Origin of the sequence: Ralstonia mannitolilytica (assembly GCF_000954135.1) — a bacterium.
Taxonomy (GTDB): Bacteria; Pseudomonadota; Gammaproteobacteria; order Burkholderiales; family Burkholderiaceae; genus Ralstonia; species Ralstonia mannitolilytica.
This window is the reverse complement of the sequence record NZ_CP010800.1, coordinates 1,197,714-1,255,384: the sequence shown is the minus strand read 5'-3', so window position 1 is coordinate 1,255,384 and position 57,671 is coordinate 1,197,714. Positions and strand designations below refer to the sequence as shown.

Annotated in this window: 50 protein-coding genes, 1 pseudogene and 1 riboswitch (1 of these 52 only partly in view); of the genes and pseudogenes, 35 read left to right on the top strand and 16 right to left on the bottom strand. The window is 65.6% G+C overall.

Annotated elements, in window-relative coordinates:
- The first annotated feature begins 165 nt into the window (after positions 1-165).
- The 14 genes and pseudogenes from TK49_RS22150 to TK49_RS22090 all read left to right on the top strand — a co-directional run.
- Positions 166-1,431: an IS256 family transposase gene (locus tag TK49_RS22150; protein ID WP_045220114.1), complete on the top strand. Its 1,266-nt coding sequence runs from the start codon at positions 166-168 to the stop codon at positions 1,429-1,431.
- Between the two features lie 248 nt (positions 1,432-1,679).
- Positions 1,680-1,790: riboswitch (yybP-ykoY riboswitch) on the top strand.
- Between the two features lie 98 nt (positions 1,791-1,888).
- Positions 1,889-2,899 carry a sodium:calcium antiporter gene (locus TK49_RS22145; RefSeq protein ID WP_012435725.1) on the top strand — a complete coding sequence of 337 codons (1,011 nt, stop codon included), beginning with the start codon at positions 1,889-1,891 and terminating at the stop codon, positions 2,897-2,899.
- Between the two features lie 90 nt (positions 2,900-2,989).
- A complete protein-coding gene (locus TK49_RS24650; protein WP_157774030.1) occupies positions 2,990-3,223 on the top strand; it encodes a hypothetical protein in 234 nt (77 codons plus the stop codon).
- 83 nt (positions 3,224-3,306) lie between these two features.
- Positions 3,307-3,966, top strand: a complete 660-nt coding sequence (locus tag TK49_RS22140; RefSeq protein ID WP_032489134.1) for an organomercurial lyase MerB — start codon at positions 3,307-3,309, stop codon at positions 3,964-3,966.
- A gap of 165 nt (positions 3,967-4,131) precedes the next feature.
- Entirely contained in the window at positions 4,132-4,482 is a 351-nt protein-coding gene (locus TK49_RS22135) for a mercuric transport protein MerT (protein WP_032489135.1), read from the top strand.
- 15 nt (positions 4,483-4,497) lie between these two features.
- The gene (gene merP / locus TK49_RS22130; RefSeq protein WP_032489136.1) at positions 4,498-4,773 is read left to right on the top strand and encodes a mercury resistance system periplasmic binding protein MerP; all 276 of its coding nucleotides are present in this window, start codon (positions 4,498-4,500) and stop codon (positions 4,771-4,773) included.
- 19 nt (positions 4,774-4,792) lie between these two features.
- Positions 4,793-5,218, top strand: a complete 426-nt coding sequence (gene merC / locus TK49_RS22125; protein ID WP_035884597.1) for an organomercurial transporter MerC — start codon at positions 4,793-4,795, stop codon at positions 5,216-5,218.
- 41 nt (positions 5,219-5,259) lie between these two features.
- Positions 5,260-6,945, top strand: coding sequence for a mercury(II) reductase (merA, locus tag TK49_RS22120; RefSeq protein ID WP_035884596.1), 1,686 nt, complete (start codon positions 5,260-5,262; stop codon positions 6,943-6,945).
- A gap of 17 nt (positions 6,946-6,962) precedes the next feature.
- Complete coding sequence (gene merD / locus TK49_RS22115; protein WP_035884595.1) at positions 6,963-7,328, top strand: mercury resistance co-regulator MerD; 366 nt, start codon at positions 6,963-6,965, stop codon at positions 7,326-7,328.
- Entirely contained in the window at positions 7,325-7,561 is a 237-nt protein-coding gene (gene merE / locus TK49_RS22110) for a broad-spectrum mercury transporter MerE (protein WP_035884594.1), read from the top strand. The genes merD and merE overlap by 4 nt, the downstream gene beginning before the upstream one ends.
- Positions 7,558-8,547 (top strand): DUF3330 domain-containing protein, encoded by a 990-nt coding sequence (locus TK49_RS25240; RefSeq protein WP_035884593.1) that lies wholly within the window; start codon positions 7,558-7,560, stop codon positions 8,545-8,547. The genes merE and TK49_RS25240 overlap by 4 nt, the downstream gene beginning before the upstream one ends.
- 130 nt (positions 8,548-8,677) lie before the next feature.
- Entirely contained in the window at positions 8,678-9,238 is a 561-nt protein-coding gene (locus TK49_RS22100; protein ID WP_003124096.1) for a recombinase family protein, read from the top strand.
- 2 nt (positions 9,239-9,240) lie between these two features.
- Entirely contained in the window at positions 9,241-12,207 is a 2,967-nt protein-coding gene (locus tag TK49_RS22095; RefSeq protein ID WP_045220097.1) for a Tn3 family transposase, read from the top strand.
- A gap of 33 nt (positions 12,208-12,240) precedes the next feature.
- Positions 12,241-12,516 (top strand): annotated as a pseudogene (locus TK49_RS22090) (BON domain-containing protein); the annotation flags it as partial.
- Here the strand turns inward: TK49_RS22090 and TK49_RS22085 are convergent.
- The gene (locus TK49_RS22085; RefSeq protein WP_045220094.1) at positions 12,513-12,935 is read right to left on the bottom strand and encodes a hypothetical protein; all 423 of its coding nucleotides are present in this window, start codon (positions 12,933-12,935) and stop codon (positions 12,513-12,515) included. The pseudogene TK49_RS22090 and the gene TK49_RS22085 overlap by 4 nt on opposite strands.
- Positions 12,936-13,024: 89 nt before the next feature.
- Between TK49_RS22085 and TK49_RS22080 the strand changes: the two genes are divergently transcribed.
- The 9 genes from TK49_RS22080 to fdhD all read left to right on the top strand — a co-directional run bounded on the left by TK49_RS22080 (position 13,025) and on the right by fdhD (position 25,227).
- On the top strand, positions 13,025-13,414 hold the full coding sequence (locus TK49_RS22080; RefSeq protein WP_045220091.1) for a MerR family transcriptional regulator: 390 nt from the start codon (positions 13,025-13,027) through the stop codon (positions 13,412-13,414).
- 276 nt (positions 13,415-13,690) lie between these two features.
- Complete coding sequence (locus TK49_RS22075; protein WP_045220508.1) at positions 13,691-14,944, top strand: TolC family protein; 1,254 nt, start codon at positions 13,691-13,693, stop codon at positions 14,942-14,944.
- A 4-nt stretch (positions 14,945-14,948) separates the two neighbouring features.
- A complete protein-coding gene (locus TK49_RS22070; RefSeq protein ID WP_045220089.1) occupies positions 14,949-16,112 on the top strand; it encodes an efflux RND transporter periplasmic adaptor subunit in 1,164 nt (387 codons plus the stop codon).
- A gap of 2 nt (positions 16,113-16,114) precedes the next feature.
- The gene (locus TK49_RS22065; RefSeq protein ID WP_045220087.1) at positions 16,115-19,210 is read left to right on the top strand and encodes an efflux RND transporter permease subunit; all 3,096 of its coding nucleotides are present in this window, start codon (positions 16,115-16,117) and stop codon (positions 19,208-19,210) included.
- A gap of 65 nt (positions 19,211-19,275) precedes the next feature.
- Entirely contained in the window at positions 19,276-19,776 is a 501-nt protein-coding gene (locus TK49_RS22060) for an Hpt domain-containing protein (RefSeq protein ID WP_233902621.1), read from the top strand.
- A 367-nt stretch (positions 19,777-20,143) separates the two neighbouring features.
- On the top strand, positions 20,144-21,799 hold the full coding sequence (locus tag TK49_RS22055; protein ID WP_045220085.1) for an OFA family MFS transporter: 1,656 nt from the start codon (positions 20,144-20,146) through the stop codon (positions 21,797-21,799).
- Positions 21,800-21,830: 31 nt separating this feature from the next.
- A complete protein-coding gene (locus tag TK49_RS22050) occupies positions 21,831-24,170 on the top strand; it encodes an FdhF/YdeP family oxidoreductase (protein ID WP_045220084.1) in 2,340 nt (779 codons plus the stop codon).
- Positions 24,170-24,415, top strand: a complete 246-nt coding sequence (locus TK49_RS24455) for a hypothetical protein (RefSeq protein WP_045220082.1) — start codon at positions 24,170-24,172, stop codon at positions 24,413-24,415. Before TK49_RS22050 ends, TK49_RS24455 begins: the two co-directional genes overlap by 1 nt.
- Positions 24,412-25,227: a formate dehydrogenase accessory sulfurtransferase FdhD gene (gene fdhD / locus TK49_RS22040; RefSeq protein ID WP_045220080.1), complete on the top strand. Its 816-nt coding sequence runs from the start codon at positions 24,412-24,414 to the stop codon at positions 25,225-25,227. The genes TK49_RS24455 and fdhD overlap by 4 nt, the downstream gene beginning before the upstream one ends.
- Before the next feature lie 8 nt (positions 25,228-25,235).
- Here fdhD and TK49_RS22035 read toward each other — a convergent pair whose 3' ends face one another.
- Positions 25,236-27,131, bottom strand: a complete 1,896-nt coding sequence (locus TK49_RS22035) for a potassium transporter Kup (RefSeq protein ID WP_045220079.1) — start codon at positions 27,129-27,131, stop codon at positions 25,236-25,238.
- A gap of 331 nt (positions 27,132-27,462) precedes the next feature.
- Between TK49_RS22035 and TK49_RS22030 the strand changes: the two genes are divergently transcribed.
- Complete coding sequence (locus TK49_RS22030) at positions 27,463-27,666, top strand: cold-shock protein (RefSeq protein ID WP_045220077.1); 204 nt, start codon at positions 27,463-27,465, stop codon at positions 27,664-27,666.
- Between the two features lie 209 nt (positions 27,667-27,875).
- A complete protein-coding gene (locus tag TK49_RS22025; protein WP_045220075.1) occupies positions 27,876-28,082 on the top strand; it encodes a cold-shock protein in 207 nt (68 codons plus the stop codon).
- Positions 28,083-28,157: 75 nt separating this feature from the next.
- On the opposite strand, the gene TK49_RS22020 is transcribed toward TK49_RS22025, so the two are convergent.
- Together TK49_RS22020 and aptA are read right to left on the bottom strand one after the other, a co-directional pair.
- The gene (locus tag TK49_RS22020; protein ID WP_045220074.1) at positions 28,158-29,681 is read right to left on the bottom strand and encodes a CoA-acylating methylmalonate-semialdehyde dehydrogenase; all 1,524 of its coding nucleotides are present in this window, start codon (positions 29,679-29,681) and stop codon (positions 28,158-28,160) included.
- Between the two features lies 1 nt (position 29,682).
- Positions 29,683-31,020 carry an omega-aminotransferase AptA gene (gene aptA / locus TK49_RS22015; protein WP_045220072.1) on the bottom strand — a complete coding sequence of 446 codons (1,338 nt, stop codon included), beginning with the start codon at positions 31,018-31,020 and terminating at the stop codon, positions 29,683-29,685.
- Positions 31,021-31,174: 154 nt separating this feature from the next.
- Between aptA and TK49_RS22010 the strand changes: the two genes are divergently transcribed.
- The 4 genes from TK49_RS22010 to TK49_RS21995 all read left to right on the top strand — a co-directional run bounded on the left by TK49_RS22010 (position 31,175) and on the right by TK49_RS21995 (position 35,644).
- The gene (locus TK49_RS22010; RefSeq protein WP_045220503.1) at positions 31,175-32,578 is read left to right on the top strand and encodes an aminotransferase-like domain-containing protein; all 1,404 of its coding nucleotides are present in this window, start codon (positions 31,175-31,177) and stop codon (positions 32,576-32,578) included.
- 194 nt (positions 32,579-32,772) lie between these two features.
- Positions 32,773-33,516, top strand: a complete 744-nt coding sequence (locus TK49_RS22005; protein ID WP_045220071.1) for an acetoacetate decarboxylase — start codon at positions 32,773-32,775, stop codon at positions 33,514-33,516.
- Between the two features lie 47 nt (positions 33,517-33,563).
- A complete protein-coding gene (locus tag TK49_RS22000; RefSeq protein WP_045220069.1) occupies positions 33,564-34,349 on the top strand; it encodes a 3-hydroxybutyrate dehydrogenase in 786 nt (261 codons plus the stop codon).
- 32 nt (positions 34,350-34,381) lie between these two features.
- Entirely contained in the window at positions 34,382-35,644 is a 1,263-nt protein-coding gene (locus tag TK49_RS21995; protein ID WP_045220065.1) for a DUF3734 domain-containing protein, read from the top strand.
- A 66-nt stretch (positions 35,645-35,710) separates the two neighbouring features.
- Here the strand turns inward: TK49_RS21995 and TK49_RS21990 are convergent, their stop codons facing one another.
- Entirely contained in the window at positions 35,711-37,807 is a 2,097-nt protein-coding gene (locus TK49_RS21990) for a cation:proton antiporter (protein WP_045220062.1), read from the bottom strand.
- Positions 37,804-38,901 carry an oxidoreductase gene (locus TK49_RS21985; protein WP_045220061.1) on the bottom strand — a complete coding sequence of 366 codons (1,098 nt, stop codon included), beginning with the start codon at positions 38,899-38,901 and terminating at the stop codon, positions 37,804-37,806. The genes TK49_RS21990 and TK49_RS21985 overlap by 4 nt, the downstream gene beginning before the upstream one ends.
- Positions 38,902-39,170: 269 nt before the next feature.
- Between TK49_RS21985 and TK49_RS21980 the strand changes: the two genes are divergently transcribed.
- From TK49_RS21980 to speG, 3 genes are read left to right on the top strand one after another with little or no spacing between them, the layout of a single operon-like run.
- Positions 39,171-41,309: a TonB-dependent receptor gene (locus tag TK49_RS21980; RefSeq protein WP_045220059.1), complete on the top strand. Its 2,139-nt coding sequence runs from the start codon at positions 39,171-39,173 to the stop codon at positions 41,307-41,309.
- Positions 41,310-41,330: 21 nt separating this feature from the next.
- On the top strand, positions 41,331-42,473 hold the full coding sequence (locus TK49_RS21975) for a PepSY-associated TM helix domain-containing protein (protein ID WP_045220058.1): 1,143 nt from the start codon (positions 41,331-41,333) through the stop codon (positions 42,471-42,473).
- Positions 42,474-42,528: 55 nt separating this feature from the next.
- On the top strand, positions 42,529-43,071 hold the full coding sequence (gene speG / locus TK49_RS21970) for a spermidine N1-acetyltransferase (RefSeq protein WP_045220057.1): 543 nt from the start codon (positions 42,529-42,531) through the stop codon (positions 43,069-43,071).
- A 34-nt stretch (positions 43,072-43,105) separates the two neighbouring features.
- Here the strand turns inward: speG and TK49_RS21965 are convergent, their stop codons facing one another.
- Positions 43,106-43,822 carry an ArsR/SmtB family transcription factor gene (locus tag TK49_RS21965; protein ID WP_045220055.1) on the bottom strand — a complete coding sequence of 239 codons (717 nt, stop codon included), beginning with the start codon at positions 43,820-43,822 and terminating at the stop codon, positions 43,106-43,108.
- Between the two features lie 107 nt (positions 43,823-43,929).
- On the opposite strand from TK49_RS21965, the gene TK49_RS21960 reads away from it, so the two are divergent.
- The 3 genes from TK49_RS21960 to TK49_RS21950 all read left to right on the top strand — a co-directional run bounded on the left by TK49_RS21960 (position 43,930) and on the right by TK49_RS21950 (position 46,742).
- On the top strand, positions 43,930-45,060 hold the full coding sequence (locus tag TK49_RS21960; RefSeq protein WP_045220053.1) for a cytochrome P450: 1,131 nt from the start codon (positions 43,930-43,932) through the stop codon (positions 45,058-45,060).
- Between the two features lie 33 nt (positions 45,061-45,093).
- The gene (locus TK49_RS21955) at positions 45,094-45,438 is read left to right on the top strand and encodes an antibiotic biosynthesis monooxygenase family protein (RefSeq protein ID WP_045220050.1); all 345 of its coding nucleotides are present in this window, start codon (positions 45,094-45,096) and stop codon (positions 45,436-45,438) included.
- Positions 45,439-45,587: 149 nt separating this feature from the next.
- Positions 45,588-46,742 carry a Gfo/Idh/MocA family protein gene (locus TK49_RS21950; protein ID WP_045220045.1) on the top strand — a complete coding sequence of 385 codons (1,155 nt, stop codon included), beginning with the start codon at positions 45,588-45,590 and terminating at the stop codon, positions 46,740-46,742.
- Positions 46,743-46,781: 39 nt separating this feature from the next.
- Here TK49_RS21950 and TK49_RS21945 read toward each other — a convergent pair whose 3' ends face one another.
- The 9 genes from TK49_RS21945 to TK49_RS21905 all read right to left on the bottom strand — a co-directional run.
- Positions 46,782-47,069 carry a hypothetical protein gene (locus TK49_RS21945; RefSeq protein ID WP_045220043.1) on the bottom strand — a complete coding sequence of 96 codons (288 nt, stop codon included), beginning with the start codon at positions 47,067-47,069 and terminating at the stop codon, positions 46,782-46,784.
- 158 nt (positions 47,070-47,227) lie between these two features.
- Positions 47,228-50,476: a bifunctional cytochrome P450/NADPH--P450 reductase gene (locus tag TK49_RS21940; protein ID WP_045220042.1), complete on the bottom strand. Its 3,249-nt coding sequence runs from the start codon at positions 50,474-50,476 to the stop codon at positions 47,228-47,230.
- 156 nt (positions 50,477-50,632) lie between these two features.
- Positions 50,633-51,418, bottom strand: a complete 786-nt coding sequence (locus TK49_RS21935; RefSeq protein WP_045220041.1) for a DUF2968 domain-containing protein — start codon at positions 51,416-51,418, stop codon at positions 50,633-50,635.
- A 107-nt stretch (positions 51,419-51,525) separates the two neighbouring features.
- On the bottom strand, positions 51,526-52,923 hold the full coding sequence (locus TK49_RS21930; protein WP_045220040.1) for a sigma-54-dependent Fis family transcriptional regulator: 1,398 nt from the start codon (positions 52,921-52,923) through the stop codon (positions 51,526-51,528).
- Between the two features lie 15 nt (positions 52,924-52,938).
- Positions 52,939-54,663, bottom strand: coding sequence for a TadG family pilus assembly protein (locus tag TK49_RS21925; RefSeq protein ID WP_240480036.1), 1,725 nt, complete (start codon positions 54,661-54,663; stop codon positions 52,939-52,941).
- Positions 54,664-54,674: 11 nt separating this feature from the next.
- The gene (locus tag TK49_RS21920; RefSeq protein WP_045220038.1) at positions 54,675-55,007 is read right to left on the bottom strand and encodes a DUF3613 domain-containing protein; all 333 of its coding nucleotides are present in this window, start codon (positions 55,005-55,007) and stop codon (positions 54,675-54,677) included.
- Positions 55,004-55,861, bottom strand: coding sequence for a tetratricopeptide repeat protein (locus TK49_RS21915; RefSeq protein WP_045220036.1), 858 nt, complete (start codon positions 55,859-55,861; stop codon positions 55,004-55,006). Before TK49_RS21915 ends, TK49_RS21920 begins: the two co-directional genes overlap by 4 nt.
- A gap of 46 nt (positions 55,862-55,907) precedes the next feature.
- Positions 55,908-56,906 carry a type II secretion system F family protein gene (locus tag TK49_RS21910; protein WP_045220034.1) on the bottom strand — a complete coding sequence of 333 codons (999 nt, stop codon included), beginning with the start codon at positions 56,904-56,906 and terminating at the stop codon, positions 55,908-55,910.
- A gap of 8 nt (positions 56,907-56,914) precedes the next feature.
- On the bottom strand, positions 56,915-57,671 hold the 3' portion of the coding sequence (locus TK49_RS21905; protein WP_045220032.1) for a type II secretion system F family protein. 167 nt of this gene lie beyond the right edge of the window; 757 of the gene's 924 nt are visible here — the last part of the coding sequence; its start codon lies beyond the right edge, outside the window; the stop codon is at positions 56,915-56,917.

Here is a 57,671-nt window from a genome sequence, read left to right as displayed (position 1 = left end):
CGGCCATGGAACGGGAGAACGCTGAACGCCAAGAGGGAAGAGAATCAAGTGGCGAATAGGAGCGCCTACAAAAAAGGGAATGCGGCGGAATTGGGCAAGTGTCTGCGCACCTGAGCCTGTCAGGAATTTTGTGTTTGAGGCATAGCATGTTGGAAAGGAGCATCTATGCCAAGCAAGAAGAAACCGGCGGCAGCCGGCACGGCGGCGCTGCCGTCTATTCCCCACGAACTCATTGAACAACTGACCGGCGGCACCACGCCGATGACGGCCGAACAGATCAACGCCACCACCATGGCGCTGAAGAAAGCGCTGATCGAGCGGGCGCTGGGCGCAGAACTGTCGTACCACCTGGGCTACCCGCCCGGCAGCGCCCGCCCCGAGGATGCAGCCAACCAGCGCAACGGCAAGTCCGCCAAGACGGTGCTGACTCAGGACGGGCCGCTGCGCATCGAAGTGCCGCGCGACCGCGCAGGCTCCTTCGAGCCCATCCTGATCCCCAAGCACGAGCGGCGTTTCACCGGCTTTGACGACAAGATCGTAGCCATGTACGCGCGGGGCATGACGGTGCGTGAGATCCAGGGCTTTCTGGCCGAGCAGTACGGCACCGAGGTCAGTCCTGAATTCATCAGTTGCGTCACGGATGAGGTAATGGCCGAGGTCACCGCCTGGCAGGCACGCCCGCTGGAGCCGATGTACCCGGTCGTATTCTTCGACTGTCTGCGGGTCAAGATCCGCGAGGATGCCGTGGTGCGCAACAAGGCCATCTATCTGGCGCTGGGCGTGCTGCCCGACGGCACCCGCGACATCCTGGGCCTGTGGATCGAGAACACCGAGGGGGCCAAGTTCTGGATGAAGGTGTTCAACGATCTGAAGACCCGTGGTGTAGCCGACATCCTGATTGCCGTCACCGACGGCCTCAAGGGCATAGCCGAGGCGCTTGGGGCGGTGTTTCCGACCACGACGCTGCAGACCTGTATCGTGCACTTGATCCGCAACAGCCTGGACTATGCCAGCTGGAAGGACCGCAAGGCGCTGGCAGCGGCGCTCAAGCCCATCTACACGGCGCCCAGCGCAGAAGCCGCAGCGGCCCAACTCGATGCCCTGGAAGCTGGTCCCTGGGGGCAGAAGTTTCCCACGGTGGTGGCGGCCTGGCGCCGGGCCTGGGAGCGCGTCATTCCGTTTTTTGCGTTCAGCCCGGCGGTGCGCAAGGTGATTTACACGACCAATGCCATCGAGAGCCTGCACAGTCAGCTGCGCAAAATCATCAAGACGCGGGGGCACTTTCCCAGCGATGATGCCGCCACCAAGCTGCTGTGGCTGGCCTTGCGCAACATCACGGCTGACTGGGGCCGAGCAGCCAGGCAGTGGAAAGACGCCATGAACCAGTTCGCCATCGCCTATGGGGAGCGCTTTACACGACCGGCCGCGTAATATGTCCACCGGGCTCGTCTGAAACGGCAGCCCGAATAAAAAGCCTTGAACACAAAAATTCAGACAGCCCCGCGCACCTCAAATTTCGGCGGGCCCTCTGGACAGACTACATAGGTAGCTGAGCTAAGCCGGACCTGACGGATCGATTCAAGCCGACTATCTCGCACACGGGATCTATCGCAGCGAGTGAGCGACATTGAGGCGTCTTTGTACTTTTGCGTGCCAGGGGGGATGCTGATACACTCCGGCCCGTTGTCATTGGGGAGTAGCCATTCCGGGCGCAATGCTCGGAAGTCCACGTCAACAAACTTGAGACCTTGCCGTCTCATGGTGTGGACAGCCTCTGCTGCAAGCAGAGCCGCTAGGCGAGACCTTTGGCCGCGACGTGCACACCCAGGCCGGGCGACGCGCGTCGTTGCGCCATTGGTTTATCTCGTTCGCCTGGCTACCTCATTTCATGCTCCTCACAATCGGTCTTTTCCTGATATCGGCAGGCGCCATCTATTTGGCCTGCGAGTACTTCGTCAACGGCATTGAATGGTGCGGCAAGCGACTGAATCTCGGCGCCACAGCCGTCGGCTCGGTGTTGGCCGCCTTTGGCACAGCACTGCCTGAAAGTGCCGTCACGTTCGTTGCCGTGGTCTTCGGTTCGACGCCTGAGCAGAAAGATCTCGGCGTCGGTGCTGCGATGGGCGGCCCGCTTGTTCTGGCCACACTCGCATATGCGGTAGTTGGTTTGGCGTTGATGATGAATCGACGCGAGCTTGGCCGTCCCACCGCGGAAGTCAAAGTCGACCATGCACGCATGAGCCGGGACCAGGCCGCTTTCCTGGGCGCCTTTGTTGTCAAGGTTGCCCTGGGGCTTGTTGCCTTTGCATACAAGCCTTGGCTGGGCATTCTTTTCCTGGTCGCCTATGCGATCTATGTCTGGCGCGAGATCAAGGACAGTGACACGGCACCTGAAGAAGAGGAACTGGAGCCCCTCTCGATTCGCCCGAAGTTGGCGGAACCTCCACTGGGGTGGGCCGTGCTGCAAGTGCTGCTCGCGCTGGTCGTGATTGGCGGCGCTTCACACGTCTTTGTGGCACAGCTTGAAGCGATTGGCACAGCGCTGCACTGGCCAGCACACCTTGTCGCGCTATTGCTCAGCCCCGTTGCGACGGAGTTGCCCGAGACGATGAACGCTCTGATTTGGGTCCGCCGGGGCAAGGAACGCCTCGCCCTGGCAAACATCTCGGGGGCCATGATGATTCAGGCCACCATCCCGAGTGCACTGGGGATCTTCTACACTCCATGGCGATTTGACGGGCCGCTGCTTGCGTCCGGCATCATTACTGCGGTCGCCATCTTGTTCTTGTGGATGATGTTCCGGCGCGGAGTCGTGCATGGGCGAACCCTGGTAGCAGTCAGCTCTTTGTACGCGCTTTTTGCGTTTGTTCTCGCGATCGGGTTTCCAGTGACCCGCTAACAGGACGCCTTGCATGGGTTCATACTGCCGACACTCAGCCGGGCATCTGAGGCGGTCGGCGATGGACATCCGGTGGCAAGACGACAATGCTTGACTCTCGCACCGCACTGGTTGCATGGCTGGGCAGGCTGGCGCCCCGGGGACGGGACACTCGCGCGCGCCTCTTTCATGCTCCAGCCTACTTCGCTATTTTTTCTAACTTACTTCGCTATTCTCGCCAGTCAGGTCGGCGCTTTTTCTAATTTTCTTCGCTATGCCGACACCGGCCGCCTTGGCGAATACGCCGATAGTCAGATTCTCCAAATTGTTTTCCATATCGTTTGACTCCGTACATGACTACGGAAATAAGCTTAAGCCATTTGGAATACGTTTGCCATTGCTCTTTTCTAAGTCGAGGAACCATGAATATGAATATATCGACCGAATCGCGACTGGAACTCAAAGCGGCGGTGACGCGTGCGCAGCAGAAGCTGGCGGACGAGTTTCCGTTGCAGGCACGGATCGAAGACGCGCATCCCACGCTGCAGTCGACCTATGCCAGGATTCTCGGTCATTGGATACGCGAAGCAGCACCGCCCGCAGCGGGGATTGGGTCGCAGGCGGTGCTCGACGCGCTGTGCGCGATGGATGCCATCGTCATCGGCGAGCAAGGCATCGGCTGCTATCCCTTCAGCGCTCGCCAGACTGAAATCCACGTTCATTTCGCCGGCAAGAGTGTCCATGCCATGTGCGCGATCGATGCGCTCGCGATTCCACGCATGGTGCGGCACGCCGCGCGCATCATAGCTCGGTGCGTGGTTTGCCGCTGCCACCTCGCCTGCTCGCTGGCGGCGAACGGCAGTGTCGAGAAGGAACATCAGAATCCGGAGGCCGCACGCGTCGTCTGGGAATCCGGTGCGGGAGAAGGACAAGCATGCTGCAACAGCTTATGCGCCAATATCAATTTTGTCTGCCGGCATTGCACGACTTCCCCAGGCGCACTCACCTTTTCTTTGCCACAAGCGGCTGCCGTGGGCAATGCCTTTTTCGCGTTCCAGAGGAGGCTGCTTGGCCACTATTCCACATGACGAGGCATGCGAACGGCCATCTGTGCCCGATGCGCGAAGGATGGCGGGGTGCGTTTTCGCTGCCGTGCACGCAGGACGAAAAATTGTTTCGCATATGGCCTGACTCTGTACCTGACTACGGAAGTAAGCTTAAGCTATTCAATTCAGCTTTGAAAGGACAAGCGTATGTCTGAACCTCAAAACGGGCGCGGGGCGCTCTTCACTGGAGGGCTAGCCGCCATTCTTGCCTCGGCCTGCTGCCTGGGGCCGCTGGTGCTGATCGCCCTGGGGTTCAGCGGCGCTTGGATCGGCAACTTGACGGTGCTGGAACCCTATCGCCCGATCTTCATCGGCGCAGCGTTGGTGGCGCTGTTCTTCGCCTGGCGGCGCATCTACCGCCCGGCGCAAGCCTGCAAACCGGGTGAGGTCTGCGCGATTCCCCAAGTGCGAACTACTTACAAGTTCATCTTTTGGGGCGTCGCCGCGTTGGTATTGGTCGCGCTCGGATTTCCCTACGTCATGCCATTTTTCTATTAATCACAGGAGTTCGTCATGAAAAAACTGTTTGCCTCCCTGTTGCTTGCTGCCGCCATCGTTCCCGCCTGGGCCGCCGTGCAAACCGTTACCCTGTCGGTGCCGGGCATGACCTGCGCCGCCTGCCCGATTACCGTCAAGAAGGCGATTTCCAAGGTCGAAGGCGTCAGCAAAGTTGACGTGACCTTCGAGACACGTGAAGCGGTTGTCACGTTCGATGATGCCAAGACCAGCGTGCAGAAACTGACCAAGGCCACCGGAGACGCGGGCTATCCGTCCTCAGTTAAGCGTTGAGCCGCGAGGAGGCACTGCGATGTCCTTAATCACACGAGTGACCGACAAGGCCGGTTCCCTCGGCAGCGTCGTTTCTGCGATGGGCTGCGCCACCTGCTTTCCCGCCATCGCCAGCCTGGGCGCAGCGATCGGGCTGGGCTTCCTGAGTCAGTACGAAGGGCTGTTCATTCGCATCCTGCTGCCGACGTTCGCCGGCATCGCGCTATTTGCCAATGCGATCAGTTGGCGCAATCATCGGCAGTGGCGACGGACTGCGCCCGGCGTGATCGGCCCTGTCCTGGTGCTGGCAGCGGTGTTTTTGATGCGGGCTTACGGCTGGCGGAGCGGTTGGCTGCTGTATATCGGCCTGGCCTTCATGGTCGGGGTATCGATTTGGGATTTCATCTCGCCAGCAAAGCCCTGCTGTGGCCCGGACGGCTGCGAACTGCCACCAAAACGCGGATGACGGCATTGGCCGTCACCGAAGTAAATAAAAGGAATTGATTCATGACCACCTTAAAGATCACCGGAATGACCTGCGATTCGTGCGCTGTGCACGTCAAGGACGCGTTGGAGAAAGTGCCGGGCGTGCAGTCGGCAGTCGTGTCCTACCCGAAGGGCACCGCGCAACTCGCCACCGAGCCCGGCACCTCGCCGGATGCGCTGGCCGCCGCCGTGGCCGGCCTCGGCTACAAGGCCACGCTCGCCGATGCCCCATCCACTTCAGTGCGGGGCGGATTGCTTGGCAAGGCGCTGGGATGGCTGGGCGGTGGCGACAAGGCTGGCGGTGATGGGGGTGGACTGCACATCGCCGTTATCGGCAGCGGTGGCGCCGCGATGGCTGCGGCGCTGAAAGCCGTCGAGCAAGGCGCGCACGTCACGCTGATCGAGCGCGGGACCATCGGCGGCACCTGCGTCAATGTCGGCTGTGTGCCGTCCAAGATCATGATCCGCGCCGCCCACCTCGCCCATCTGCGCCGGGAAAGCCCGTTCGATGGCGGCATGCCACCCACACCGCCGACGATCCTGCGCGAGCGGCTGCTGGCCCAGCAGCAGGCCCGTGTCGATGAACTGCGCCACGCCAAGTATGAAGGCATTCTGGATGGCACTCCAGCCATCACCGTTCTGCACGGTGAAGCGCATTTCAAGGACGCCCAGAGCCTTGCTGTCCGTTTGAACGAAGGCAGCGAGCGCGTGGTGGTATTCGACCGCTGCCTGATCGCCACGGGCGCCAGCCCGGCCGTGCCGCCGATTCCCGGCTTGAAAGAGTCACCCTACTGGACTTCGACCGAGGCCCTGGTCAGCGACACCATTCCCGAACGCCTGGCCGTGATCGGCTCGTCGGTGGTGGCGCTGGAACTGGCGCAAGCCTTTGCCCGACTGGGCAGCCAGGTGACGATCCTGGCGCGCAACACCTTGTTCTTCCGCGAAGACCCGGCCATCGGCGAGGCCGTCACCGACGCTTTCCGTGCCGAAGGGATCACGGTGCTGGAACACACGCAAGCCAGCCAGGTCGCCCATGTGGACGGCGAATTCGTGCTGACCACGGGGTACGGTGAAATACGCGCCGACAAACTGCTGATCGCCACCGGGCGGACACCGAACACGCGCAGCCTGGCACTGGACGCGGCGGGGGTCACCATCAATGCGCAAGGGGCCATCGTCATCGACAAGGGCATGCGCACGAGTAGCCCGAACATCTACGCGGCCGGCGACTGCACCGACCAGCCTCAGTTCGTCTATGTGGCGGCAGCGGCCGGCACCCGTGCCGCGATCAACATGACGGGCGGAGACGCGGCCCTCGACCTGACCGCGATGCCGGCCGTGGTGTTTACCGATCCGCAAGTGGCGACCGTGGGCTACAGCGAAGCGGAAGCGCATCACGACGGGATCGAGACCGACAGTCGCACCTTGACCTTGGACAACGTGCCGCGTGCGCTTGCCAACTTCGACACACGCGGCTTCATCAAGCTCGTCATCGAGGAAGGTAGCGGACGGCTCATCGGCGTGCAGGCGGTCGCGCCGGAAGCGGGCGAACTGATCCAGACGGCGGTCCTGGCAATTCGTAACCGCATGACGGTGCAGGAACTGGCCGACCAGTTGTTCCCCTACCTGACGATGGTCGAGGGGTTGAAGCTCGCGGCGCAGACCTTCAGCAAGGACGTGAAGCAGCTTTCGTGCTGCGCCGGTTGAGAAAAAGGAGGTGTTCAATGAACGCCTACACAGTATCCCGACTGGCCCTTGATGCCGGGGTGAGCGTGCATATCGTGCGCGACTATCTGCTGCGCGGATTGCTGCGCCCGGTGGCGTGCACCCCAGGCGGCTACGGCCTGTTTGACGATGCCGCCTTGCAACGGCTGTGCTTCGTGCGGGCTGCTTTCGAGGCGGGCATCGGCCTGAATGCGCTGGCGCGGCTGTGCCGGGCGCTGGATGCTGCGGACGCCGATGAAGCGGCCTCGCAACTTGCCGAGCTGCGCCAGTTCGTCGAACGTCGGCGCGAGGCGTTGGCTGACCTGGAAGTGCAGTTGGCAACCATGCCGACCGAGTCGGCACAGCACGCTGAAAGTCTGCCATGAACAACCCCGAGCGCTTGCCATCCGAGACACACAAACCGTTCACCGGCTATCTGTGGGGCGCGCTGGCCGTGCTCACCTGTCCCTGCCATTTGCCGATTCTCGCCGTTGTGCTCGCGGGGACGACGGCCGGCGCGTTCATCGGGGAGCACTGGGGTATTGCAGCCCTCACGCTGACTGGCTTGTTTGTCCTGTCTGTAACGCGGCTGCTGCGGGCCTTCAGAGGTCGATCATGAGTGCTTCCCAGCCAATTGAATGGACAGTGGCGCAACTGGCGCAGGCGGTCGAGCGTGGGCAGCTTGAATTGCACTACCAGCCGATTGTCGATTTGCGCAGTGACCAGATTGTCGGCGCGGAAGCCCTGTTGCGCTGGCGTCATCCGACGCTCGGAATGTTGCCGCCGGGCCAGTTCCTGCCCGTGGTCGAATCGTCCGGCCTGATGCCGGAAATCGGCGCGTGGGTGCTGGGCGAAGCCTGCCACCAGGTGCGCGACTGGAGGATGCTGGCATGGCGACCGTTCCGGCTGGCCGTCAATGTTTCGGCGAGCCAGGTGGGACCAGACTTCGACGGGTGGGTAAAGGGCGTGCTGGCCGATGCCGAGTTGCCCGCCGAGTATCTTGAAATTGAGCTGACCGAATCGGTCGCGTTCGGTGATCCGGCGATCTTCCCCGCCCTGGAAGCTTTGCGACAGATCGGTGTGCGCTTCGCCGCCGATGACTTCGGGACGGGTTATTCCAGTCTGCAACACCTGAAGTGCTGCCCCATCAGCACGCTCAAGATCGACCAATCGTTTGTCGCCGGACTCGCCAACGACCACCGCGACCAGACCATCGTGCACACCGTGATCCAGCTTGCGCATGGGCTGGGCATGGATGTGGTGGCCGAAGGCGTGGAAGCATCGGCGAGTCTTGAGCTGTTGCGACAAGCGGACTGCGACGCAGGACAAGGCTTTCTGTTCGCCAAACCGATGCCGGCGGCGGCATTCGCTGCCTTCGTCAGTCAATGGAAGGGTGCCACCATGAATGCAAGTAATCCGACCGCCACCAGTTGCTGCGTGTGCTGTAAGGAAATTCCGCTCGATGCCGCCTTCACGCCGGAAGGTGCGGAATACGTCGAACACTTCTGTGGGTTGGAGTGTTATCGGCGCTTCCAGGCGCGCGCCAAGGCAGGGAACGAAACCAGCGCCGATCCAAACGCCTGCGACTTGCCGCCGTCAGATTGAAGCATACCCTAACTTGGCGTCAGACCATCCGGCGCTAAATCGTCAGAATAGAGTTGCCTTCCGAATTGATTGACATACGCCGTCAAGGGTCATAGATTTCTTCCTGACACATTTCCCTCAGGAGGATACCTTGCACGGTCAGCGCATCGGTTACGTCCGCGTCAGCAGCTTCGACCAGAACCCAGAACGGCAGCTCGAACAGATCCAGGTGGATAAAGTGTTCACCGACAAGGCGTCGGGCAAGGACACACGGCGGCCCGAACTGGAACGGCTGCTCGCCTTCGTGCGCGAAGGCGACACGGTCGTGGTGCACAGCATGGATCGTCTGGCGCGCAACCTCGACGACCTGCGCCGCCTGGTGCAGGGCCTCACCCAGCGCGGCGTACGCATCGAGTTCCTTAAGGAGCATTTGACCTTCACCGGCGAGGACTCGCCGATGGCGAACCTGATGCTGTCGGTAATGGGCGCGTTCGCCGAGTTCGAACGCGCCTTGATCCGCGAGCGGCAGCGCGAGGGCATCGCGCTCGCCAAGCAGCGCGGGGCCTACCGTGGCAGGAAGAAATCCCTGTCGTCTGAGCGTATTGCCGAACTGCGCCAACGTGTCGAGGCTGGCGAGCAAAAGACCAAGCTGGCTCGTGAATTCGGAATCAGTCGCGAAACCCTGTATCAATACTTGAGAACGGATCAGTAAATATGCCACGTCGTTCAATCCTGTCCGCCGCCGAGCGCGAAAGCCTGCTGGCGTTGCCGGACACCAAGGATGAGTTGATCCGTCACTACACGTTCAGCGAAACCGACCTCTCCATCATCCGGCAGCGGCGCGGCCCGGCCAACCGGCTGGGCTTCGCCGTGCAGCTCTGTTACCTGCGCTTTCCTGGTGTCATCCTGGGCGTCGATGAGCCGCCGTTTCCGCCCTTGTTGAAACTGGTCGCCGACCAGCTCAAGGTCAGCGTCGAAAGCTGGGACGAATACGGGCAGCGGGAGCAGACCCGGCGCGAGCACCTGGTCGAACTGCAAACGGTGTTCGGCTTCCAGCCCTTTACCATGGGCCACTACCGGCAGGCCGTCCAGTTGCTGACCGAGATGGCCTTGCAGACCGACAAGGGCATCGTGCTGGCCAGCACCTTGATCGAGCACCTGCGGCAGCAGTCGGTCATTCTGCCTGCCCTCAACGCCGTCGAGCGGGCGAGCGCCGAAGCAATCACCCGCGCCAACCGGCGCATCTACGATGCCTTGGCCGAACCGCTGTCGGACGCGCATCGCCGCCGCCTCGACGATCTGCTCAAGCGTCGGGACAACGGCAAAACGACCTGGCTGGCCTGGCTGCGCCAATCGCCCGTCAAACCGAATTCGCGGCACATGCTGGAACACATCGAACGCCTCAAAGCGTGGCAGGCGCTCGACCTGCCTTCTGGCATCGAGCGGTCGGTGCACCAGAACCGCCTGCTCAAGATCGCCCGTGAGGGTGGCCAGATGACGCCCGCCGACCTGGCCAAGTTCGAGGCGCAGCGACGCTATGCCACCCTGGTGGCGCTTGCCATCGAGGGCATGGCCACCGTCACCGACGAAATCATCGACCTGCACGACCGCATCCTGGGCAAGCTGTTCAACGCCGCCAAGAACAAGCATCAGCAGCAATTCCAGGCGTCCGGCAAGGCGATCAACGCCAAGGTGCGGCTGTTCGGCCGCATCGGCCAGGCGCTGATCGAGGCCAAGCAGGCGGGCCGCGATCCGTTCGCCGCCATCGAGGCCGTCATGTCCTGGGATGCCTTCGCCGAGAGCGTCACCGAAGCGCAGAAGCTTGCGCAGCCCGAGGACTTCGATTTCCTGCACCGCATCGGCGAAAGCTACGCCACGCTGCGCCGCTACGCGCCGGAATTCCTTGCCGTGCTCAAGCTGCGGGCCGCTCCCGCCGCGAAGGACGTGCTCGACGCCATCGAGGTGCTGCGCGGCATGAACAGCGACAACGCCCGCAAGGTGCCCGCCGACGCGCCGACCGAGTTCATCAAGCCGCGCTGGCAGAAGCTGGTCATGACCGACACCGGCATCGACCGGCGCTACTACGAACTGTGCGCGCTGTCGGAGATGAAGAACGCGTTGCGTTCCGGCGACATCTGGGTGCAGGGGTCGCGCCAGTTCAAGGACTTCGAGGACTACCTGGTGCCGCCCGCGAAATTCGCCAGCCTCAAGCAGGCCAGCGAATTGCCGCTGGCCGTGGCCACCGACTGCAACCGGTACCTGAACGACCGGCTGACGCTGCTGGAAACACAGCTTGCCACCGTCAACCGTATGGCGACGGCCAACGAGCTGCCGGACGCCATCATCACCGAGTCAGGCTTGAAGATCACGCCGCTCGACGCGGCGGTACCCGACACCGCCCAAGCGCTGATCGACCAGACGGCAATGATCCTGCCGCACGTCAAGATCACCGAACTGCTGCTGGAGGTGGACGAATGGACGGGCTTCACTCGGCATTTCGCGCATCTGAAATCGGGCGACCCGGCCAAAGACAAGAACCTGTTGCTGACCACGATCCTCGCCGACGCGATCAACCTGGGCCTGACCAAGATGGCGGAGTCTTGCCCCGGCACGACCTACGCCAAGCTGGCTTGGCTGCAAGCCTGGCACATCCGCGACGAAACCTACGGGGCGGCGCTGGCCGATCTGGTCAACGCACAGTTCCGCCATCCCTTCGCCGAGCACTGGGGCGACGGCACCACCTCATCGTCGGACGGCCAGAACTTCCGCACCGGCAGCAAGGCCGAGAGCACCGGCCACATCAACCCGAAATACGGGAGCAGCCCAGGGCGGACGTTCTACACCCACATTTCTGACCAGTACGCGCCATTTCACACCAAGGTCGTGAACGTCGGCGTGCGCGATTCGACCTACGTGCTCGACGGCCTGCTGTACCACGAGTCCGACTTGCGGATCGAGGAGCATTACACCGACACGGCGGGCTTCACCGATCACGTCTTCGCCCTGATGCACCTCCTGGGCTTCCGCTTCGCGCCGCGCATCCGCGACCTGGGCGACACCAAGCTCTACATCCCGAAGGGCGACGCCGCCTATGACGCGCTGAAACCCATGATCGGCGGCACGCTCAACATCAAGCACGTCCGCGCCCATTGGGACGAAATCCTGCGGCTGGCCACCTCGATCAAGCAGGGCACGGTGACGGCCTCCCTGATGCTCCGAAAGCTCGGCAGCTACCCACGCCAGAACGGCCTGGCCGTGGCGCTCCGCGAGCTGGGCCGCATCGAGCGCACGCTGTTCATCCTGGACTGGCTGCAAAGCGTGGAACTGCGCCGCCGCGTGCATGCCGGCCTGAACAAGGGCGAGGCGCGCAATGCGCTGGCCAGGGCAGTGTTTTTCAACCGCCTGGGTGAAATCCACGACCGCAGTTTCGAGCAGCAGCGCTACCGGGCTAGCGGCCTCAATCTGGTAACGGCTGCCGTCGTGTTGTGGAACACGGTCTATCTGGAACGGGCTGCGCACGCGCTGCGTGGCAACGGCCATGCCGTTGATGACGCGCTGTTGCAGTACCTGTCGCCGCTCGGTTGGGAGCACATCAACCTCACCGGCGATTACCTCTGGCGCAGCAGCGCCAAGATCGGCGCGGGCAAGTTCAGGCCGCTACGACCGCTGCAACCGGCTTAGCGTGCTTTATTTTCCGTTTTCTGAGGCGACCCCTACCAGGTCAAGGCGGCGCTGGACTACGACACGGCCCTCAACCCGCGCCAGATCCGCATCCACACCACGCCGGAAGGCAAGGTCACGCTCACGGGTTGGGTCGATACGCCCGAGATGGCCCGCCGTGCGGGCGACGACGTCAAGCGCTTCGTCGACCCGGCCAAATTTGATAACCAGTTGCGCGTGCTCTCGCGCTCGCAGGTGCTGGGCGGCGGGCCGCTGATTCCGGCGGGTTTGCCGCCCGAGGCACCGGCCAGCGCTCCGGCTGCCCGCTAGGCCGTCTGCGCCCCGGTGTGGACGGGCACGCGCCGCACCGGCATGGCCTGCAGCAGGCCGAAACCAGCCTCGGCCACCATGAACGGCACCACCAGCAGCGTGGCGCCCGAGCCCAATGCGTATCCCTGCCAGGCTGCAAACAGGGTGCGCGCAACGGCGTCATACCGGCCCAGCGCAACGCTGGGGTGGCGTATCCGCAGCACAGACCACACGCACACCACCGACCCCATGAGGTTGGCCATCAGCATGTGCGCCGGCTCAAACGGCGGCAGACCGGCAATGCCCAGCACGCCCGCCACCGCATTGAGCGCGTGGTGCAGCAGCATGAAGCTCCACGGCGTGGCAAACGGCGCAGTGACGATCAGGTCGTACCAGCCGCTGGCCCGCACGAGGCGCACGAACGTCGATTCGGAAACCATGGCGAAACTCCGGTTGTAAAGTGGATGAGCCGCCACGTTAAAGGCTGGTGTACGCTCAAGGGTCAAGTCCCGATCCTTGTCAAAGCGCCATGTCACACCCGCCCCTGCCCCCACACCGAGACGAGCTTTCCATTGGCGACCTGTCTGCCGCGACGGGCGTATCGCGCGATGGCCTGCGTTTTTACGAGGCGCGCGGTCTGATCCGTGCACGGCGGCGCAGCAACGGTTATCGCGCCTACCCGGCGCAGACCGTGGAGCTCGTCCGCTATGTGCGGACGGCCCAGCAACTTGGCTTCACGCTGGCTGAAATTGGCGACGGGATGACGCAGGTGTGGCAGCAGCCCGACACCGATGCGGCCGTCGCGGCCCTGCTTCGGGACAAGCTGGCGGCCATCGACGCCCGCATCGCGAGCCTGCAAGCCATGCGCGACGCACTTGCCGCGCGCGTCGGCATGCGCTGCCCTCTCGCAACCACCTGAGCCCGCCCTGCGGCCGCCTTGTTTTGTCATATGACTGTCGCAGACTGCCGCTGCGGGGGCGGTTTGCGGGCGGTCTCATGCGTCGTGACGACAGGCTGAGTCGTGAAAGGCGCTTGAAAGATCGCGCCAGTAAAAACGCTCCCGTTACAAGGGGAGTCAGTTGCAGTGAAACATCGGGTTGCGTTCCATCCGCTGGTAAAGGCCGTGCTGTGCGCGGCGGCGTGCCTGCCACTTGCCGCTGCATGGGGCGCTGCGCCGGCACCCGCGGCAGCCAGCCTGCCGGTGGCGGCCATGCCGCCGATCAAGCCATCCGTGCCCGGCGTGACGGGCCCGGGCTTCAACCTCGTTGAGTTGCTGCAGGAACTCAAGAGCAACAATCCGCAGCTCATCCAGGCGCGCCACAACTACCTGTCGGCCAAGTCGATCCCGCCGCAACTGGCGGCGCCGAACAACCCGCAGCTCGGCTACATCTGGAACAGCATCCCGAAGGGCTTCCCGCTGGCCGTCAACCGCGCGGGCGGCAGTCAGTACAACCTCACGCAGCAGATTCCATTTCCGGGCAAGAAGGCGCTGGCCGCCGAGATCGCCGACCGCCAGGCGGAATCGCTGAACGCGCAATCCGATGCACTGTACCTGCAGCTGTATGCGCAGCTCTCGACCACGTATTACCAGGCGATCGCGCTGCAGAAGCAGATCGATGTGCAGAAGCTGACCATCACCCGCCTGGAGCAGGTCAAGCAGATCGCGCGGGTGCGCTACGCCAACAACGCCGCGGCGTACGCCGATTACCTCAACGCGCAGGTGATGCAGAGCAGCGCCCAGAATGACCTGTTCGCGGCGCAGCGCCAGTACGACAGCACGCTGCAGACGCTCAACACGCTGATCGGCAAGGAGCCGAGCTTTCCGCTCGTGCTGCGCGCCGACGACGAATCCGTGCACCTGCCCGAAGAGCCGCTGCCCGAGCTGGAGAACCAGGCGCTGCGCGAGCATCCGTCGATCAAGGCATCGGCCGAGTTGATGGACGCCGCGCGCAAGAGCGTGACGCTGGCGCGCAAGGCCTACCTGCCCGACTTCCAGGTCATCGCCACCGTCACCACCGACAACCCGCCCTACGGCGTGCGCCCGAACAGCTACCAGATCGAGCTGGACGTGATCATCCCGTTCTGGTTTTTCACCAAAGAGAAGTACGGCGTGAACCAGGCGGTGGAGAGCCAGATTGCCACCGAGGCTAACGATGTGTCGGTGCGCCAGCAGACGCTGCTCGCGGTCGATACGGCCTACAACACGCTGCGCCAGACGCTTGCACAGCTCGACTTCAACAAGCAGCGGCAATTGCCCCAGGCGCTGGCGGCGTATCGCGTGACGATGACGAACTACGCCAGCAACAACGCCGACTTCAACGATCTGCTCACCGCCCAGGGCGCGCTGCGCAACGCCGAGCTGGCGGTCGCCCAGGCCCAGGCCACGGCCCTGCAGGCCTATCACGCGCTGCTCGCGGCCACGGGCCGATCGCCCGTTCAAGCTCAATAAGACCATGAAGACGTTCTCTCCCCTCGCCACTGTCGTTTCAGTGATCGCCCTTGCGGCTGCCGTTGCCGTGGGCGTGGTGGTCGGGCGCAAGTGGCCGGCCGCTGCCCCCGCTGACACGACGAGGCCGACCCTGGGCGCCGGCTCCACGCTGGCGAGCAACGCGCCCGCGCGCCCGAAACCCGACTCGGTCGAGATCCCCGAAGGCGGTTTTGACCCGCAGCAGGTGAAGGTGGCGCAGGTCAGCCAGCTGGCGGTGCCGGTGGAGCTGTCGACGCCGGGCAAGCTGGCCTACAACGCCGAGCGCACGAAGCTGGCCTCGGCTCGCGTGGCCGGCCGGCTTGACCAGATCCTGCAGTTCGAAGGGGCGCAGGTGCGCGAGGGCCAGCCGATTGCCGAGCTGTACGCGCCGGACTTCGTCTCTGCGCAGAAGGAATACCTGCTCGCACTGAATACCGCGCGCCAGCTCAAAAGCTCGAACATGAAGGAATTGCAGGACGACGCCGACATGACGGCGCAGTCCGCCGCGAACCGCCTGCACGTGCTGGGCTTGAACGACGCGGAAGTCGCGCAGATCGCCCGGCGCGGCGCACCGGCCGAGCACCTGACGCTGCGCGCGCCCATCTCGGGCACCATCGTCAAGCGCAACATGGACCCGGGCGCCTTCCTGAACGTCGGCGATTCGTTCATGAGCATCGTTGATACGCGTGTGCTCTGGTTCACCGGCAATGTGTACGAGAACGACATTGCCAGCGTGCGCATCGGGCAGCCGATCTCGCTGCACACCGCCGCCTATCCGCAGCGCGAGTTCACGGGCCGCGTGAGCTTTATCGCGCCCAACATCGATCCGGCCACGCACACGCTCACGGTGCGCTGCGACGTGCCTAACCCCGACGGCCTGCTGCGTCCCGAGATGTACGCCACGGCGCGCATCCAGACCGGCAGCGGCCTGGCCACGGTGGTGCCCAAATCGGCGTTGGTGAAAGACCACGGCAGCTACTACGTGATCGTGCAGAGCGACGCCAGGCACTTCAAGCGCGTCCAGGTACAGGGCAAGGACACCGGTACCGACGGCAACTTTGCGGTCACGGCGGGGCTGGATGCCTCATCGCAGGTGGTCGTGCGCGGCGCCGCGCTGCTCAACGAGATGATCGTCAAGGCGGGGGCGTAGGCATGGGCTTCAACCCCATCGCGGGCATCCTCAAGCGCCGGCTGCTGATCGTCTTCCTGGCGATCGCGCTGCTGGTGGCGGGCGTGCTGTCATTTCGCGAGTTGCCGCTGCAGGCGTATCCGGGCGTGGCGCCGCTGTCGGTGCAGGCCATCACGCAATGGCCGGGCCGCAGCACGACGGAAGTTGAACAGCAGATCACCATCCCGATCGAGAATGCGCTGGCTGGTGTGCCCGATGTGCAGTCGTTCCGCTCGGTGTCGCTGTTCGGACTGTCGGTGGTGACGCTCAAGTTCAAGGAAGGCACCGACAGCTTCAAGGCGCGACAGAACTTTTCGCAGTACCTGGCCAGCGCCAACCTGCCGACCGGCGTACAGCCGTCGCTGAGCCCCGACTCGGACGCGACCGGCGAGATCATGCGCTTTCGCCTCGTGGGCGACGGCGTGGACCTCACTACGCTCAAGAGCTACCAGGACTACGACATCACCAAGGAGCTCAAGCACGTACAGGGCGTCGCAGATGTGAGCTCCTTCGGCGGCAAGGTGAAGGAGTATCACATCGTGCCGTCGCCGGCGAAGCTGCAGTCGTACGCCATCACGCTGTCGCAGCTCATCACCGCCATCGGCAATGCCAACAACAACACCGGCGGAAACCTGCTGCGCGAGGGCGAGCAGCAGTTCGTCGTGCGCGGCGTCGGCCTGCTGCAGACGGTGGACGACATCCGCAACGTGGTGGTGGCCGCCAACAACGGCGTGCCGGTGCGCGTGCGTGATATCGCAGAGGTGGAGGTCGGTAACGTGCAGCGCCTGGGCCAGGTGCAATACAACGACCAGCCCGACGTGGTGGAAGGCATCGTGCTGCTCAAGCGCGACGCCAATGCCAGCGAGGTGCTGGCCAAGGTGCGCGAAAAGGTGGCCGAGCTCAACAACGGCATCCTGCCGAAGGGCATCCAGGTCAAGCCGTTCTACGACCGCCAGGTGCTGCTCGACATCACCATGGGTACGGTGGAACACACGCTGGTGGTGGGCATTGCGCTGGTGCTGGCGGTGCTGTTCGTCTTCCTCGGCAACCTGCGTGCGGCGGCCGTGGTGGCCGCGGTGATTCCGCTGGCGCTGTGCGTGTCGTTCATCAGCATGGAACACTTCCATGTGCCGGCCAACCTGATCTCGCTCGGGGCGATCGACTTTGGCGTGATCGTCGACGCGGCCGTGATCGTGATGGAGAACATCATGCGTCACCTCGAGGAAGGCGCCCAGAAACTGGACGACGCCATCGTCAAGGCCACCAGCGAAGTCCAGCGCGCGATGATCTTCTCAACGGGCATCATCATCGTGGCGTACTCGCCGCTGTTCTTCATCGGCGGGGTGGAGGGCATCATCTTCAAGCCGATGGCGTTCACGATGGGTTTTGCGCTGATGGCCTCCATCGTGCTGAGCCTGACGTTCGTGCCGGCTACCACGTCGTTCGTCTTCGGAAAGACGCTGCATCCGCATTCGCCCGCGTTCATCACGGCGATCCTGCGCTGGTACAAGCCGCTGCTGCGCAAGCTGATCGCACGGCCGATGGCGGTGTTCGCCACGGCCATCGCGGCGCTTCTGCTCACGCTGTACAGCGCCACCTTCCTCGGCACGGAGTTCCTGCCCACGCTGGAAGAGAACAACCTGTGGCTGCGCATCACGCTGCCCAATACGGTGGACCTGGATTACTCGGCTTCGGTTGCGAATGATCTGCGCGCGTACTTCGTCAAGCAGCCGGAAATCAGGCAGGTCTCCGTGCAGATCGGCCGCCCGGATGACGGCACCGATTCCACGGGCGTATTCAACCAGGAGTACGGCCTGTACTTTGCCGCGCCCGACAAGTGGCCCGATGGCATGACCAAGGGCAAGCTCGTCGAGCGCCTGTCAAAGCATCTGGAGAAGATCCCGGGCATCGAATACAACTTCTCGCAGTACATCCAGGACAACGTGGACGAGGCGCTCTCCGGCGTGAAGGGCGAGAACTCCGTCAAGCTGTTCGGCAACGACCTCAACGTGCTCGAAGCCAAGGCCAACGAGATCCAGGCGCAGCTCAAGAAAGTGCCGGGCCTCGTGGACGTGGGCATCTTCCGCGAGCTTGGCCAGCCGACGCTGAACGTGTCCATCGACCGCCAGGCGGCGGCGCGCTTCAACATCAACGTGAGCGATGTACAGAGCCTCGTGCAGTACGCCATCGGCGGCGCGCCGGTCACGCAGATCCTGGAAGGCGAGAAATCGTTCGGGCTCGCGGTGCGCCTGAACCAGCAGGCCCGCGCATCGTACGACGCCATCCGCGAACTGCTGATCGACACGCCAGACGGCCAGCGCATCCCGCTGTCGATGGTCGCGAAGGTGGAAATGACCGACGGCCCGTTCTTCATTTACCGCGAACTCGGCAAGCGCTACATCGCCATCAAGTTTGGCGTGCGCGGGCGTGACCTGGGCAGCGCGGTCGATGAGGCGCAACGCGTGGTCGGCAGCAACGTCGCCCTGCCCGAGGGCTACACCGTCAAGTGGGACGGCCAGTTCAACGAGATGAAGGTCGCGCAGGGCAAGCTGATGGTGATCGTGCCGCTGACCATCCTCGTCATCTTCCTGCTGCTGTACAGCACCTTCGGCAACTTCAAGGACGCGCTGATGGTAGTGCTGAACGTGCCGTTTGCCGCCATCGGCGGGCTGCTGGCGCTGCACATCGCCCACGAGACGCTGTCGATTTCGGCCGGCATCGGCTTTCTGTCGCTGTTCGGCATTGCGATCCAGGACGGCGTGATCCTGATCTCGTACGTCAACCGCCTGGCGCAATCCGAAAACCTGCGCGAAGCCACGGTGGAAGGCGCTGCGCTGCGCTTGCGGCCCGTGATCATGACGGCCATGCTGGCCGGCCTGGGCCTGCTGCCCGCGGCGCTGTCGCACAGCATCGGTTCGGAGGCGCAGCGTCCGCTGGCGCTGGTGATCGTCGGTGGCATGGTGACGACGACGATCCTGACACTGCTGGTTCTGCCGGTGGTGTTCACGTGGGCGCACCGCCATCGCGGTACGCCCCCGCGCGAGCCCGACGTGACACCGACGGCGGCCATGCTGCCCTGATGCGACGGCGGTAATCAACACAAGCGGGCGCGCCGGCTGCCGACGGTGCGCCCGATTTGTTTCCGGTGCCGGCTGAATCGGATTATTCCGATGGCTGCATGCAGGCTCGGCGGGCACAGTGCGTATGCCCTGATCGCCTCTACGCCACCATGCAACCCACAGCCTCCACGCCTGCCGACATCGCCGCCAGACTCCCTGCGCAAGTGATCGCCGCCCTCACCGAACTGTTCGGCAACGACTTGCAGCAATGGCGCTTCATCATCGATTTGTTCTCGGACACGGTCGAACAGGACCTCTGCAATCTCGAGAAGGCCATCCGCGGCGGTGAAGACGCCCACATCATCGAGGCGGCGCACCGCATCGTCGGCTCCGCGCGCATGCTGGGGCATCTGTCCATCGGCGATGCGGCACGCGCCATCGAGCGCACGGCGCAAGGCGTCGGGCCGCATCACGAACGCACAGCGGCCATGCGCACCGGCCTCGCCGCGTTGCGCGGCCTGGTAGACCAGTTCCGCCAAGCGGCCCGCGACTGTGTGTGGCCCGATGCGCCGGTCGCGGGTGCGTGACCGGTACCCGCGTCGTTGCATCCGCCCCCCCACGGCACTCTCCGAAGTACTGGCCTGCCCTTTGCGCAGCGCTGCGCCTCCCCGCCTCGTCAACGTTATTCCGGAGCGGGCCTGCCGCAACGGCGGCGACGCGCGGCATCATTTATGTTCCCGGCCGCATAAAAGACACAATTCGGCTGTACGTTGCGTGATCCGCAATACAACGGGCAACATCAGCTATTGATGTAAAGCACGCCGCACCTCTATTGTCGCGGGCAACGTCGGCGCAGTGCCTCTGCAACCGGCGGGTACGTACCGGCTACGACCTGTGCGGCCGTCTACCGCATTACGTCACAACACGGGCACTCAACTTATCCGGGGGGATTCGATGTCCGAAGCAGTCCTGCATCCATTTTTTTCACGCGAGCGCACCGTCGCCGCGGTTGGCTTCAACCGCTGGCTGGTTCCGCCTGCCGCGCTGGCCATCCATTTGTGCATCGGCATGGCCTACGGTTTCTCCGTCTTCTGGCTGCCGCTTGGCCGCGCGCTGGGCATCACCAAGCCGCTCACCTGTGGCGCCGACGTCTCGCTGATCGCCGAGCTATTCACCACCACCTGCGACTGGCGCGTCTCCAGCCTTGGCTGGATGTTTACGCTGTTCTTCGTGTTCCTGGGCGCATCCGCTGCCATGTGGGGCGGCTGGCTCGAGCGCGTTGGCCCGCGCAAGGCCGGCGTCGTCTCGGCCGTGTGCTGGTGCGGCGGGCTGTTGATTTCCGCGCTCGGCATCCAGATGCACCAGCTGTGGCTGCTGTGGGTGGGCTCGGGTGTGATCGGCGGCATCGGCCTGGGGCTGGGCTACATCTCGCCCGTGTCGACGCTCATCAAGTGGTTCCCGGACAAGCGCGGCATGGCGACCGGCATGGCCATCATGGGCTTCGGTGGCGGCGCAATGATTGGCGCCCCGCTGGCTGATCGCCTGATGAAGCTGTTTGCGACGCCCGAATCTGTGGGCGTGTCGCAAACGTTTATCGTGCTGGCTGGCATCTACTTCGTCTTCATGATGGCCGGCGCGCTCGGTTACCGGGTGCCGCCCACGGGCTGGAAGCCGGCCGGCTGGACGCCCTCGCCCGCCAAGGCGAAGGACACGATGGTCACGCAACGCCACGTCCACGCAAATGAAGCCCTGAAGACGCCGCAGTTCTGGCTGATCTGGGCCGTGCTGTGCCTGAACGTATCGGCCGGTATTGGCGTGCTGGGCATGGCCTCGCCGCTGCTGCAGGAAGTCTTCGGTGGAAAGCTGCTGGGCGTGACGACGTCGTTCATGGACCTGACGGCCGCGCAAAAAGGCCAGATCGCAGCCATCGCCGCGGGCTTCACGGGTCTGCTGAGCCTGTTCAACATTGGCGGCCGTTTCTTCTGGGCATCGCTGTCGGATCGCCTGGGCCGCAAGATGACGTACGCGGTCTTCTTCGTGCTCGGCTTCGTGCTATATGCATCGATTCCGTGGACCTCGCACACCGGCAATATCGCGCTGTTCGCACTGGCCTTCTGCGTGATCCTGTCGATGTACGGCGGCGGTTTTGCGACCGTGCCGGCCTATCTGGCCGACATGTTCGGCACGCAGATGGTGGGCGCCATCCACGGCCGCCTGCTCACGGCGTGGTCGACGGCCGGCATCCTGGGCCCCGTGCTGGTGAACTACCTGCGCGAATACCAGATCGCCCATGGCGTGGAACGCGCAGCCGTGTACGACATCACGATGATGATCCTGGCCGGCCTGCTGATCCTCGGCTTCATCTGCAACCTGCTGGTGCGCCCCGTCAACGCGAAGCACTTCATGACCGAAGCGCAACTCGACGAGCAGCGTCACGCTGCGGCAAGCAAGAGCCCGACGCCGTCGGTGGCTGCGCCGGAAACGTCGCTGGAATGGAAGGCGCATCCGGGTTCGGCCGTGGCCGTGGTGCTGGCCTGGGCCGCCGTGGGGCTGCCGTTGGGCTGGGGGGTTTGGATTACACTCCAAAAAGCTGCCGTTCTGTTCTCCTAATACGTGATTTAAAGTCGCCGCCCCGCCACCCATGAAGCACCAGAAGATCGAGTTTTACCGTCACCCGGCCGGTGGCTGGGGCGCGCTTAAAAGCGTTGCACATCAATTGCTGTCGCAGGGCATCGCGGCCAAGGGCGCCAAGACGATGCTGTCGGCCAACCAGCCTGACGGCTTCGACTGCCCGGGCTGTGCATGGCCTGACCGTGACCACGCATCCACCTTCGAGTTCTGCGAAAACGGCGTCAAAGCCGTGGCTGCAGAAGCGACGTCCCGCCGCACCACGCCGGAGTTCTTCGCACAGCACACCGTGCGCGAACTCGCCGAGTGGTCGGACTACGCGCTGGAAGATCAAGGGCGCCTGACGCACCCGATGGTCTACGACGCGGCCAGCGACAAGTACGTGCCGATCGAATGGGACGCCGCCTTCGCGCTCATCGCGCAGCACCTGCGCGCGCTGCCCGATCCGAACCAGGCGATCTTCTACACCTCCGGCCGCACCAGCAATGAGGCGGCCTTCCTCTACCAGTTGTTCGTGCGCGCCTATGGCACGAACAATTTCCCCGACTGCTCCAACATGTGCCACGAGCCCTCCGGCACGGGCATGCGGAGCAGCATCGGCGTCGGCAAGGGCACCGTCACGCTCGACGATTTCACCAAGGCCGACGCGATCTTCATCTTCGGGCAGAACCCGGGGACGAATCACCCGCGCATGCTGGGTGAGCTGCGCGAAGCATCCAAGCGCGGCGCCAAGATTGTTTCGTTCAACCCACTGCGTGAGCGCGGGCTGGAGCGCTTTGCCGATCCGCAAAGCAAGATCGAGATGCTGACGCTCGGCTCCACGCGCATCAGCACCGAATACCACCAGGTGCGCATCGGCGGCGACCTGGCAACAGTCAAGGGCATCATCAAACACGTGATCGAGCGCGATGACGTGGCCCGCAGCCGCGGTGAGCCGGCCATCATCGACCACGCCTTCATCGCCCAGCACACCGGTGGCTATGACGCCTTTGCCGCTGACGTGCGTGCCGAATCGTGGGCAACGATCGAAGCCGAATCGGGCTTGCCAGAACACGAAATCCGCCAGGCCGGCGACACGTACATCAAGGCCGGCAGCGTCATCGCGTGCTGGGGCATGGGGATCACGCAACACAAGCATTCGGTCGCGACGATCCAGATGATCGTCAACCTGCTGCTCCTGCGCGGCAACATTGGCCGCCCAGGCGCCGGCGCGTGCCCCGTGCGCGGCCACAGCAACGTGCAGGGCGATCGGACGATGGGCATTTATGAGAAGCCCGCGCCTGCGTTTCTCGATCGGCTCGAGAGAGTGTTCGGCATTCAGGTGCCGCGCGAGCACGGTTACGACACCGTCGGCGCGATCGAGGCGATGCGCAGTGGAAAGGCGCGCGTGTTCTTCGCCATGGGCGGCAACTTCGCAGCGGCCACGCCGGACACCGCCGCCACGTGGGCCGGCCTGCGCCAGTGCGACCTGACCGTGCACGTGACCACCAAGCTCAACCGCAGCCACATCGTGCACGGCAAGGCCGCACTGATCCTGCCGTGCCTGGGCCGCACCGAAGTCGACCAACAGGCCGGCGGCACGCAAGGCGTGACGGTGGAAGATTCGATGAGCATGGTGCACATGTCGGCGGGCATCAATCCGCCGGCGTCGCCGCACCTGCTGTCGGAACCGGCCATCGTGGCGCGGCTGGCCGAGGCCACGCTGCCCGACAGCCCCATCCCATGGCGCTGGCTGGTGGAAGACTACGACCGCATTCGCGACCGCATCGAAGCGGTGTTCGACGATTTTGCCGGATTCAACGAGAAGATTCGCGTGCCCGGCGGCTTCCGCCTGCGCAACACGGCATCGGAGCGTGTCTGGAACACGCCGTCGGGCAAGGCGGAATTCCATGCGCACGCGATCCCGACCGATACGCCGGTGCACCGCGCGCGCGAGCGCCATGCGGATGCGACCGTCTTTACGCTGGCCACGGTGCGCTCGCACGATCAGTACAACACCACCATCTACGGCATGGACGACCGCTACCGCGGCGTGTTCGGCCAGCGCCGCGTCGTCTTCATCAACAAGGAAGACCTGCGCACGATCCGCATGAAAGACGGCGAGTGGGTCGACATGGTGACGCTGTCCGAAGACGGCACCACGCGCCGCGCCGATGGCTTCCGCCTCGTGGCGTATGACATTCCGCGCGGGTGCCTGGCGGCGTATTATCCGGAGACCAATCCGCTGGTGCCGCTGTCGTCCGTGGCCGACCACGCGCGCACGCCGACGTCGAAATCGATTCCCGTGATGCTCGTGCCAAGCCAGGCTGAACGCAGCACGGGCACGCAGGCAGCCTCCACGGCCCAGGCCTGATGCCAACGACGGCCGCGTGGTCTGCGCTGCAGCTGGCACTGTTGGCCGCATTGCGCGAAACCGATGCCGGCAAGCCGGTGTCGCTTCCGTGGTTGACCAAGCGCGTGGGCGAGCGTGCCAGCACGGTGCTGCGCGCGCTGCATCCGCTGGCCGATGCGGGCCTGCTGCGCGTCGCCATGGACGACACGCGCTGGCTCATCGTGTTGCTTGACGCGGGCCGCGCGCTGCCTGATTTGACCGAATGACCGCCCTCCTCCGTCACCCCGCGGGCTTGCCCGTCGTTTCCACTACCGCAACGCGCCGCACGCGCGCCGGCACGCACGAAGCCGCCACCACCCCCGTCGCCGATGAAGCTCCGGTCGCGCTCGTCTTCAACGGCATCACGCACGCCGTGATGATGGCGTCGCCGACAGACCTGGAGGACTTTGCACTCGGCTTTGCGCTCTCGGAAGGCATCATCGACAGCCGTGCCGACTGGCGTGGGGCCGATGTGGAAACGCACCCGCACGGGCTGGAGGTGCACGCGGAAATCGCCTCGCACTGCTTCGTGCGGCTGAAGGCGCGCCGCCGAGCCCTGGCGGGCCCCACGGGCTGCGGCCTGTGCGGCATTGAAAGCCTGCAAACCTTTGAAGACGCACCGGCGCCGCTGACGCCACCCGCATGGCTGGCGTCTCTTGCCGACGCGCAGGTGCTGGACGCCATGCATGCGATGACGGCACATCAGCCGGCCAACGCCCTCACCGGTGGCTTGCATGCCGCCGGCTGGGTGTCTGCGGACGGCAACACACCGCTGCATGTGCTGGAAGACGTGGGGCGCCACAACGCGCTCGACAAGCTGATCGGCCGGCTGGCGCGACTCGGCATCCGCCCGGCAGACGGATTCATCGTCATGACCAGTCGTGCAAGCTACGAGCTGGCACGCAAGTGCGTGCAGCTGCAGGTGCCACTGCTGGCGACGATCTCCGCGCCGTCTTCGCTGGCGATCCGCCACGCCCAGGCCGGGCAGTTGGCGTTGCTGGCGTTCTGCCGTGGCGATAGCGTGACGCGGTTTGCCTGAAGGCGCCGCTAGATCTCCACCTTGCTCCCCAGCTCCACCAGCCGGTTGGCAGGAATGCGGAAGAAATCCGACGGCTTGGCGCTGTTGTGCTGCATCCAGGCAAACAGCGCCTCGCGCCACATCGCCATGCCGGGCAACGGCGATGGCACCACCGTGGCGCGCGTGATGAAGAACGACGTCTCCATATCTTCAAAGACCACGCCGAGGCGCTCGCCGACGTTCTTGACGATCTCGTCCACTGCCGGGGTTTCCTTGAAGCCGAAGTCCGCCACCGCCGCGTAGATGTTGTCGCCGATCGTCTTGATCGAGAGGCGCTTGGCCGGCTGCACGTAGGGCACGGCGAGCGTGCGGAAGTGGATGAACAGCACGCGCTCGTGCAGCACGTGGTTGTGCTTGAGGTTGTGCAGCAGCGCCAGCGGCACGAAGTCCATGCTCGGCGTCAGATAGACGGCCGTGCCATCCACCCGGTGCGGCGGATGGCGCAGCAGGCCTTCCATGAACGGCTCGAGCGGAATGCCGCCTTCCACGTTGCGTGCCTTCAGCAACTGCGTGCCGGTATGCCACGTCACCATCAGGAAGAAGATCAGGCCGCCCAGCAGCAGCGGGAACCACCCGCCGGCTGCAATCTTGAGCAGGTTCGCGCTGAAGAACGACAGGTCCACCGCGAGGAACACCGCGCCGAGGCCGGCCACCACCGGAAGGCTCCACTTCCAGGCATTGCGCATGACGACCGTCACCAGGCCCGTGGTCAGCACCATGGTCGTCGTGACGGCAATGCCGTATGCGGCGGCCAGGTTATCGGACTTGCCGAAGGCCAGCACGACCGCCACCACCAGAACCAGCACCACGTAATTGACCACCGGCACATAGATCTGGCCGATTTCCACGTCAGACGTGTAGAGGATCTTCATGCGCGGTGCGTAGCCAAGATGCACGGCCTGCGCCGTCATCGAAAATGCCCCGGAAATGACCGCTTGCGAAGCAATGACGGTGGCCGCCGTGGCCAACACCACCATGGCCCCCACGGCCCAGCCCGGCATCAACAGGAAGAACGGGTTCTGCACGGCGCTCGGCTCGCGCAGCAGCATGGCGCCCTGCCCGAAGTAATTCAGCAGCAGGCACGGCATCGCGATGTAGAACCACGCATACCGGATGGGGCGCGCGCCGAAGTGGCCCATGTCGGCATAAAGCGCCTCCGCGCCGGTCAGCGCCAGGAACACCGACCCGAACACGACGAACGCCTGCATGGTGTGCCGGAATCCGAATTCGATGGCATAGAGCGGATTGAGCGCCACCAGGATCTGCGGAGACTGCACGACGGAGATCAACCCGAGCAGCCCGAGCAGCACGAACCACAGCAGCATGATCGGACCGAACAGCCGCCCGACCACATGCGTGCCGTGCTTCTGCAGCAGGAACAGGCCGATCAGCACGACGAGCGCCAGCGGCAGCACCCACGCCTGTAGTGCGGGCGCCATGATTTCCATGCCCTCGATGGCCGAGAGCACCGAAATGGCCGGCGTGATGACGGCGTCGCCGTAGAACATGGCGGCCCCCAGCAGGCCGAGCAGCATGAGGGTGCGCGTGAATCGCGCACTGCCGCTGCTGGCGCGCATCGCCAGCGCCGTCAGCGCGAGGATGCCGCCTTCGCCGTTGTTGTCGGCGCGCATGACGAAGAGGACGTATTTGATCGAGACCACCAGGGTCATCGCCCAGAACAGCATCGAGAGGATGCCGTAGACGGTCTGGTCAGAAAACGGAACCCCGTGCTCGGGGTTGAAGCACTCCTTGAGTGCATACAGGGGGCTGGTACCGATGTCCCCGAACACCACGCCGATCGCACCCATCATGGTGGCCATCAACGCGGGTTTTTTTGTGGTTGTACTGGCGGCGGCTGTCGTCATGGGCGGCTTGCAACTGGAACGGCGGAAGCACACGCAATTTCCGTGCGCCATCTGCGGCACTTGAACCCGCGCCGGCTCGGTGGAGTGCCGCAGACGCCACTGAAGCTTAGGTGAAAACGCTCGGTTTTGCGCGAGTGTTTGCACCGATGGCGAGGCTGGCACCGTCCATGCTTACCTTGCAAAACGTAACGTTCCAAAAAAACACACTTTGACGGGGAGACGCGCCAAGCATATATTCAGCAAACGATCGTTTGGCTGGTTTGGCCGGGTCTGCCTGCTGTGTGGTTTTGGCCGGCAGTCGATCGATTTCTCAACTTCACGACTCAAGATCATGGCTACTGGTACCGTCAAGTGGTTCAACGACGCAAAGGGTTTTGGCTTCATTACCCCGGATGATGGCGGCGAGGACCTTTTCGCTCATTTCTCCGCGATCAACATGCAGGGTTTCAAAACCCTGAAGGAAGGTCAAAAGGTGTCGTTTGAAGTCACCCAAGGCCCGAAGGGCAAGCAAGCCTCGAATATCCAGGCGGCTTAATCCGAAGGCCGGGGCGCAGGCAGAGCCAAGATCGTCATCACGATTGCAGGACGGGCGCACTCTTCGGGCAGAGTGTGTACCGGTCGGAAAGCCCCAAGGAATCAGGTTGCAAGGGTTGTTCAGTACGTGTTTGCCATCCAGCGGTCGAAGGGCTGCCGCCGTTAAACAGCGGCACCCGGGTTTGACGAAACCCCTCTCGGGAGAATGCAATGGCCAGCCGAATTGAAGATCACGCCGTTCAATATGATCCGCCCGCCGGGGCAGCTGCAGAAATGCACGCTGCCCCGAGTTTCATTCGGGATTCGGAAATCCGGTTCTCACGCTCGCCAACATTGCAGGAGGGCCAGCGTGTGAGTTTCGATATCGAGATCGGGCCGGATGGCGAGCCCATCGCGGTCAATATCCGGCCGATATGACGTGCCGGTTTCACGCAGCATCGCGCAAAGAAAAAGGGAGGCAGTGCCTCCCTTTCTTCAAAACGGACGCCTCCGTTACTTTGCCGTCGGCATGACGAACTCCGCGCCCTTGCCGATCGAGTCCGGCCAGCGCTGCATGACGCTCTTGTAGCGCGTGTAGAAACGCACGCCCTCTTCGCCATAGGCGTGGTGATCGCCAAACAGGGATCGCTTCCAGCCGCCAAAGCTGTGCCACGCCATCGGCACCGGAATCGGCACGTTGATGCCGACCATGCCGACCTGGATCTGCCGTGCAAACGCGCGCGCCACGCCGCCGTCGCTGGTGAAGCACGATACGCCGTTGCCGTATTCGTGCGCGTTGATGAGGTCGACGGCCTCGGCAAAATCGCGCACGCGCACCACCGACAGCACCGGACCGAAGATCTCTTCCTTGTAGATCGTCATCTCCGGCGTGACGTGATCGAACAGCGTGCCGCCGGTGAAGAAGCCCTGTTCATGCCCGGGCACCGTGTGGCCGCGTCCGTCCACCACCAGCGTCGCGCCCTCTTCCACGCCCTTGGCGATGTAGCCTTCCACCTTGGCCTTGTGCGCGGCAGTGACGAGCGGCCCCATTTCGCTGTCGGCTTCCATGCCGTTGCCGATCTTGAGCGCCTTCGCGCGCTCGGCCAGGCGCGGCACGAGCCTGTCGGCCACGTCGCCCACGGCCACCGCCACGGAGATGGCCATGCAGCGCTCGCCGGCAGAGCCATAGCCCGCGCCGATCAGCGCATCGACGGCCTGGTCGAGGTCCGCATCCGGCATGACGACCAGGTGGTTCTTCGCGCCGCCCAGCGCCTGCACGCGCTTGCCGTGCCTGGTGCCTTCCGTATAGATGTACTCAGCGATGGGCGTGCTGCCGACGAACGACAGTGCCTGCACATCCGGGTGCGCAAGCAGCGCGTCGACGGCGTCCTTGCCACCCTGCACGACGTTGAACACGCCGTCGGGCAGCCCAGCCTGCTTGAGCAGGTCGGCAATCATCAGGCTCGGGCTGGGGTCACGCTCGCTGGGCTTCAGGATGAACGTGTTGCCGCACGCCAGCGCCACGGGCGCCATCCACATCGGCACCATGAACGGGAAGTTGAACGGCGTGATGCCGGCCACCACGCCCAGCGGCTGGCGCAGGTTCCAGTTGTCGATGCCGCCGCCGATGTTGTCGGTGAACTCCGTCTTGAGCAGGTTCGGGATGCCGCAGGCGAATTCCACGACTTCGATGCCGCGCGTGACTTCGCCCTTGGCGTCGGAGAACACCTTGCCGTGCTCGCGCGTGATGGCGGCGGCCAGCGCGTCCTGGTTCTGATCCAGCAGCTCCTTGAACTTGAACAGGATGCGTGCGCGCTTGAGCGGCGATGTCTCGGCCCAGGCAGCCGCGGCGGCGTGCGCGGCGGCCACGGCGGCATCCACCTCGGCCTTGCCGCCCAGCAGCACCTGCGCGCTCACGGCGCCGGTGGCCGGGTTGAACACATCGGCGCTACGGTTGCCGCTTCCGGTATGGCGTTGTCCGCCGATGTAATGGCTGACGACGGATTCCGTCACGGCAGGATCAATCGGTCGGTTCATTTCAGGCTACCTCTTGCAGAACGGTACGAACGGTGTCGAAGATGCGCGCGATCTGCGCCTCTTCGATGATGAGCGGCGGCGAGAACGCCAGGATGTCGCCGGTGTAGCGCACGAGCACGCCACGCTCCAGGCATTTCAGGAAGACTTCGTAGGCGCGCGCACCCACGGCGCCAGGACGCGATTCGAGCTCGATGCCGGCCACCAGCCCCAGGTTGCGGATGTCTTTCACATGGGGCGCGCCCTTGACCGAATGCGCCGCCGCCTCGAAGGCCGGCGACAACGCGCGGGCACGCTCGAACAGGCCCTCGCTGCGATACAGATCCAGCGCGGCGACGGCTGCGGCCGCTGCCAGCGGGTGCGCCGAATACGTGTAGCCGTGGAACAACTCGATCGCACCCGGCGCACCGGCGTCAATCACGGCGTCATGTACCGACTGGCGCACGGCCACGGCGCCCATCGGCACCGCTGCGTTGTTGATGCCCTTGGCCATCGTCAGCAAGTCCGGCGTCACACCAAAGAACTCTGCCGCGGTGGCCGCACCCAGGCGCCCGAAGCCGGTGATGACCTCGTCGAAGATCAGCAGGATGCCGTGCTTGTCGCACAGCGCCCGCAGACGCTGCAGATAGCCCTTGGGCGGCACCAGCACCCCGGTGGACCCCGCCAGCGGCTCGACGATCACGGCGGCGATGGTCGACGCATCATGCAGAGCGACGATGCGCTCCAGCTCGTCGGCCAAGTGCTCGCCCCACGCCGGCTGGCCCTTGGAGAACGCGTTGTGCTCAGGCGCGTGCGTGTGCGGCAGATGGTCCACGCCCGGGATCAGGTTGGCCGAGAACGCCTTGCGGTTCGGCGAGATCCCGCCGACCGAAATGCCGCCGAAGCCCACGCCGTGGTAACCGCGCTCACGGCCGATCAGGCGCGTGCGCTGGCCTTCACCGCGCGCGCGGTGGTAGGCCAGCGCAATCTTGAGCGCCGTATCCACCGCTTCCGAACCGGAGTTGACGAAGAAGATGCGGTTGAGCCCCTCGGGCATGATCTCGGCCACTTTCTCGGCCGCGCGGAAGGCCAGGGGGTGGCCCATCTGGAAGGTCGGCGCGTAGTCGAGCGTGCTGGCCTGCGCGGCGATGGCGTCGACGATTTCCTTGCGCGCATGGCCAGCGTTGACGCACCACAGACCCGCCGTGCCATCGAGCACCTCGCGGCCGTCGGCGTCGCGGTAGTACATGCCCTGGGCAGAAGTCAGCAGGCGCGGTGCGGCCTTGTACTGGCGGTTGGCCGTAAACGGCATCCAGAAGTAGGACAGGTCGGTGGTTTCCAGCGGGTGCGGTGCGGGTTTCATCGGCGTCTCCGGAAAAATGAAGCGACAAGGCGCAAGCTGGCGAACCAGCGGTTGACGCAAACTGTACAGAGTCGGGCGCCACGCCGACATGCACAGATGACGGATCTATAAGAAACTGTATAGGTCCGCCCTCCTTCTCATGTCGCATCGCAGCATGCAGCTCGAACTCGATCCTCATCATCCCCAGCGTACGTTGGTCGACCAGATCGTCCAAGGCATTCGCGCGGCCGTGGACAACCGCAGCCTGCTGCCGGGCACCCGGCTGCCCTCGGTGCGCAAGCTCGCCCAGGCGCACGAGGTCAGCACCTTCACCGTCGCGGAGGCATATACCAGGCTGGCCGCCCTGGGCGCCATCGTGGCGCGCCCGCGCTCCGGCTACCTGGTGGCCGCCCGCACGCCGGCCCAGCCCGCGCCGGTTGCGCCGCGCTGGGAGCCGCCCAAGCTCAACGCTGCGTGGCTGCTGTCGGATGTGTTTGCCGATCGCTCGATCGCCGTCAAGCCGGGCTGCGGCTGGCTGCCGAACGACTGGCTGGACGAGCGCGGCGTGCAGGAAGCGATGCGCGCGGTGAGCCGCGTCTCGGCGCTTCGCGTGGCCGGCTATGGGCATCCGTTGGGATACGCGCCGCTTGGCGAGCACGTTGCGCAATCGCTCACGCTGCGCGGGCTGCCGGTGGAGCGCTCACAGGTGCTGCTGACCAGCGGTGCCACACAGGGCCTGGACCTGATCGTGCGCACGCTGTTCAAGGCCGGCGATGTGGTGGCCGTGGACGACCCGGGCTACTGCAACGTCCTGCAGGTACTGAAGCTCGCCGGCCTGCGCGTGGTCGGTGTGCCGCGCACGCCGGACGGGCTCGACACGGCGGCACTGGAAGCCATCCTGCGCGCCGACGAGGCCGAGCGCCCGCGCGCGCTCTTCACCAGCTCCGTCCTGCAGAATCCCACCGGTTCTTCCATGACGGCGCAGAACGCGTACCGTGTGCTGCAACTGGCAGAGCAGCACGGCCTGTGGATCGTCGAGGACGACCTGCACCGCGAGCTCGCCGATCCCGCCGCGCCCATGCTCGCCGCGCTCGACGGGTTGCGCCGCACGTTGTACGTGAGCGGCTTCTCCAAGACGATCTCGCCCTCGCTGCGCGCCGGCTACGTCGTGGCGGATGCCGCCATCACCCGCGAGCTGGCGCGCACCAAGATGGCCGTGGCGCTCACCTCGTCCGAAATTACCGAGCGCATCGTGCATGCGTTCGTCACCCGGCCCGTCTATGCCGAGCACGTGGCGCGACTGATTGCGCGACTGGGCGAGGCCCACACACGTGTCGAAGCCCTCATGCGCGAGCATCGTGCCGAGCCGTTCGATACGCCGGGCCGCGGCCTCTTCCTGTGGGCGCGTTTGCCCGGCCATGCAGATGCCGCCACGCTAGCCAATCAGGCCATCGACCACAACATCTGGCTCGCGCCCGGCCAGTACTTCCGGCCGCATGACGAGCCGAGCCCGTGGCTGCGCTTCAACGTGGCGTATTCCGCTGAACCGGCGCTCTGGGAATTCCTCTCGCACGCCTGACAGGCGCACGCTGCATGCGGCGCAATGACGTATTGCATGCAATCAATCACGTTACCGGCACTCAAACGTGAAATTGGCGTGAACGGAAGGTTGCAGCGTCACAAAGGCGCGACACGATGCGCTGTCGCCTACCGTTCTCTTGCGCCGTATCGATTCCCAACGCGACCTGCAGCCCAACCTGCACAAGGAGTGCCATGGACATCAAGACCATCCGCGAAACCGCCTTTGCGATGCCGCTGACGAGCCCCGCCTACCCGCCCGGCCCGTACCGCTTCATCCACCGCGAATTCTTCATCATCACGTACCGCACCGACCCGGCCAAGCTGCGCGCCATGGTGCCCGAGCCGCTGGAAGTGCCCGAACCGCTCGTCGCCTACGAGTTCATCCGCATGGCCGATTCCACCGGCTTTGGCGATTACACCGAAAGCGGTCAGGTCATCCCCGTCACCTACGAAGGCAAGCCGGGCACGTACACGCTGGCGATGTACCTGGACGACCATCCGCCCCTGGCCGGCGGCCGCGAGATGTGGGGCTTCCCGAAGAAGCTTGCCTCGCCCAGATTGGTGACCGACAAGGACACGCTGATCGGCACGCTCGACTACGGCCCCGTGCGCGTGGCGACCGGCACCATGGGTTACAAGCACCGCGAGCTGGATCTGGCCGAACAGAAACGCCGCCTGGAGCGCCCGAACTTCCTGCTCAAGATCATTCCGCACGTGGACGGCAAAACCGCGCGCATCTGCGAGCTGTCGCGCAACTACATGATCGACATCGACATGAAAGGTGCGTGGACCGGCCCCGCATCGCTCGAACTGGCGCACCATGCGCTGGCGCCCGTGGCCGAACTGCCCGTGCTGGAGATTGTCGAAGCGCGGCACATCATTGCAGACCTGACCCTCGGCATGGGCGAAGTCGTGTTCGACTACCTCGCGAAGTAACGCCTGCCCACCGCCATTCCTTTCCCGCCACCCCCTGGAGTACACACATGTCTGATTTGAAAGGCAAAGTCGCAGTCGTCACGGGTGCCGCCAGCGGCATCGGCAAGCAGATCGCCCTCACGCTCGCCGGTTCGGGCGCGGCCATCGCGATCGTTGACCTGAACGAAGACGGCGCCAAGGCCGTCGCCAAGGAAATCACCGATGCCGGCGGCAAGGCCATCGGCCTGCGCATGGACGTGACCGACGAACAAGCCGTGGACAGCGGCATTGACCGCGTGGCCGAAGAACTCGGCTCGGTCGACATCCTCGTCTCGAACGCCGGCATCCAGATCGTCAACCCGTTCGTGAGTTATTCGTTTGCCGACTGGAAGAAGATGCAGGCCATCCACGTCGATGGCGCGTTCCTGACCACGCGTGCAGCGCTGCGCCACATGTACAAGGACGACCGTGGCGGCGTGGTGATCTACATGGGTTCGGTGCACTCGCATGAAGGCTCGCCGCTCAAGTCGGCCTACGTGGCGGCCAAGCATGCGCTGCTTGGCCTGAACAAGGTGCTGGCCAAGGAAGGTGCGGCGCATAACGTGCGCTCGCATGTGGTGTGCCCCGGTTTTGTGCGCACCCCGCTGGTCGAAAAGCAGATCCCCGAGCAAGCAAAGGAACTCGGCATCAGCGAAGAGGATGTCGTGAAAAAGGTCATGCTCGGTGATACCGTGGACGGCGTGTTCACCACCGTGGAGGACGTGGCCGAGACGGTGCGCTTCCTGGCGACGTTCCCGAGTGCCGCGCTGACCGGGCAATCCTTCGTGGTGAGCCACGGCTGGTTCATGCAATAAATCCAAGTACCCGCAAGGAGGTTGGAGGAGATATGCCCGCACCCAAACTACGCGTGGCCGCAACCAAGCGGCCCACGCCGGCAGAGTCGTCACGCCCCGCAGATGCGCCGCTCACCACAGCGCAGCGCATCGTGCTTCCCGAATACGAGAACATCGCGCTGGTGCTGCAAGGCGGCGGCGCGCTGGGCTCGTACCAGGCCGGCGTGTTCGAAGGACTGGACGAAGCCGGCATCGTGCCGAACTGGATTGCGGGCATCTCCATTGGGGCGCTGAATACGGCGATCATTGCCGGCAACGCGCCGAAGGATCGGCACGCGAAGCTGCGCGAGTTCTGGCAGACGATCACGCAGCCGGGCTTTTCACCGCCGCTGCCCGACATTCTCGAGAACGCCTGGTTCGACGGCAACACGCACCTGCGCAAATGGCTGACCGCCATGCAGGCTGCCGACACGCTGCTCGAAGGGCAGCGCGGCTTTTTCACGCCGCGCGTTCCGCCGCCGCTGCCCGCCAGCGAAGTCGACCCGCTCGACGCCAGCTACTACGACACCGCGCCGCTCAAGGCCACGCTCGAGCGCCTGTGTGATTTCGACCGCATCAACGATGGCGGCATCCGTGTGTCGGTCGGTGCCGTCAATGTGCGCACGGGCAACCTGGAAGCGTTCGACAACACCGAACGCCGTTTGCGCGCCGAGCACTTCATGGCATCAGGCGCGCTGCCGCCGGGCTTTCCGCCCGTGCTCATCGACGGTGAGTATTACTGGGACGGCGGTGTCGTTTCCAACACGCCGCTCTCCTACGTGCTGGGCGCAAAGCCGCGCAAGGATACGCTGGTGTTCCAGGTGGACCTGTGGAGCGCCGTGGGCCCGGTGCCCGACACCATGATCGGCGTGGCCAGCCGGCAGAAGGATCTGCAGTACTCGAGCCGGACACGCCTGATTACGGACTGGATGGAGCGCTCGCAATCCACGCGGCGGCTGGTGCGCCAGATGCTGGACCACCTGCCCGAGAAGGAATTCGGCCGCACGCAGTGGTACAAGCACGCGCAGGAGCTGGCCTGCACGAAGCGCTACAACGTCATCCACCTGATCTACGCCGCCAAGGAAGACGAAGGCCCCGGCAAGGACATCCAGTTCGGCCCGGCGACCATGCGCGAGCACTGGGCCTCGGGCCTGGCGGATATCCGCGAGTCGCTTTCGCACCCCGAGTGGCTGGCGATGCCGACCGGCGATTCGGGCTTCGCGACCCATGACGTTCACCGGCATCTGCACGTGGAACGGCCCCCCAAGCGCTTGTAAGCAGATCAATGTCGCCTGCGGCGTCTGCGCAGGCGGCACGAGCCGGCCGCGCGGGGTGCCATGCACCTACGACTGCGTGCGCAAGGCCAGCGACGGACGAGGCAGCGCCGCCGTCCACGCACGATGGATGACGCCGCTGATCTGCTTGTAGACCTCCTTCGAGATCACCGTTTCGGCCAGCATCGTGTCGATCTTGCTCTGACCGATGTGGAGCGCAAACAGCAGGAGCAGGCGCTTCTCCAGCGCGGCGCTGTAGTCGCCGAAATTGCCGCGCAGTTCGGCCAGGCCTTCTTCAGCGGCTTCGATGCGCGCGATCAGCACGCCGTCGAGCAGGTCCGCCATGCGCTCGCCCAGCACCGGCTGCAATGACGTGCGGTTGTAGGCGCGCAGGCGTTCGAGCACCGTCTGGCGGCACACCAGCAGCTCGAAGCGATCGGCCAGCGCGTTCGCCAGCGGCCGGTCGATATGCAGCACGCGGTGCACCCACCATGCCAGGCGATAGCCGAAGTGCTTGGCGAGGATGCGCCGCGAGGCACGCTTGTAACCGAGCCGCCCTTCCGCACGCGCGGCGTCGATCATGTCGGCGGTATTGCGCATCATCGCGTCGAGGTTGCGGATCGAGATGAGGCCGTTGCCGTATTCGGGAATCAGTTCGCGCTCGCGCGTGGCCAGGGCCACGAGCCCGATGGTGAGGCGCTCCCGTTCGGACAGCGCCTCTTCCAGATTCAGCTCTGCGGCGCCAGCGGCCACCTCGCGGCGGTATGCCTGCACCGCCTGCTCCGTGGCGCCGGCCGTGAAGTGGAAGTGCCCGCCGATGCGGCGCATGGTCGATTCCACCTCTTCGGTCGAAACGTTCAGCGCCTGGCCCTGCAGCACCTGCTCCTGCGGCGAAAGCTGGTCGAGCCCGAGCTGGCGCATCACCCAGCGCAGCGTCGCGCCGTTGAAGAGCACGCTCACCAGCACGAACCCGGTCGCGAGGATGCTGACGAAATGGCGGTCGGCAGCGTGCACGGCCGGGTTCTCGGCCACGCCCAGCGCCAGCACCAGCGTCACGGCACCGCGCAGGCCGCCCCACGCAATCGCCAGCTTGTAGGCATGGCTGACCGGTGCGGAAAGCCTGAGCCACGCGAGTGCGGGCAGCAGCCCAAACAGCACGGCCAGGCGCGCCGCCAGCGCAGCGGCGACGATCACCGCGAGCCAGAGCGCGTCTCTCCACTCCACGCCGTGCAGCAGCTCCGGCACGCGCACCGCGGCCAGCAGGAAGACCACGGCGCCCGCCAGCGCGGCAATCTGCTCCCAGATCAATTGCAGGTGCGACCAGTTGCGCGGCGTCAGGCGCGTGCGCCCCAGCGCCCCGATCACCAACCCCGCGCACACCACCGACACCACGCCCGACACACCAAGCACGTCTTCGGCCACCAGGTACAGCGGGTAAGGCAGCGCCAGCGTCCATGCGGCTTCGGCCTGGGCGATCCCGCGCAGGGCCGGCAGCAGGAACGCGGCGATGCGCCCAGCTATCAATCCGAACATCACGCCGCCGCCGAATGCCCGGGCCAGTTCGCGCAAGCCGGCCCCGATACTGGCCTCGCCGCCGTGCCCGGTCAGCATGGCAAGCAGCACACCCATGATGGCAATGGCCGCCGCGTCGTTGAGCAGCGCCTCGCCTTCCACCAGGCGAATCAACCGTGCCGGTGCGCCAACATCGCGGAAGACGGCGATCACCGCGGACGGGTCGGTCGTCGCGATCATGGCCCCGAGCAGCAGGCACGTGACAATGCCAAACGGCGTCACGGCCGCGGCCGCCAGACCGATCACGCCCGTGGCGAGCACCACGGCCACGACCGCCAGCATGAGGATCGGCGCGGCGTCGGGCGCCATGCGGCGTACGTCCACCGACAGCGCCGCCTGAAACAGCAATGGCGGCAGAAAGAGCCAAAGATAGGCCTCGGCCGGCCAGCTGGGGTTGATGAGCGGTGTAAAGAACGTGGCCGCGAAAGTGGGCGCGGTGTTCTGCAAGCCCACATACGCCCCGCCGATGCCGATGCCGGCCAGCGCCAGCAGCGTCGACTCCGGCAAGGTCAGGCGCGAGGCGAGCATCTGCACGAGCGCCACCACGGCGAGCAGCCCGCCCGCCACCAGCAACAGGATCACCACGCCGTTCACGAAGCCGCCTCCCGCGCGGCGCCCCAGTCGGCGCGCTCCGTATCGGTCAGGTCCGGCACCGCGGTCGCACCGGTCTGCGCCGCGGCCACGGCGGCCTCCAGCACCGCCATGACCGCCACCGCCTGTACGGGCGGCACGGGGTTCGGCCGCGCCCCCGCAATGGCATCGCGCACCGCGGCATAGAAGGCACGCTGATCGCCACTGGGCGTCGGCATATCGCTCTGTGCGGACGTGGCGCCCTCGATCAGCACACCAGCGTCGTCATCCACGCCCCAGCCGGGCGCGCCGGGCGCCACGCCGGCAAGGAGTTGCGCCTCTTGTTGATCCATGCGGCGCTTGATGAAGGAGCCGCGCGTGCCGTGCACCGTCCAGCGCGGCGATCCGCCCGCCACGAGCATGCTGGCGTGCAGGATGGCGCGGCGTTCTGCGGCATGCAGGACGACATGCGCCCAATCCGGCGTCTCGGCGCCAGCGCGCTGCTGCGCGAACGATGCGCTCACGGCGTCGGGCAGGCCCAGCAGCAGCAATGCCTGATCGACGAGGTGCGGCCCCAGGTCGAACCAGATGCCCGTGCCCTGCCCGGCCTGCTCGCGCCACCGCGCACGCACCTGAGGGCGGTAGCGGTCGAAATGCGCCTCGATGTGCATGGGCTGTCCGATGGCCCCGCCTGCGATGGCAGCCTGCACGGCAAGGAAGTCGCTGTCCCAGCGGCGGTTCTGAAAGACGGACAGCAACCGGCCCGTGTCAGTGGCAACGCGGGCGAGATGCCGCGCCTCACTCAGCGTCACGGTGAACGGCTTGTCGACGACCACGTGCTTGCCCGCCCGCAGCGCGGCTTCGGCCAAAGGGGCGTGCCGGTCATTGGGTGTGGCGATCACCACGAGATCCACCTCGGGATGCGTTACGGCAGCCTCGGGCGCGCACACCACGGCGTCCGGCCGATCGGCCAGCACCGCGTCCGGACGATTGGAGCCGACCACGTGCAGCTGGAGCCCCGGGGTGGCGTCGATGTAGGCGGCGTGAAACAGCTTGCCGGCATAGCCGTAGCCCACGAGGGCCACGCGCAGCGGTGCTTCGTGTGGAGGATGGGACATGTCAGGAAAAAGGCGGAACGCGAGCGAATGAGACGTCCCGAACGCAATTTGGTGCCGGCAACCTGCGCACCTTTGCGTACGGAATTGCCCCGCTTGGCATCAGCAAACGTTGCCCATCGTCAAAAACGACTTCTAAGTCTCTTGTAAATAAGAATTACTCTCATTATTATTTGCGGCTTCACATTTTGAAGACGCGCCACAGCATTCCGGGGGTGGGATCGCGTCGCCAGTGCGCCTGTCGGCGCGACTTTCACTTTACGGGAACTGTAATGCCGCCGAAATTTCGTCGAGAGGGTCTTCGCCTGTCTCTGGCCGTCCTTGGAACGCTGCCGCTGGCCCACGCGGCAACCGCTGCAGACGCCGTGGTTGCGGCAGCCGACGCCGGCACGCTGCCCACCTCGACCGTCAAGGGCACGCGCAGCACGGCCAGCTACGACACGCCGATCGCCAATACGGCCACGAAGATCCCCGTGCCGCTGCGCGAGATTCCGCAAACCGTGAACGTGGTGCCGCACGCGGTGATCCAGGACCAGGGCGTGACGTCGCTCAACGAGGCGCTGCGCAACGTGCCGGGCGTGTCGGCCTCGCTTGGGGATGCCCAGCGCGACCAGGTGACCATCCGCGGGTTCTCGTCGATCAACGACCAGTACGTCGACGGCCTGCGCGACGACTCCCTCTACTTCCGCGACCTCTCCAACATCGAGCGCATTGAAGTGCTGAAGGGCCCGGCTGCGGTGCTGTACGGGCGCGGCTCGTCAGGCGGCATCATCAACCGTGTCACGAAGAAGCCGCTCGCTACGCCGCTGGCCGAAGCGGGCGTACTGGTGGGCACCGAGCGTCAGAAACGCGCCGAGCTGGACCTGAACACCTCCATCAATGACGACGCCATCCGCGCACGCATCACCGGCGCGGTGGAAGACTCGGGCGGTTTCCGCAACGACTACTTCCTGCGTCGCCAGGCGATCTCGCCGTCGTTCCTGTTCAACCTGTCGCCGGATACCAAGCTGACGGTGCAGTTCGACTACCTGCACGACAAGCGCATCGCAGACCAGGGCGTGCCCGCCTATCACGGCCGCCCCGCCAACGTGCCCATCGAGACGCGGTACGGCTCGGCCGATGCAGGCGCCGGCAATGTCGAATCGACGGTCAAGAGCGTGACTGGCACGCTGGATCACCGCTTCAACGACGAGTGGTCGTTCCACAGCGTGGTGCGCAATTACGAGTACTCGCTCGGCCGCAACAACTACACGACCGTGCGCAGCGTCAACGACGGCCCGATCCCGACCGTGACGCTCAGCGTCAACCAGCGCAACCGCAGCGATCGCGGCACGGTCTGGCAGAACGAACTGACGCAGAAGGCGGAGACCTGGGGCATCCAGCACACGCTGCTGTACGGCATCGAGCTCGGCTACCAGGACAAGAGCGACCGCGTGGCCGCGGCCCCGGGCAATTTCACGGTCAACCTGTTCAACCCCGTGCTGCCGGTGCTGCCCACGGTGCCCGCCAACGCCACGCCCACCAACTACGGCCTCTCGCACAACGAAACGTATGCCGCGTATGTGCAGGATCTGATCAAGTTCTCGCCGCAATGGACGGTGCTCGCCGGCCTTCGCTACGAGATCCTCAAGCAAAGCCGCGACGACCTCACGCCGAAGAACCAGGATCTGGCACGGACCGACAAGCCGGTCAGCCCGCGCCTGGGCGTGGTGTACCACCCGGTCGAGCCACTCTCGCTGTACGCGTCGTACAGCCGCTCGTTCCAGCCCCTGGCTGACAGCTTCACGTTCTTCCCGAACAGCGGTGCGCTGGCTCCGCAGCGGACCACCAACTACGAGATCGGCGCCAAGTACGACCTGTCGGCCGGCGCGAGTGTGACGGCGTCGCTGTTCGATATGAAGCAGACCAACCTGACGGCAGCAGCCCCGGATAACTCTGGCCTCGGCGTGCCTATCGGTACACAGCGCACGCGCGGGCTGGAGTTGTCGTTCACGGGTGAAATCGTCAAAACCTGGTCCCTGATCGCCAGCTATGCCTATCTGAACGGCCGCCTGGACAACCCATACGACCGGAGCGCCGGAACGGCCGTCACGGGCAATCAACCCTCGCTCACACCGCGGCATAGCGGTTCGCTGTGGCTCAAGCATGATCTGCCGAACGGCTTCTACGTGGCAGGCGGCGTGCGTGCCGAAGGCGCGCGTTATGCGTCGCAGTACAACCTGACGACGCTGCCCGGCTACATGACCGTCGACCTCGGCGCCGGCTACCGCAGCAGGCACGTCGACGTCACGCTGAACCTGCAAAACCTGTTCAATCGCGCGTACTACGTGTCGGCCCACGGCGGTGCCGAGCACTACAACATGCCGGGCGCGCCTCGCATGGCGCTGCTCGGCGTGCGGTACAAGATGTAAGCGTCCAACAGGCGAATGGCGATGCTGCGACGGGTGCTCTTCCGCCTGCACTGGCTGATCGGGTTGTCAGCCAGCTTGGTGCTGGCCATCGTCGGCGCCACCGGCGCGCTGATGGCGTACGAAGACGAACTCCTGCGCGCCCTCAATCCCGGCGTGCTCACCCTGCCCGCGCGCAGCGGCTCCGCCCTGACGCTGCCGCAGGTGGCCGCACAGGCGCGCGCAGCCATGCCGCAGCGCCCCGTCACGTTCATCACCGCCGCATCCGACCCCACCGAGCCGTGGCGCGTCTGGTATGCTTGGCCGCCCGGCAAGCGCGGCGGCAGCAGCCGCGGGGAACTGCGCTACATCGATGCCGGCACCGGCACGTTGCTTCCCGAGGCGCGCGGCCAGCGCTTCTTTGCCACCGTCAAGCTGCTGCACCGCACGCTGCTGGCGGACGAAGTGGGCAAGCAGATCGTCGGGGCGAGCACCATCGCGCTGGTCGTGATGGCGTTGTCCGGCCTCTATCTGCGGTGGCCGAAACGCGTCGCGAACTGGCGAAGCTGGCTCATGATCCGGTGGAGCCGCGCGGGGCACATCCGCTGGTGGGATGTGCACACCGTCGTCGGCACGCTGGTGTTGCCGCTGTATCTGCTGGCCGCGTTCAGTGGGCTGTATTGGACGTATGACTGGTACCGCGACGCGTTGCAGCACCTGGCCGGCATGCCCGTCACGGTCAAGGCGAAACCGATGGAAGGCCCGCGACAGCCGCTCGAAACTGCGGCAATTGAGCGCACGTGGAACGCTTTCCTTGCCAACGCGTCGAACTATGGAACCGCCACCCTGCGTATCGACGATGCCCGCAGCGGCAAGGTCGATATCAACTGGCTGCCCGCCGATGCTCCGCATGACCGGGCCTTCAACCGCTTGACGCTAGACGCCGGCACCGGCGCCGTCATCCGCAACGAATCCTTCGCCGACAAGCCGCCGATGCAACGCCTGCTGGCGGGCATGTTGCCGCTCCATAATGGACGCTACTTCGGGCCGATCGGCATCGTGCTAGTGTGCATCGGAGCATTGATGCTGCCGGTGTTTGCGGCAACGGGGTGGTGGCTCTATCTGGATCGGCGCCGACGCGCCCAACCGCAGCGCAGACAGGCATCTGCAGCGACACGTCCTTGCTGACAACGTAGGGGCGTAGACGCGATGCCAAGCGCCTCAACACAACAAGGACAAGACCATGGTGATCGAGAAATCCCGCAACCTTTGCCTGCGCCCGCTGGAGCGCAATGACCTGCGCTTCGTACACGAGCTCAACAACGACGCAAAGATCATGCGTTACTGGTTCGAAGAGCCGTACGAAACCTTCACCGAACTCTCGCAACTGTACGACCGCCACGTGCACGACCAGCGCGAGCGCCGCTTCATCTGCGAAAACGATGCCGGCGAGGCGGTCGGGCTGGTCGAGCTGATGGAACTGAACTACATCCACCGCCGCGGCGAATTCCAGATCATCATCGCGCCGGGCTGGCAGGGCCGCGGTTATGCCTCCACGGCAACGCGCCTGGCCATCGACTACGCCTTCATGGTGCTGAACCTGCACAAGCTGTATCTCGTGGTGGACGTGAAGAACGAAAAGGCGATCCACATCTACGAGAAATGCGGCTTTCACCGCGAGGGCGAACTCGTCGAAGAGTTCTTCAGCAACGGCGTGTATCACAACGCGCTGCGCATGTGCGCATTCCAGCGCGACTACGTGGCCTCGCAGGCTGCGCGCAACTGACGCCCGCCCACACCACGGCGGCCTGGCCGAGGGGCTAGGCCGTCGTCAGCCAGGCTGGCAGCTCCCGCTGCCCAGCCTCGGTCACTGCAAGCGCGCGCGAATGCTTCTGGCGCGCGAGCCAACCCAGCGCAATGCAGCGCTCGGCCACAGCGGCTCCGAGTGCACCGGCCAGATGCGGCCGGCGCTCGCTCCAGTCCATGCAACCGTAAGCAAGGCGACGGCGCCCCGCGCGCAGTGCAGCCACGTCGATGCCGATGGCGGCAAATGCGTGCGCTCCAGCCGGCGTGACGTCGTATTCGGCATGGGTGTCGTCTTGCTGCACGATCCAGCCGCGCGCGAGCAGCCGCGCAGACACGTCCGTACCCAGTTCTCCCGCCAGATGGTCGTAGCACAGCCGTGCGGCACGCAGGTTCTCGGGGACGGTCGAGCGGCGTGGGTCGGCCGGCTTTTCCGGCGCCACGACCAGCAGCGATTCGATCAGCTCTGCCACGGCAGGCGAGCGCAGCCCGAAGTACTTGTAGCGCCCGCTCGCGAGGGACGTGATGAGCGCGTCCGCCTCCAGCCGCCTCAGGTGCGCACTGGCCGTCGCGGGTTCCACGCCGGCTCCGTAGGCGAGTTCCTTGGCGGTCAGCGAGCGGCCCTCCATCAACAACAGCAGCATGCGGATGCGGGTCGGGTCACCGATGGTGGCCGCTAGCCGGCCGATATCGGGTTGCGTGGCCGCCAATGCGGCGGTGGACGATGCGGTCATGGTTCGATGCAGACCAAACTGTTGGCGCGTGACAGGCACGCGGCCGGTTCAGACAATGGGAGCCATCTTACTCCCGCCCCTGCTGTCCGACTGCACGCTGCCTCGCCATGGACATTGCCATCGCCCCACCCATCGACGCGCTGCAAGCCGTCACGCATGCCGATCCCGCGCCCTATTACGCGCAGCTTGCCGCCACGCGTGCATTCTTCTTCGATGCCGCGCTGGGCTGGTGGGTCGCCGCCAGCGCCAAGGCGGTGGACACCGTGCTCGGCAGCGATGCCTGCCGCGTACGGCCCGCCGATGAACCCGTGCCAAACGCGGTGGCTGCCTCGCCCGCAGGCGCATTCTTCGGCCGGCTCGTGCGCCAGATCGACGGCCCCGAGCACGGCATGCGCAAGGCCATCGTGATGGCCGTGCTCGGCAAGCTGGACACCTCGGCACTGGCAGCGCGCGCGCGCCGCCAGGCCTATGCCGCGCTGCCTGATACGGCGCAGCTCGATGCCGCCCTGGCTGGGGACGCGCACTTTCGCGTGCCGCTCGCCACGATGGCGCAGACTCTGCTCGGCGATGCTGCCGATGCGCCGGCATGCCACGCCGACATCGCTGCCTATCTCGCAGCACTGGGCCCTGCCCCAGATGCGGCTTCTGTCGCCCAGGCCGACGCGGCCGTCCGGCGCCTGCATGGCCGCTTCGAAGGCTCGCCGCTCGTTGCCGGCAATGATGATGCCGAGGTCGACAACCTCGCTGCCCTGCTTGCGCAGACCTATGACGCCTGCGCGGGGCTGCTCGGCAACTGCATCGTCGCGCTGTCGCGCCATGCGGCCTTGCGCACACGGCTGCGCGCCCAGCCCGGTGCCGTTGAACCGTTCGTGCGGGAAGTGCTGCGTCACGACGCACCGGTGCAGAACACGCGCCGCTTTGTCCAGCGCGACGTCCAGTTGCTGGGCCAGCACGTGCAGGCCGGCCAACGGATTCTCGTGCTGCTGGCCGCCGCCAACGTGGACGCCGCCGTGAACCCGGCGCCGCTGCGTTTCGATATCGACCGCCCCGCACCGCGCCTGTGGACGTTCGGCGCCGGCGTACACCGCTGCCCCGCCGAAACGCTGGCCACCATCATCGCGCGCGAAACGGTGCGGCACCTGCTCGGCCTGCCGGGCATCGATCGGTGGCTTGGCAATCTCGGCGAGGTGACCTATCGTGCCTCGCCCAACGCCCGCATCCCGGTGTTCAGCGCCTGAGATGCGGATCACTCCTCCAACAAAGAACTCGCCATGATCGCCGTCATCTTTGAAGTCGTACCTGCGCTGGGCCAGCGTGATGCTTACCTGAACCTTGCCGCGCATCTGAAGCCGCTGCTGGAGCAGGTGGACGGCTTCATCTCGGTGGAGCGCTTCCAGAGCATTGCGAACCCCGACAAGATGCTGTCGCTGTCGTTCTTTCGCGATGAAGAGGCCGTCCGTGCGTGGCGCAACCTCGAGCAACACCGTCAGGCCCAGCACGCCGGCCGCGAGCGCGCCTTTGCCGACTACCGCCTGCGCATCGCCCACGTGGTGCGCGACTACGGCATGACCGAACGCGACGAGGCGCCCACAGACAGCCGCGCGGCGCACACCTGAGCAGGCTCCCGCGGGCGATGTGACGCCATTTGCCCTTGCCGGGCATCGACTTTGCTATGTCGTTTCAGAGACAGCATGCCGCTGCGCGCCCTGCTGCCGTATCGCAGGGGCCGCTCGCCTGCATGCGCAACGATTGCAAAGGAATTGTCATGTCTACCCCTTTTCACGAGGCTGAGCGTGAACCGCAAGTCGCTCCACCACGGACCGTGCAGAGCCCGGTGCGGTATGCCGTGGTCGGCGCCGGCTGGATTTCGCAGGCCGCTTTCCTGCCTGGCGTGGCGCAAAGCGGCAACTCCGTCGTCACCGCGCTGGTCACGGGCGACTCGGCCAAGGCCACCACGCTGGCCAGGCGCTACGGCATCAAGCACGTGCACGGCTATGCCGACTACGAGCAACTGCTCAGCGCCGGCGAGGTGGACGCCATCTACCTCGCCCTGCCCAACGACATGCACCGGCAATACGCGCTGCCCGCCTTGCAGCGCGGCATCCACGTCCTGCTCGAGAAGCCCATGGCCACGAGCGAGGCCGATTGCGAAGCGATGATCGACGCGGCCCGCAGCGGCAATGCCAAGCTGATGATCGCGTATCGCCTGCACTTCGAGCCCGCCACGCTGGCCGCCATCGAGCTGGTGCGCTCGGGCAAGCTGGGGCGCATCCGCGCGTTCTCGGCCATGTTCAGCCAGTCCGTCGCGCCGTCCAACCATCGCGCGAGCCACGGCTACTGGGCCGGGCCGGTGTCGGACATGGGCGTCTACCCCATCAACGCGGTACGCAACCTTTTTGGCGAGGAGCCGGTTGAAGTCTCGGCCTGCGGTGTGCGCGACCCCGACCTTCCCTTCAACTTCGACGACACCGTCAGCGTGACGCTGCGCTTTGCCGACCACCGCATCGCGCAGTTCGTGGTCTGCTACAGCGGCGCGAACATCGATCAGTACCGGATTCTCGGCACCAAGGGCGATCTGGAGGTCTCACCAGGCTTCACGTTTGGCGTGGGCTTGCGGCACCACCTGACGCTCGACGGCAGCACGCAGGAACAGGTGTTCGAATCGACCGACCAGTTTGGCGGCGAGCTGCAGTACTTCTCCGATTGCATTCTGAACAACCGCGAGCCCGAACCCAACGGCGAGGAAGGCCTGGCAGACGTGCGCGTGCTCGCCGCCATCGAGCGTGCGCTGGAATCGGGCCAGCCGCAAAACCTGGGGCCTTTCCAGCGCCAGCGCCGCATGGAGGCGTCGCAGGTGCGCAAGCTGCCGCCCGTTCCGGCACCGGAACTCGTGGATGCGGCCGAGCCGAGCAAAGGATAAGGAAAAGAAAACGCCCGCAACGAACAGCGGGCGTGGGGGTTACAGCTTGATGCGCTGCATGGCGTCGCGCATGCGCAGGCGCGTGGAAACGTCGGAGTTGTTGCTGCCGGAGCCGTCGGTTTCCATGGCGTTGTCGCAGCGCAGTTCCGTGGCCTCGCCGCTGTCGGTCAGCGCGCAGACGCGGTGGGTCCAGCGGTCCCACACGAACACATCGCTGCCGGCCTCGCCCGAGAGCAGCGGCTCGAAACGGTACATCCACAAGTAGCCGATACCCAGCAGGGTAAAGACCAAGATCGCCATCCAGGACGCTTTGATTCGGCGTCGCATTGTCATTTCTCCTCGCGGAGCCACTGCGCCGGACGCGTCAGACTGTGCGTCGCCAAGCCAAAAGCGCTGTGCTCCGAGTGGCGAATCGTAACATGGGCCCTTCCCGCGTCCGCCCAAGCCCGGCGCGGTGATGCGGCAGCGCGACACCATCAGGCGCATCAGTTGAAGACGTCTTGCCGATACCGTCCGGCCTGCATCTGCGCCGCGAGCCAATCGGATGCCGTTGCAAGATCGCTGCCATGGCGCGCCTGGTGCATGCGGATGAGCGTGTCGCGCACGGCCGGCGCCATGGCCCGCCCGTCGCCGCAGACGTACAGCGTGGCCCCGGCATCGAATGCCGCCCACACGGCGTCACGCGCATCCCACAGTGCATGCTGTACGAAGCGATGCGGATGACCGGGCACGCACGAATATGCGGGAAAGACGCGCACCACGCCTGCGTCCTGCCAAGCACGCAGCGTGTCGCGGTACAGGAAGTCGTGCTCGGGATGGCGGCAGCCGAAGCACAGCAGCGACGTCGCCACAGCGTGCCCTGCGGCCTGCCGGGCGGCGCGCTCTTCGAGAAAGCCGCGAAACGGCGCGATGCCCGTGCCGGCGCCGATCAGCACCATCGGCGTGCTCGCATCCGCCTCGGGGGCGAACGGCGGGTTGGGCGTGCGCACGGCGGCGGCGATCTCCGCACCGGGCCGCAGCTGCATCAGATAGTTGGAGGCCGTGCCGCGATACATGCCCGCACCGGACCACGCCGGGCCCGACACCATGCCGACCGTCAATGACACCACCTGCGGCGACACACGCGCCGACGAAGCGATCGAATAGAACCGTGGCCGCATTGCGCCAAGCCGGGCCAGGAACGCCTCCAGCGACAGCTCGATCGCCGGAAAGCGGATCAGCAAATCGAGCACGCTCACGTGCGCGGCCTGCACGTCCTGATCGAAGCGCCGCGCCGCCTCATCGCCCTCGAGCCACACGGCAAGCTGCCCGCGCGTGACCGGACAGCGCGTGGCCGCGTGCAGCGCTGCGATATCGCGCACCGTGGCGGTGTCCTGCAGCTCGACGAAGTCGCGCAGCAGCTGGCGCACCGACACGGGCTGCTCCAGCGGCAGATGCCGGACATGCGCATGGCGCGCGGTGAGCGTGACCAGTGCATCGGCCTCCAGGCCGAGTCGCGCGATGGCGGCATCGACGCGGTCATCGGCATTGCGCGGGTAGACGGCGAGGTGGTCGCCCGTGGCATAGGTCTCGCCGTCCGGCAGACGCACGGTGATGTGCCGCGTGGGCCCGCGAGGCGCTTCCTGCGTGAAATCCCACAAGCCCGTCGGGTCGCTGACCAGTTCATCGTTGCCGAGCACTGTCACAGGTCGTGCCGTGGGCGGCAGTGTGGCCGCGCGAACGGCGTCCGGTGCGACATACCGGACGCTGACGGACGCACCCTCTGCGTGCGCCTCTCGGGCACCGAGTGCGCTCCATAGGCCGCGTATCCACGCATCGACCGCGGCATCGAAACCGGCGTTGCCGTCGGCCTCGCCGCGCGGCACGATGGCTTGCGCGCCGGATGCCGCCAGCATGGCTTCCACCCGCTTCGGAAACGCCTGGAACGCAGGCCATTGCGAGTTGCCGCAGCCCAGCACGGCGTAGCGCAATGCGCTGGCCTGCGGCACGCGCGCGCCGCTCGCGTCGAGCCTGGCTTCGAGGGTGCGGGCGCTGTCCGGCGCCCGGCCGTTATACGTCGCGGCCACGACGATGAGCGTGCCGTGCTGCGGCAGCGCATCGGCAATCGTGTCCAGCGGCGCGACCTTGGCATCAAAGCCCGCGCGCGACGCCGTGGCGGCAAGCTGCTCGGCAATGTCCTGGCATGTACCGAGGCTGCCGCCGTACAGCACATGCATCGGTTCACCGCCGCCGGCCAGCGCGGCCTCGGCATCGGGCTGCTTGGCAGCATCGACGCGCGCGGGCATCGCCACCGACAGCCGCTCGTGCGCATTGCGCCGCCGCGCACGCAGGCGGAAGCCGTCTGGCTTGAGGGTCAACGTCTCCTTGATCCGGAAGCCGTAATCGTAGGGGTCGGACAACGCGAAGCGCTGCAGGATCACCGCGAGCGCCAGCTTTGCTTCGGTCAGCGCAAACTGGCGGCCGATGCAGGCACGCTCGCCGTTGCCGAACGGCTTGTATGCGTGCGGGTGCAGGCGGGCCTCGTTCTCAGGCAAGAAGCGGTCGATGTCGAACACTTCAGGACGCGCCCATACCGCAGGGTCGCGATGCAGCCCCAGCAGCAGCGTCACCACGCGTTGGTCCTTGCGGATGACGTAGCGGCCGCCGATGCGCGTGTCTTCATACGGCGCCACGGCAAAACTCGGGGCGGTGGGCCACAGGCGCAGCGTTTCCTTGAGCACGCGCTCGAGCACGTCGAGCCGCGCCAGATGCGCATACTGCGGCACCGTGTCGCCAGGCAGCACGCGGTCGACTTCGGCATACGCCTGCGCCAGCACGGCCGGATTGCGCAGCAGCATGTACAGCGCGAAGGTGAGCAGGCCGCTGGTCGTTTCGTGCCCCGCGATCAGGAACGTGATGACCTGGAAGCGGATGTTCGTGTCGTCCAGCGGCTCGTCGGTCACCGGGTCGCGGGCGTTGAGCATCAGACCCAGCAGGTCGCTCGCGGCGGCGGCACCGTCCGGCGCATGGCGACGCGCGCGGATGACCTCGTCCACCAGCGCGTGCATGGCAGCCACGTCCTGCGCAAAGCGGCGATGATGCTCGCGCATGAACCGGTCTTTGAGCGGCAGGCGCGTGAGCTTGCCCATGGCTTCGGACAGCACGCCCACCATCGCCGCCAGGAACGGATGCAGCTCCGGCGTATTGAACGAGTCGAAGCGGTATCCGAAGCCCGCCAGCGAGATGGTGTCGAGCGTGAGCCGCGTCATGTCGTCGGCCACGGCGATGTCCGCCTCGGGGCCCTGGCGCGCCCATTTATCAGCCAGTGCGTTGGCCACCTCGAGCATCACGTCAAAGTAGCCCTTCATCGCGCGCTGGCTGAATGCCGGCAGCAGGATGCGGTGCGCCTTGCCCCAGTTGGGCTCGTCGTGGTGTGCGGTGAAGAGCCCGTCGCCAGCCCCGGCACGCAGGAACGACAGCGGCGGGCCGATCAGCTTGCGAAAGCGCGTTTCGTCACTGAGCTCGGCCACCAGGTCGGCGGCGTAGACGAAGGGCACGCGGCGGCCGGCAAAGTCGAGCTGGTAGAGCCCTTGCGGAAAGTGCCGGCTGGTTTCCAGCAGCGTCTGGGCAAGGCGGTCCTTGGGCAGTTGCAGCAGATTGCCCAGCCAGGGCAGCCCCTTGGGCTGCGGGATGGGCTCGGCCTTGGGGTCAACCATGGCCGACACGTTGGCGGGCAACTCGGAGGCAGAGCGCATGCGTGGTCGACGGCGGGAATGGGGTTAGGAGCCCTAGCCAATGTACGCGCCGCTTGCGAGCGACGGCAAACACTGTCGCCGTGTTTGGAAATCGCCCCCTAAAAGTGCATCGGGCGACCCGTGGGCCGCCCGATGTCGCGTTTCATGCAGTCGCGCTCAGCGACGCCGCTGCTGCGAATTGAACGGCGCATTGACCTGCGCCTCCAGCTCGCGAATCTGGCGCTGCAACGCCTCGACACGGGCGCGCGCGGCGCGGCGTTCGGCGTCCAGCGCATCGGCCTCGGTGCGGGCGACCTTCTGGCGCTCCAGTGCCTGGGCCTGCTGCTGGCGCTGGATGTCGAGATCGGTGCGCAGGCCGCGCAGCCGTTCTTCCTGCGCGGCGATCTGGCGTTCGGCGCGCTCCTTCTGGGCCTCGAGACGGATCCGCTGCAGCTCCAGGTCGGCCATGGCACGCGTCTGCTTGGCGAAGTCGTTGTACAGGCGCTCCGCAAAGGCCTCGTTGGTGGTCTTGACGACGCGCCAGAGGTCTTTCTGCTGAAACAGCGTCACGTAGTACGTCAGGTCGCTCTGGGCAAACAGCAGGCTCGCGCCATAGGCACCGTTGTAAGTCGTGCGCAGCTCCGACAGCTCGCGGGCCTGCATGCGCTGCTGCAACTCGTGCACGGCACCGCCGGCGGCCGACGCTTCAGCCGGGGCCTTGCCGTTCGACGCGGCCGGTGCACTGGCGGCCGCCGGCGCGGCCGGCTGGCCCACCGTGGCTGTCAATGCAGGCACGGGCGTGCCGGCAATCGGTGCAATGGCGGTGGGCGGTGCAGCCGGGCTCTGTGCCACGGCCGATGTGCAGGCGGCTGTGCCGCCCATGATCGCCACCGCGGCGGCAACGGCCAATCCCCTCTGGAACGCCTGTTGCGGCGCTTTCCCTGACTGTTTTGTTGTTCTCATCTCGACACTGTGGATTCTGCGCAGGTGTTGCAGCCGAAAACTATACGCGATCCGCCGCCCGAGTGGCACGCGGGCCCGCCCCAGGGCCGTGGGGGTGTTGTTTGGCGTCACTCCAGCTCGCGCAGCTCGGTTTCGCCGTCGGCAATCTGGTATTTGCGCATCTTTTCCCACAGCACCTTGCGGCTGATGCCGAGCGTGGCGGCGGTGTCCTGGCGGCGCCAGTTGTTGGCATCCAGCGCGGCAAGGATGCGGCGGCGCTCTTCTTCGCCGCCATTGCCGCCGTTGCTCCGCTCCCCGTAGGAGCCATTGCCGGCCTCCCGCTCGAAGGCGTCGCGCTGCAGGCCGGCAAACAGCGGCAGGATGCGCGCTTCGTCCCAGCGGCCGAACTGGCGCAGGGTGATGCCGATGCGCTCGGCGAGGTTGCGCAGCTCGCGCACGTTGCCCGCAAAGTAGGCGCGGCCGACGGACGCCCGCACCCACTCGGGCACCGGGGGGATGCTGTCGTACACCTTGTCGCCCAGCAGGTGCCGCAGGAAAGACAGCAGCAGCGCGACCTTGTCTTCCGCGCCGCGCTGTTCCAGGCTCGGGATGCGCAACTCGATCACGGCGAGGCGGAAATACAGGTCGGCCCGGAACTTGCCGGTGGCCACCATCTCGCGCAGGTTCTTGTTGGTGGCGGCCACCAGGCGGAAGTCCAGCTTGACCGGCACGGTGTAGCCCAGCCGCGTGCACTCGCTGTCTTCCAGCACGCGCAGCAGCTTCACCTGCTGATACAGCGGCAGGTCGCCGAGTTCATCCAGGAACAGCGTCCCGCCGTTGGCCTGCTCGAAGTAACCCCGGTGTGCGTACATGGCCCCGGTGAACGCGCCCTTGGCATGGCCGAAGAACTGCGATTCGAACAGCCCGTCGGGAATCGCGCCGCAGTTGACCGCCACAAACGGGCCCTTGCCGTACACGCTGTTCTTGTCGTGCAGCAGGCGCGCGATGCGCTCCTTGCCTGCACCGGTTTCGCCGTAGAGCATGACGTTGCTGTCGCAGTCGGCAAACGTATCGACCTGCTCCAGCAGCCCCTGCATGGCGGGCGATGCGGCCACGAGATCGCTCTGGTCGCGCGCCTCGTCCTGCGAGGACGACAGCGCGGGCAGCACCTTGCCGATCTGCGCGCGCAGCTCGGTCGCGCCAAAGTCCGGCCCCAGCACGTGTGTGTATTCGGGCGGGAAACGGCTCGGATCGTGCTGCGTATCGGCGGCCACCCAGATCACGGGCATGCCCTGCGCGGCCTGCCAGTCGAGCACGGTAAAGCCGCCGCTTTCGACCACCGACGCGCTGATGATCGCCACGCTGGGCTTCAGGCGCGGCTCGGCCGGCTGGAAATCGATGCCGCCGGCACGGATCACCTCGGCGCCGAACGGCGCCATGAATCGTGCCACGCGATCTGCAATGTCGTGGCGGCCTTCCCAGACGAAGATCTCAAGCGCTTCGTACGCCCAGCGATCGGTTTTCATGTCGTCGCTTCCCTGTCAGTAGACGAGCTCGACGGCGTCGCAGCCGAGCGAGAGGAGTTTGATGTCGGCGTAGCCGAGCTGGATGCCGAGGGCGCCGAGCAAAGGTGAGAGTCCGGTGTCGAGTGTCTGGCCGATGGCCGCCACAACGGGCGCAAGAATCAGCTTGCCGGCGTCCCCGAGCGGAATGGTGCCCACGAGCGGAAGCGTCGCGTTCAGCTGAAGTTGATTCAGATTGCTGTTCAAGATGGAACTGAAGACCGCCGGCGTCGCAACGCGCGGTGGAGACTTGCCACCCGTATCCGTTTGGGGATTCAAGCCGATCTGGCTTGCTGCAATCGTTTCGTCGCTCCAGTTGGAATTGGCGGTCGGCGACACATTGGCCTTGATGGTCACGGCTCCCAAGGGCCCTAGATCCACCAAAGGCGCAAACGGCGCCGTTGCGCAATTCATGGCGCCATTCACCGCGCTGGCTGCACCCGCTGCAATGCATAACGACACGGGCTGAGGCTGGACCGAGATGGTCGCGGTCGAATTCTTGCGAGGGATCGTGCAACTGGTCGATTTTGCGTGCGCCTGTGCTGCTGCAACCTGTAAGCCGATCGGCAAGTCGAGGCCGGCGAGAAGCAGATTGGCATTCACGTCCAACCCCAACCGCACCTGCGCCGTGCGCGCCTGCGTTTTCCACTGCCCCGCATTCGGCCCCGACAGGAACTGGCCCGGCGGCCCGACGGCGATGACCGGCGGCTCGATGATCTTCAATGACAGCTTGACGGAGCCGAGCCCGAGGAGGTTCAGCGTAACGGGGCTCACATTCACGGCCGACTTGCTGTTGGCAATCTGCGCAGCGGTCGTCAGCAGGTCCAGCACATTGACCGTGGCGTCAAGTGCAGCCTTTTCGTTACCGGCCAGCGCCAGCACCTGCAGCAGGCCCGGCGAAGATGCGCCGCCGTCGCCAATGTTGATCGGCACGTTGAGGTCGCTGCCGAACGACAGCGCGTTGCTGGCCCCGGCACCGCCCACCGACAGCCCGGCCAGCCCCGACTGCGAGGCCACCGACACCATGGCGTTGAACAACGTCCCGAGGCTCGGCGACAGTGCGAGCAGCTCCTGCATCGACCCCGCGCCGAGCGCCACCGCCAGGTCGCCCAGCCGGATATTCGTCGTGGCAAGCCCCTGGTAGGAAGCCGCGTCCAGATTCAGGTTGGTGTGCAGCAGATAGCCGAGCAGCCGGTTGAGCAGACCGTTGTCAAGCGACGCCAGCCCCGAGCCAAGCGAGAACGCCACGATGGACGTGTTCTTGGCAATGGCCGTCGCCTGCAGCGTGCGCTGCCCGATGGTGAAGAAGTACGGCACGTTCTGCGACACCGTCACCTGCACCGCATTGGTGTTGCCGTCCACAGCCGACTGCGCCGTGAAGTAGGTCGGCGCGGTCCCGGTGGTGGCATCCCAGACGCCGGGCGCCGCCGTCAGCTTGACGTTGTTGCCGTCCACCGTCAGCCCGTTCTGCTGCACGGCGAGTTGCGCGGCATTGGGAACATCCAGGCGCTGCGCTGCCGCCATGGCCGCCAGATCGGCCGCCCGCTGCAGCGCCCGCTGCGAATAGAACAGGTTGCCGATATCGATCGACACGAGCACCGCCAGCCCGATCGTGGCCACAAAGGCGGCCGTCATCACACTGATGGCGCCATGCAGGCGGCGCAGCGTGACGATACGCGAGGGGCGGATGGCGGGCCGGTTCACGATGCGCTCGGTCAGCGGCCGGATTGCTGGACGAAGTTCACCGTGGAAGCGCGCGTGCCGGACTGCGTCTGCGTGAGCCCCGGCATGGGCTGGGTGAATGAATCGAGATAACGCTGATACCCCAGCACCGCCACATCACCGCGCAGCGGAGCCGGTTCTCCGGCATACGTCCCCTCGCGCTGGGCCTTGAGCAATGCGCGCGTCGCGTCGGCCACGTGGTGACCGACCTTGGGCGCCTCGGGCTCGGCCCCCGGCTGTGCCGAGCCGCTGAACCCCTGCGCAGCCACCGGCCCCGCGGCAAGCCATGCCGCGACGCCTGCGGCCAGAAGCATCCGATCGATCATTGCGCAACCTCCAGGGTGTCGAGCAGGCGCCCGCGCTGCAGCGCAAGCGGATGGTTGGATGGGCGAGCGGCCGGCTGCAGCGTGGCCACGGCACGCGGGGCCACCGGTGCCGCCGGAGCAGTCTCGCGGGCGATGCGCCGATCGCGCCAGGCACGCATCACCTGCATGGCATCGTCGTCGATGGCCTTGCGTGCGGCCGTGCTCAACTGTGTGTGCGCCGCCAGCGATGCGGCTTCCTGCTTGCGGTCATTCACCGTCAGCCAGATCACGAGGTTGCCGGCAATCTTCGCGCTCGATCCGGCCATCTGCTGGGCCTGCATGAGGGGCACCCGGGCCTGCTCGACTTCGCCGGCGCGCATCAGCGCGTAGCCGTAGTCGCTCACGGTGCTGGCGTCGGTGGGATTGGCCTGCGCGGCCACCTGCAGGAAGCGCGCGGCGTCGGCAAAGTTGCCGCGGCGGCCGGCGGTGATGCCAAGCCCCCGCCACGCGCCCGCATTCAACATGGCGCCCTGCGTGCCGGCGCCCATGGCCGACGTCGCGGCGATGACGGCACGGTAAGCCGCTTCAGCCGCGGCGGCCTGGTCGGTCTCGCGCAGGGCATCGGCGCGCAGCAGCTGCATCTCGGGCACGCGTCCGTAGCGCTGCTCATAGGCATCGATGTGCGCCAGCGATGCGTAATACAGGCCCTGCTCCTGCATCTTGCGGATCAGCGCCTGATACGTGGCCGGGCTGCTGATCTCGGCCTTCTCTTCGCCCTGGCGCTGGCGGGCCATCTCGATATCGGCGTCGGTACGGCGGCTCATGTCCGACGCAGCCATCGAGCCGCAGCCTGCCAGCACCAGCAGTGCCGCCATCGGCCATGCACGCCGGGCGCGTGCGGCGATCTGGGTTGTCCTCACCTCAACCTCCTCCTGCGACGTGTTTCAGGCTGCGCATCACGCCCATGAACCCTGGGCCGGCGGTGATGATGAGCAGCGCCGGCAGCAGCGTCATGACCATCACCGCGGTCATCTTGACGGTCAGCTTGCCGATGCGCTCTTTCATGCGCGCGCGGCGGTTTTCCTGCAGGCGCAGGCCGAACTGCCGCAGCGGCTCCTGCACCGCGCCGCCAAAGCGGTCCACCTGCGTGAGCAGCGTGATCAGCCCCTTCAGGTCTTCGTTGTCGAACAGGCGGGCGATGCGCAGCAGCGTCTGCTCGCGCGGGCGGCCCGAGGCGAACTGCTGGTTGGCCCGGCCAAACTCGCCGGCCAGCACGGGCAGCATCCCGGGAAATTCATTGGCGATGACCTGCAGGCTCTGGTCGATCGACAGCCCCACCCCCTGCAGCAGGCGCAGCATGTCCACCATCACCGGCATCTCTTCGTCGACGCGCCGCCGGCGGTCCTGCGAGCGATGCTTGAGGTACCACTTGGGCGCGAGGTACCCGATGGCGAAACCCATGAACGCCCAGAGCAGCGCCTTGCCCCCCGTTGCGGCCAGCACGAAGCCCACTATGGCCAGTAGCGGCGGCAGCACGATGCGCAGACCGCCGAACACGGTGCGCGCGTGTTCGCCGTAAAAGCCGCATTCCTCCAGCAGCTTGCTGTCTTCCTCAGTGAGGATGCGCTGGCCCAGCGGCGTGTCGATCCAGCGCTGGCCGACCCTGGCGATCTGCTGCTGCAGTTGGCGCGCCTCGCGCACGCCGTGCGCCGGTACCTTGGTGGCAGGCGCTGCCGGCACAGCCGGGGCCGCCGGCGCGGGTGCCGCGCCTGCTGCTGCCGCCCGTACATTGGACAACGCTGAATCAAGCTTGCGCACGCTGCGCTGGCGCATCAGCACGGCGCGAACCGCGATGCCGCCCAGCAACAGCAACCCCGCCGCCGCGGCGGTCAGGCTCAGGGTGAGAAACACGTCATCCATGCCTGCTCCTAGACCGACTTGGCCAGCTTCGCCAACGCCAGTCCTCCGATGACCTCGAGCCCGAACGCCGCCATGATCAGCATCTGACCCACGGGATCGCGCCACATCGACATCACGTAGTTCGCGTTGAACATGACGATCAGGCCGCCCACCACCACGGGCAGCAGACCCAGGATCCAGGCCGACAGGCGCGTCTCGGCCGACAGCGCGAGCAGTTCGCGCTGGGCCTGCTGCCGGTCGCGCATGAAGGCCGCGGTGCGCTCCATCACGATGTCGGCGCGACCGCCATAGCGCAGCGACAGCCGCAGCACGGAGGCGAGCAGCACCAGTTCGGTCACGCGGTACTGTTGGCCGACCGCCAGCACGGCGGCATCCAGATCCTTGCCGGCCCGCTGCATCTGCGTGGTGGAAACGAGGCAGTTGCGCAGCGGCGGCTCGGTGTTGGCGCTGGCGGCCTGGAAGGCGGCCGGCACAGCGCTGCCGATGCTCATCAGCCTTACCACGCCGTCGAGGAATCCCGGCAGCTGCTGTAACAGCCGCTCATTGATGCGCCGCGTGCGGTTCCAGAACCAGAACACGGCGATGAGCGCGTACAGCGCGAGCGCCATCACGGCCGAAAGTACGCCCGATGCCGCCCAAGCAACGAGCGCGAACACCAGCGCCGGCCCAATCAGCAGCATGTAGAAGCTCCGGGTGGGCTCGATGTCTGCGCGGCGCAGCGCATCGTTCCAGGCGCGGTGCAGCGAATCCGGCACGCTGGCCGGC

Excerpts from the sequence above, each read along its gene's own strand:
- TK49_RS22150 (WP_045220114.1), top strand. The coding sequence starts at position 166 with ATGCCAAGCAAGAAGAAACCGGCGGCAGCCGGCACGGCGGCGCTGCCG.
- TK49_RS22145 (WP_012435725.1), top strand. The coding sequence starts at position 1,889 with ATGCTCCTCACAATCGGTCTTTTCCTGATATCGGCAGGCGCCATCTAT.
- TK49_RS22140 (WP_032489134.1), top strand. The coding sequence starts at position 3,307 with ATGAATATATCGACCGAATCGCGACTGGAACTCAAAGCGGCGGTGACG.
- TK49_RS22135 (WP_032489135.1), top strand. The coding sequence starts at position 4,132 with ATGTCTGAACCTCAAAACGGGCGCGGGGCGCTCTTCACTGGAGGGCTA.
- merP (WP_032489136.1), top strand. The coding sequence starts at position 4,498 with ATGAAAAAACTGTTTGCCTCCCTGTTGCTTGCTGCCGCCATCGTTCCC.
- merC (WP_035884597.1), top strand. The coding sequence starts at position 4,793 with ATGTCCTTAATCACACGAGTGACCGACAAGGCCGGTTCCCTCGGCAGC.
- merA (WP_035884596.1), top strand. The coding sequence starts at position 5,260 with ATGACCACCTTAAAGATCACCGGAATGACCTGCGATTCGTGCGCTGTG.
- merD (WP_035884595.1), top strand. The coding sequence starts at position 6,963 with ATGAACGCCTACACAGTATCCCGACTGGCCCTTGATGCCGGGGTGAGC.
- merE (WP_035884594.1), top strand. The coding sequence starts at position 7,325 with ATGAACAACCCCGAGCGCTTGCCATCCGAGACACACAAACCGTTCACC.
- TK49_RS25240 (WP_035884593.1), top strand. The coding sequence starts at position 7,558 with ATGAGTGCTTCCCAGCCAATTGAATGGACAGTGGCGCAACTGGCGCAG.
- TK49_RS22095 (WP_045220097.1), top strand. The coding sequence starts at position 9,241 with ATGCCACGTCGTTCAATCCTGTCCGCCGCCGAGCGCGAAAGCCTGCTG.
- TK49_RS22085 (WP_045220094.1), bottom strand. The coding sequence starts at position 12,935 with ATGGTTTCCGAATCGACGTTCGTGCGCCTCGTGCGGGCCAGCGGCTGG.
- TK49_RS22080 (WP_045220091.1), top strand. The coding sequence starts at position 13,025 with ATGTCACACCCGCCCCTGCCCCCACACCGAGACGAGCTTTCCATTGGC.
- TK49_RS22070 (WP_045220089.1), top strand. The coding sequence starts at position 14,949 with ATGAAGACGTTCTCTCCCCTCGCCACTGTCGTTTCAGTGATCGCCCTT.
- TK49_RS22065 (WP_045220087.1), top strand. The coding sequence starts at position 16,115 with ATGGGCTTCAACCCCATCGCGGGCATCCTCAAGCGCCGGCTGCTGATC.
- TK49_RS22055 (WP_045220085.1), top strand. The coding sequence starts at position 20,144 with ATGTCCGAAGCAGTCCTGCATCCATTTTTTTCACGCGAGCGCACCGTC.
- TK49_RS22050 (WP_045220084.1), top strand. The coding sequence starts at position 21,831 with ATGAAGCACCAGAAGATCGAGTTTTACCGTCACCCGGCCGGTGGCTGG.
- TK49_RS24455 (WP_045220082.1), top strand. The coding sequence starts at position 24,170 with ATGCCAACGACGGCCGCGTGGTCTGCGCTGCAGCTGGCACTGTTGGCC.
- fdhD (WP_045220080.1), top strand. The coding sequence starts at position 24,412 with ATGACCGCCCTCCTCCGTCACCCCGCGGGCTTGCCCGTCGTTTCCACT.
- TK49_RS22035 (WP_045220079.1), bottom strand. The coding sequence starts at position 27,131 with ATGACGACAGCCGCCGCCAGTACAACCACAAAAAAACCCGCGTTGATG.
- TK49_RS22030 (WP_045220077.1), top strand. The coding sequence starts at position 27,463 with ATGGCTACTGGTACCGTCAAGTGGTTCAACGACGCAAAGGGTTTTGGC.
- TK49_RS22025 (WP_045220075.1), top strand. The coding sequence starts at position 27,876 with ATGGCCAGCCGAATTGAAGATCACGCCGTTCAATATGATCCGCCCGCC.
- TK49_RS22020 (WP_045220074.1), bottom strand. The coding sequence starts at position 29,681 with ATGAACCGACCGATTGATCCTGCCGTGACGGAATCCGTCGTCAGCCAT.
- aptA (WP_045220072.1), bottom strand. The coding sequence starts at position 31,020 with ATGAAACCCGCACCGCACCCGCTGGAAACCACCGACCTGTCCTACTTC.
- TK49_RS22010 (WP_045220503.1), top strand. The coding sequence starts at position 31,175 with ATGCAGCTCGAACTCGATCCTCATCATCCCCAGCGTACGTTGGTCGAC.
- TK49_RS22005 (WP_045220071.1), top strand. The coding sequence starts at position 32,773 with ATGGACATCAAGACCATCCGCGAAACCGCCTTTGCGATGCCGCTGACG.
- TK49_RS22000 (WP_045220069.1), top strand. The coding sequence starts at position 33,564 with ATGTCTGATTTGAAAGGCAAAGTCGCAGTCGTCACGGGTGCCGCCAGC.
- TK49_RS21995 (WP_045220065.1), top strand. The coding sequence starts at position 34,382 with ATGCCCGCACCCAAACTACGCGTGGCCGCAACCAAGCGGCCCACGCCG.
- TK49_RS21985 (WP_045220061.1), bottom strand. The coding sequence starts at position 38,901 with ATGTCCCATCCTCCACACGAAGCACCGCTGCGCGTGGCCCTCGTGGGC.
- TK49_RS21980 (WP_045220059.1), top strand. The coding sequence starts at position 39,171 with ATGCCGCCGAAATTTCGTCGAGAGGGTCTTCGCCTGTCTCTGGCCGTC.
- TK49_RS21975 (WP_045220058.1), top strand. The coding sequence starts at position 41,331 with ATGCTGCGACGGGTGCTCTTCCGCCTGCACTGGCTGATCGGGTTGTCA.
- speG (WP_045220057.1), top strand. The coding sequence starts at position 42,529 with ATGGTGATCGAGAAATCCCGCAACCTTTGCCTGCGCCCGCTGGAGCGC.
- TK49_RS21965 (WP_045220055.1), bottom strand. The coding sequence starts at position 43,822 with ATGACCGCATCGTCCACCGCCGCATTGGCGGCCACGCAACCCGATATC.
- TK49_RS21960 (WP_045220053.1), top strand. The coding sequence starts at position 43,930 with ATGGACATTGCCATCGCCCCACCCATCGACGCGCTGCAAGCCGTCACG.
- TK49_RS21955 (WP_045220050.1), top strand. The coding sequence starts at position 45,094 with ATGATCGCCGTCATCTTTGAAGTCGTACCTGCGCTGGGCCAGCGTGAT.
- TK49_RS21950 (WP_045220045.1), top strand. The coding sequence starts at position 45,588 with ATGTCTACCCCTTTTCACGAGGCTGAGCGTGAACCGCAAGTCGCTCCA.
- TK49_RS21945 (WP_045220043.1), bottom strand. The coding sequence starts at position 47,069 with ATGCGACGCCGAATCAAAGCGTCCTGGATGGCGATCTTGGTCTTTACC.
- TK49_RS21940 (WP_045220042.1), bottom strand. The coding sequence starts at position 50,476 with ATGCGCTCTGCCTCCGAGTTGCCCGCCAACGTGTCGGCCATGGTTGAC.
- TK49_RS21935 (WP_045220041.1), bottom strand. The coding sequence starts at position 51,418 with ATGAGAACAACAAAACAGTCAGGGAAAGCGCCGCAACAGGCGTTCCAG.
- TK49_RS21930 (WP_045220040.1), bottom strand. The coding sequence starts at position 52,923 with ATGAAAACCGATCGCTGGGCGTACGAAGCGCTTGAGATCTTCGTCTGG.
- TK49_RS21920 (WP_045220038.1), bottom strand. The coding sequence starts at position 55,007 with ATGATCGATCGGATGCTTCTGGCCGCAGGCGTCGCGGCATGGCTTGCC.
- TK49_RS21915 (WP_045220036.1), bottom strand. The coding sequence starts at position 55,861 with ATGGCGGCACTGCTGGTGCTGGCAGGCTGCGGCTCGATGGCTGCGTCG.
- TK49_RS21910 (WP_045220034.1), bottom strand. The coding sequence starts at position 56,906 with ATGGATGACGTGTTTCTCACCCTGAGCCTGACCGCCGCGGCGGCGGGG.